Source organism: Mycobacterium sp. IDUB_24 (assembly GCF_055419385.1).
In genome coordinates this window covers 736,387-793,673 of record NZ_JBVAXO010000001.1, presented here as the reverse complement: position 1 = coordinate 793,673, position 57,287 = coordinate 736,387, and the positions used below count along the sequence as shown (strand labels likewise).

Genomic DNA, 57,287 nt, shown 5'->3' with positions numbered 1-57,287 from the left:
CATCGACGAATTGCTGAAATGGTGGAACGCCAGGAGCTGATCGTGCGTCTGATCAGTCATGGACTACTGCCTGGGTGACCCGGACGGGACCGCGACCATCTTCACCGGCGTGCCCGATGTGGATGTGGACGGCGACGGCAGCTTCGACGGCATCGGACTCGATGTCGACGGGGACGGCCGGATCGACGATGTGATGGGTGATTTCGACGGGGACGGCAGCGCCGAGCGCGCGGTGCTCGATACCGACGACGACGGTCACGCCGAGAGCTACTTCTCCGACGACGGTTCAGGGACCTGGGCGGTGAGCGTGGACCGGTCCGGACAGGTGCGGTGGTTCGGGCTCGACGGGGTCGAGCAGGCCGCCGGCGGGCCGCTCGTGGATTTCGACGGTGACGGCACAGCCGACGACCGGCTGATCGACGCTGACGGAGACGGGCGGGCCGATCGGGTGATGGCCGGGGAATCGGCGTACGTCGACACCGACGGGGACGGTCGTTGGGACATGAAGCTGGCCGACACCGACGGGGACGGGCGGGCAGACTCGGTGTCCTGAGCGTGACTCTGCGGTGAGGGCGTGGGTCTCTCGAACTTCCGCGCCCTCAGCGCAGAATCGAATTTCGGCAGTGGCGCGTTCAGCCCCGTCCGGCGCCCGGAGGCCCGGCGAAGGCCTGCGCGATGGTCAGCCACTTGGCGGCGTCGTCGCCCACCGCGGTCACATCCAGTTCGGCGGGTGCCCGGCGCTGGGTCACCAGCATGCAGAAGTCTTCGGCCGATCCCGTCACGCGCTGCTGCGCGTCGTGTGGTCCCCACTCCCACAGCGAGCCGTCGGGTGCGCGCAGCTCGACCCGGAACGGGGCGGCCGGCGGCGTCAGGCCGTGCACGGTGAACGCGAAATCCCTTGTGCGAACCCCGATATGGGCGATCGAACGCAGCCGCGCGGTGGCGGGCCGATGCACGTTGAGCGCGTCGGCGACATCGAGACCGTGCGCCCAGGTCTCCATCATCCGAGCGGTGGCCATCGAGGTCGCGCTCATGGGCGGGCCGAACCACGGCAGCTTGCGACCCTCGGCGACGTTCACGAGTTCGGTGTGCAGTCTCGTGCGGGTCTCACGCCACTCAGCGAGCAACTGCTCGGGTGGCGTGAGCGCGAGCTCTTCGGCCGCGGCGTCGACGAACCCGGTCGGGTTCTGCAGCGCCTCGGCGAGGACGGCGTCGAAGCCGGCCCGGTCGGTGATGGCGATGACCGACACCCGATCGGTCCACAAGAGGTGGGCGATCTGATGGGCGATGGTCCAGCCCTCGGCCGGCGTGGCGGTGGCCCAGCCCTCCGGCGGGAGACCGGCCACCAGGGCATCGAGTTCGTCGCTCTCGGCGGACAGGTCGGCCACGATCGGCTCGGCGCTCACCATGGCGGTCAGCCTAGACCGGGCGATCACACCCGCTTCGGGGATGCCACCGCGGCATGCAGTCCGAGCCCGATCAGATAGGCAACGGACCCGGCGGCCACCAGGCCGGGTGAGTGTCCATCGGCGGGTATCACCACGGCCGCCGCCGCGATCGCCACGACGAACGAGATCCAGAACAGCGCGTCCTGCACGGTGAACACGTGACCGCGCAGGGCGTCGTCGACGTCGATCTGCATCGCCGAGTCCGCGCACAACTTCACCAACTGCCCGGCCGCGCCGAGCAGCAGGCCACAGACCAGCATCACCGGTACCTGCAACCCGAGCGCCACCAGCTGGATCACCACGGCGAGGCCCAACGCGCCGTTGGCCGTCGCATAGCGCCCGAACCGGGCGATCACCGCCGGGGCCGCCACCGTCGCCGCGAACTGTCCGATGCCTCCGAATGCCATGAACAGCACCGCGCTCCCCAGCCCCAGCCCGGTCACATCGGGGTTGTCGGTGTGCCGGACGATTACCAGCACCAGCAGCGAGTTGATCCCGAACGCCATCCGGTGTGCGGCGAGCCCGGCCAGGGTTCCGGCGACGGGCCGCACGGCCCACACGGTGCGGGCACCGTGCACCCAGCCGGTGGACACCGCGTAGGCGACAGAGCCGTGGATGGCGCGTTTGCTCTCGTGCGGACCCAGCACGTGCGGTCCGAAGCGCACCGAAAGCCACAACGCCAACGCCACCGGGAGCGCCACGATGAACATGACCACCGAGGCGCCGGTGTCGTCGGCACCGAACAGCTTGCGCGGCAGCAGCATGAAATCCGCACCGAGGAACGCCGCCAGCGAGCCGATCGCGGTGGCCACCGAGTTCATCGTGACGATCCGGTCCTGCGGCACCACATCGGGCAGCGAGGCCGACAGACCCGACGAGACGAACCGGGTGAACCCGTTGACGATCAGGGCACAGCACAGGATCGGCACGTCGCCGACACCGAAGGACAGCAGCGCACCGACCACCAGCACCACGATCAGCCGCCCCACGTTGGCGCCGATGAGTACCAGGCGCCGGTCCCAGCGGTCCAGCAGCGCCCCGGCGAACGGGCCGAGCACCGAGTACGGCAGGAACATCACTGCGAACGCCATGGCGATCTGCCACGGCTCGGCTTGCCGCTCCGGGTTGAACAGGATGGCACCGGCCAGGCCGGCCTGGAAGAGACCGTCGGCGAACTGACTGACCGCACGCAGCTCCAGCAGCCGGCGGAATTCGGTCATGCCACGCAACGAGTCCCACAGGGCACGGGGAGCGCGAGCATGAACCACCCGATCAACAGTACAAAGCGCAGCCGAAATCCGACCGCGCCCGGGCTTGTTCGCCACGTCTCGGCAATCGCGGTGCCATTATGTAGACGTGGCGCACTCAGAAGACCCGGAGGATTTCATCGCGCCTGCGGCGCATCGGGTACGACCGGGCACGCTGCTGCTGGCCAATACCGATCTGCTCGAGCCGACCTTCCGGCGCAGCGTCATCTATATCGTCGAGCACAACGCCGGCGGCACCCTCGGTGTGGTGTTGAACCGGCCCAGCGAGACGGCGGTCTACAACGTGCTGCCGCAGTGGGCGAAGCTCACCACCAAACCCAAGACGATGTTCATCGGCGGGCCGGTCAAGCGGGACTCGGCGCTGTGTCTGGCGACGTTGCGGGTCGGCATGCAGGCGGACGGTGTTCCCGGACTGCGGCACGTGCAGGGCCGCGTGGTGATGGTGGATCTCGACGCCGACCCGGACAACCTGGCCCCGATCATCGAGGGCGTGCGGATATTCGCCGGGTACTCCGGCTGGACCATCGGCCAACTGGACGGCGAGATCGAGCGGGACGATTGGATCGTGCTCTCGGCGCTGCCATCGGATGTGCTGATCGAGCCGCGCACCGATCTGTGGGGCCGGGTACTGCGTCGTCAGCCGCTGCCGATGTCGCTGTTGGCGACCCACCCGATCGACGTCAGCCGCAACTAGCCTCTACTGACAGGCCGGCTACTTGCACGAAAGGGTGCAGCTGGCGCATGAGCCGGCGCAGTCCGCTCCCGAACCGGCGCTTGCCTCCGCCGCCGCGACGGCCTTGGCGCTCTGCCAGCAGCCGGCGGCGACCGTGGCGACCGCACCGATGATGCACACCATGACGACCATCAGCCCGGTGTGGGGCGCGGCGGCCAGGGCGGCGGCTCCGCCCGCGGCGAGCATGACCGCAGCGGCCAGTTGAGTCGGGGCCACAGCCCTCAGAACCGAGCGCACGGGATCACCGGTGCGAGGCCTGGTCAACAACCACAGCCCGAACACACCGACGATGACGGCGGCGCTCAAACACAGCAGCGCGGCGATCAGCATGCGCCACACAATACGAGGCGCCGGTCGGTATTGCGAGGTCGGGGCGGGGTCCGGTACCTCAGCCGTGCAGGCCCAGGAGCTGGGGCAAACCCGGCTGCGGCGCGGGTGCGGCCGGGGCCGGAGTAGCTGGCGGCGGGGGAGCGGCCGGGGCCGGCGCGCTGACCTTGAACCCGGACACGATCGCATCGGCGGCGTCGGCAGCCGCGGAAACACCCTGGTTGGCGGCCGAGGAGTTCACCGACAACGACACCAGGTAATGGTCGGGGCCCGCGGTGGCAAGGATGTGCCTGCGTGACGTGTTGAGCACCTGGCTACCCGACAGGTAGCTACCTTCGATGAATGCCGATGGAAAGCCGTTGAAGTCACCCATGGCCATGTCGGTGGGACGCCAGTTCTGCAACTGCTGGGTGTCGACGTAGCCGTGGCTGACGGCTTCGACCGGGTCGAAATTGCCTACGAGCTTGTAGACCACGACCTGTGCGTTGGGGGTGTAGAGGTCGGTGCTGGACCGGTCGGCGATCACCGCGAAGGCATCGGGAACGTTGGGATCGGGCACTTTGGTCCAGCCCTGCGGCAGTGGCAGCACGATGCTGAGCGCCTTGAAGTCCTGGCTGACCTGAGGCTCCATCTTCACGCCCTTGGCCTTGAAGAAATCGGCAAGGGTCCCCGAGGCGGCCGGGTTGATGGTCTGGGCCGGTGGGGCGGGCGCGGCGACCGCGGGAACGGCGTTGGCTGCCGCGCCCGGGACGCCGGGTGCCGGCGGGGACACCGGAGCGGCCGGAGCGATGGGCGCCGCGGCGGGGGCGACCGTGACGGTCTGGGTCACGGTCACCGGGCCGGGGACGCTGGGAACCGGAAGGAGGGGTTCGGCCGAGGCGGTCTGACCGGTGAGACCGACGACCCCGGCCACACCGACGGCCGTGCCCGCTGCCAGCACCCGCCACCGGCTGGTCAACTCGATCATCGCTTGTTCCTCCTGCAAACCGTGCCCCCACCTGGGGACCACATCCACTAGGCGCCGAGACTATCCAGGGTTTACGGTCCGCCACCAGCAACTCAACCGACCTGGAACCAACCCCTGACAGGGCCGCGACGCAACCGATACCAAGCTGTGGCCTTCGGCGTCGAAAGACGGGTGGTGAGCTGCTCAAACTGTGGCCTTATACCCTGAACGGCGTGATCGAACCCGCCACCACTACCGAGTCTGGGCAGTCAGACGACTCCCCGCAGCACCGTTACACCGCGGAACTGGCGGGTCAGATCGAGCAGTCCTGGCAGCAGACCTGGGCCGAGTCGGGGACTTTCAATGTGGCCAATCCGGTGGGCTCGCTGGCACCGGAGGACGGCTCGCCGCTGCCCGAAGACAAGATGTTCGTCCAGGACATGTTCCCGTATCCGTCGGGTGAGGGTCTGCATGTCGGGCACCCGCTGGGCTACATCGCTACCGACGTCTATGCCCGGTACTACCGGATGACGGGCCGCAACGTGCTACACGCGCTGGGCTTCGACGCGTTCGGCCTGCCCGCCGAGCAGTACGCCATGCAGACCGGGACGCACCCGCGCATCCGCACCGAGGCCAACATCGTCAACTTCCGCCGGCAGTTGGGCCGGCTGGGTCTGGGCCACGATTCGCGGCGCAGCTTCTCCACCACCGATGTCGACTTCTACAAGTGGACGCAGTGGATCTTCCTGCAGATCTACAACGCCTGGTTCGACACCGCGGCCAACAAGGCCCGTCCCATCAGTGAGTTGGTGACCGAATTCGAGTCTGGCACGCGCACTCTCGATGACGGTAGGGCCTGGGCCGAGCTGTCGGCCGCAGAGCGCGCCGATGTCGTGGACGGCTACCGTCTGGTGTACCACGCCGATTCGATGGTGAACTGGTGCCCGGGCCTGGGCACCGTGCTGGCGAACGAAGAGGTCACCGCCGACGGGCGTAGCGACCGCGGCAACTTCCCGGTGTTCCGGAAGCGCCTGCGGCAGTGGATGATGCGCATCACCACCTACTCGGACCGGTTGCTCGACGACCTTGACGTGCTGGACTGGCCGGACAAGGTCAAGGCCATGCAGCGCAACTGGATCGGCCGGTCCACCGGCGCCTCGGTTGAATTCGGAACCACGGCAGGCGATGTCGAGGTATTCACCACCCGCCCTGACACCCTGTTCGGCGCCACGTACCTGGTGCTGGCTCCCGAACATGATCTGGTGGACGCGCTGACGGCCGATTCCTGGCCCGAGGGCACCGACCCCCGGTGGACCTTCGATGCGGCGACACCGGCCGAGGCCGTCGCCGCCTACCGCGCCGGCATCGCGGCCAAGTCGGATCTGGAGCGCCAGGAGAACAAGACCAAGACCGGCGTGTTCCTCGGTGCGTACGCCACCAATCCGGTCAACGGACAGCAGGTTCCGGTTTTCATCGCCGACTACGTGCTGGCCGGATACGGGACCGGCGCCATCATGGCGGTGCCCGGTGGTGACCAGCGGGACTGGGACTTCGCCACCCAGTTCGGCCTGCCGATCGTCGAGGTGGTCAGCGGCGGTGACATCACCGAGGCCGCCTACAACGGCGACGGCACGATGGTCAACTCCGACTACCTGAACGGGCTGTCGGTGGCCGAGGCCAAGCAGGCCGTCATCGAACACCTCGAAGCCGACGGCCGCGGTCGTGCCCGGATCGAGTACAAGCTGCGGGACTGGCTGTTCGCCCGGCAGCGGTACTGGGGCGAGCCGTTCCCGATCGTCTACGACGCCGACGGCCGCGCCCATCCGCTGCCGGAATCGGCTCTGCCGGTGGAACTTCCGGATATCCCGGACTATGCGCCGGTGTCGTTCGACCCGGACGACGCAGACAGCGAACCGTCGCCGCCACTGGGCAAGGCGACCGAATGGGTGCACGTCGAGCTGGATCTCGGTGACGGACTGCAGACCTACACCCGCGACACCAACGTGATGCCGCAGTGGGCCGGCAGCTCCTGGTATGAGCTGCGCTACACCGACCCGCGCAACTCAGAAGAGCTGTGTGCCAAGGAGAACGAGACCTACTGGATGGGCCCGCGGCCGGCTGAGCACGGGCCGAATGATCCGGGTGGGGTCGACCTGTACGTCGGCGGTGTCGAGCATGCGGTGCTGCACCTGCTGTACTGCCGGTTCTGGCACAAGGTGCTCTTCGACCTCGGCCACGTCAGCTCGAGCGAGCCGTACCGCCGCCTGGTCAATCAGGGCTACATCCAGGCCTTCGCCTACACCGACTCCCGCGGTAGCTACGTGCCCGCGGCCGAGGTCATAGAACGTGAGAGCGCGTACTTCTGGCCGGGCCCGGATGGCGAAATCGAGGTCAACCAGGAATTCGGCAAGATCGGCAAGAGCCTGAAGAACTCCGTGTCACCCGACGAGATCTGCGACGAGTACGGCGCAGATACCCTGCGGGTCTACGAGATGTCGATGGGCCCCCTCGAGGCTTCGCGTCCGTGGGCCACCAAGGATGTCGTCGGCGCGCACCGCTTCCTGCAGCGGGTCTGGCGGGCGGTCGTCGACGAGTCGACCGGTGCGGTGCGGGTCGCCGCGCATGAGGCGCTGGACACCGACACGCTGAAGGTTCTGCACCGAACCATCGCCGGGGTGTCCGAAGACTATGCGGCGCTTCGCAACAACACCGCGGCCGCCAAGCTGATCGAGTACACGAACCACCTCACCAAGGAGGGCGTGTCGGCGCGGGCCGCGATCGAGCCGCTGGTGCTCATGGTGGCCCCGCTGGCGCCGCACCTGGCCGAGGAGTTGTGGAAGCGCTTGGGCCACGACACCTCACTGGCACACGGGCCGTTCCCGGTGGCAGACCCGCAGTACCTGGTGGACGACACCATCGAGTTCCCAGTTCAGGTCAACGGCAAGGTGCGCGGGAAGATCACCGTGGCGGCCGATGCCGACAAGGCCACGCTGGAGGCTGCGGCGCTGGCCGACGACAAGGTGCAGGCCTTCCTGGACGGTGCCACCCCCAAGAAGGTGATCGTGGTGCCGGGCCGGCTGGTCAACCTCGTCGTGTAGCGGGATTTGTGTGCATTTACCGGCGCTCACCGCCGCTGAATGCACACAAATCACCCGGGGCGGACCACGATTTCGTGCACATGGCCGTCGGGTGGGGTGGTGACGGCGGTGGCCACCAGCCCGGCGACCGTCTCGGGCTTCAGGAATTTCGCGGGGTCGTACTCAGTGGCTTTGTCGGCCACCGCGTTTTCGTAGGCCACCAGGTCGCGTTGCATCTCGGAGTCGGTGCGGCCGGGGAAGATCGAGGTGACCCGCAGGGACGGTTCGTCGGCGCGCAGTGAGTCAGCGAAGGCCCGCAGCGCGAACTTGCTTGCCGAGTAGGACGCCATCCCCGGCGAAACCTTCTGTCCGGCACCGGAATTGATGAACACCACGTGCCCGCGGACGGCGCGCAGGGCGGGCAGCAGGGCCAGCGTGAGTGCCACCGCGCCGGTGACGTTCACCTCGAAGGATGCCCGCCACTGTTCGGCGATGGAGTCGGAGACCCGGCCCGGGTAGAGCACGCCCGCGTTGTGCACCAGCACGTCGAGTTCGGCGAGGACCTCGGTGGCCGATTCGATCGAATCGGCGTCGGTGAGGTCCAGCGGCCAGGTCGGCGCGCCGAGACGTTCGGCCAGCGCGTCCAGGCGCTTCGACGGGCGGCCCGCCAGTAGCAGTGTGTGGGTGGGAGCAAGGGCGGCGGCGATGGCCGAGCCGATCCCCCCGGCGGCTCCGGTGATCAATGCAGACGGCACGACTGCAACGTTACTGTGACGCCCGATGCGACGGGGCCGACCTGCGGAGCGGGGCGCAAGGTCGCATCATGGTAGGGATGCCACCGGATCCCAGCTTCGCTCCGACCCAGCTCGCCGCGCGCGCCGCCTACCTGCTGCGCGGCAACGACCTGGGTGTGATGACCACTGCCGCGCCGTTGCTGTATCCGCACATGTGGAGCTGGGACGCGGCATTCGTGTCGATCGGGCTGGCCCCGCTGAGTGTGGAGCGTTCCGTGGTGGAGCTCGACACTCTGCTCTCGGCGCAGTGGCGCAACGGGATGATCCCGCACATCGTGTTCGCCAACGGCGTCGACGGCTACTTTCCCGGGCCGGCCAGGTGGGCCACCTCGGCCCTGGCCGCCAACGCGCCGCGGGTCCGGCACACCTCGGGCATCACACAGCCGCCCGTGCATGCGATCGCGGTCCAGCGCATCCTCGACCACGCGCGCAGCCGTGGCCGGTCCACCCGTGCGGTGGCCGAGACTTTCCTGGACCGGCGGTGGGCGGATCTGGTGCGCTGGCACCGCTGGCTGGCCGAGAAGAGGGACCAGGACGGCCGTGGCCGCATCACGCTGTATCACGGGTGGGAGTCCGGTATGGACAACTCGCCGCGGTGGGACAGTTCCTACGCCAACGTGGTTCCCGGCAATGTGCCGGAGTATCAGCGCGAAGACAACGCGATCATCACCGATGCCACCCAGCGGCCCAGCGACCTCGAGTACGACCGGTACCTGTGGCTGCTCGAGGAGATGAAATCCGTTCGCTACGACGATGATCTGCTGCCCAAGGTGATGAGCTTCGCGGTCGAGGACGTGTTCGTCTCGGCGATCTTCTCGGTGGCCTGCCAGGTGCTCGCCGAGATCGGGGAGGATTACAAGCGTCCGCTCGCCGATGTCCGGGATCTCTACTCGTGGGCCGAGCGCTTCCGGGTCGGCGTCGTCGAGACCGCCGACGAACGCAGCGGTGCGGCAAGGGATTACGACGTGCGTGCGAAGAAGTGGGTGGCCACCGAGACAGTCGCGCAGTTCGCCCCGCTGCTGTGCGGCGGGCTGCCGCACGAGCGCGAACGTGCGCTGCTGCGGCTGCTGGAAGGCCCGCGGTTCTGCGGACATCCGGATCTGAAGTACGCGCTCATCCCGTCGACATCGCCGGTGTCACGGGACTTCCGGTCGCGCGAATACTGGCGCGGCCCGGTGTGGCCGGTGATGACCTGGCTGTTCTCGTGGTGCTTCGCCCGGCGCGGCTGGGCCGAGCGTGCCTCGACGCTACGTCGGGAAGGGTTGCGTCAGGCGAGCGACGGGACCTTCGCCGAGTACTACGAACCGTTCACCGGGGAACCGCTGGGCAGCATGCAGCAGTCATGGACCGCCGCAGCGGTATTGGACTGGCTGGGATAGCGCGGCTACTCGGACTTGGCGTGGGCGGCCTGATCGTTCTGGCCGGCGAGCCGCTCCAGCGGGGCCAGTGCGGTGGCGAGGGTCGCGAGGTCGTCTGCGCTCAGGTTGGCCAGCCGGGCGGCCAGATCAGCCCGCCGGGCGGCCAGCGATTCGCGGTGCTGCACCAGGCCGCGCGGGGTGACCTCGACGAGTACGGCGCGCAGGTCCGAGGGATCGCGGGAGCGCTTGACCAACCCGAGCTTCTCGAGCCGGCGGATCGCCACGGTGGTGGTGGGTGTGCGCACCCGCTCGCGGGCGGCCAGTTCCGTCATCCGGATCGGGCCCTGGTCGAGCAGGGTGAGCAGGATCGAGAGCTGGGCCAGCGTGAGCTCCCCGGCAGTCCCCTTGTGAGTGTCGCCGCGGCGCAGCACCGAGAAAACCTTGGAGAGTACGCGCTGCAACTCTCCGGCCAGCTCAGTGACCTGCAAATCGGGCTCTACCATAATTCGCTAGTCTAACCTGTCTGAAGCTGCCAGGTTGTCAGCTTGTTCCGTTTGATCCTGGGGTTTCACGGCATACTCACAGGACTTGGGACAGGAAGCGGCGCAGCCGATCTGTCTCGGCCGCTTCGAAGATCTGGTCGGGTGTACCCGACTCGACCACCTTGCCGTGATCCATGAACACCACCGAGTCGGCGGTGGAACGGGCGAAGCCCATCTCGTGGGTGACCGCCAGGATCGTCATCCCCTCGGCGGCCAGGTCGGCGATCAACTCCAGAATTCCCTTGACCAGCTCCGGGTCGAGCGCCGAGGTGGCCTCGTCGAAGAACATCACCTGCGGGGCCATGGCGAGTGCGCGTGCGATCGCCACGCGCTGCTGCTGGCCGCCCGACAGGGTTGCCGGACGCACATCCGCCTTGTGCCGCAGGCCAACCCGGTCCAGCTGCTCCAACCCCACGGTGCGGGCATGCTCGGGGCTGAGCCGCTTGAGCTTGCGCGGGCCCAGGGTGACGTTGTCGAGAACTGTCTTGTGTGGAAACAGGTTGAACTGCTGGAACACCATGCCGATGCGTTGGCGCAGCTGGTCGGGATTGTCGGCCAGCACCGAGCGTCCGTCGAGCAGGATGTCGCCGCGGTCCGGTTCGTACAGGCGGTTGAGGGTGCGCAGCAGCGTCGATTTTCCGGATCCTGACGGGCCGATGATGGCCGTCGTCGTACCGGCGGGCACGTCCAGATCCACCCCGCGCAGCACCGGGTTGGGCCCGAACGACAGTTGAATGTCCTTGGCGGCCAGCGCGACCGGCTGCGGAGCCGACATCAGATCATCTCCTGGTTGGTCGCCACGGGCAGGGGCTCCTCCTCGGCCGGGGGACGGCCCCTGCGCAGCCGGTTGTCGACGAAGTTGACCAGGTGGGTCAGGGGGATGGTGAGCAGCAGGTAGAACAACCCGGCCGCGACCAGCGGGGACAGATTCCCCGTCTGCGCGTTGAGGTCTCGGCCCACCTGGAACAGTTCGCGCTGGCTGGCCACCAGGCCGAGGAAGTACACCAGCGACGAGGCCTTGAGCAGCGAGATGAACTGGTTCATCAGTGCGGGCAGCACCCGCCGGATGCCCTGCGGAACGACGACCAGGCGCATCGACGAGGCGTAGCTGAAGCCCAGGGCGCGTGAGGCTTCCAGCTGCCCGGGCTCGACGCTCTGGATTCCGGAGCGGAAGATCTCGCCGATGTAGGCCGCTGCCATGAGCCCGAGGGCCGCGATGCCCAGCGGATAAGGGCTGTTGCCGGTGAGCGATCCGACCACCGGCCCGATGCCCAGGCCGATCAACAGGATGATCACCACTTCGGGCAGGCCGCGGAAGATGTCGGTGTACACCCGGGCCGGCCAGCGCAGCCACCGGGACCGCGAGATGCCGGCCACGGCCAGGACCATCCCGAGCACGAGCCCGATGACACTGGCACACACCGTCAGGATGAGCGTGTTGGGCAGGCCGGTGCGCAACAGGTCGGGGACCGCCTGCTTGTAGAGGTCCCAGTCCAGGAACGAGTCCGCCAGTTGCGCCAGTGTGGATTTGGCGGCTGCCGGACCGCCGGCGGCCGGCTTCTCCTTGGCCGCGGCGATCGCGGCGAAATCGGGTAGTTGGGGGGCGGGTGCGGCCTTGGAGCCCGGCTTCCAGCCGGGCGGCAGGGCCCGCGGCACCCAGTCGGAATACAGCTTGGCCCAGGTCCCGTCGGCGATGACGGCGTCCAGTCCGGAGTTGAGCGCGTCGATCAGCGGCCGGTTCTCTTTGGCCACCGCCCATGCCACGAAATTGTCCAAGCTGAAGGTGTTTTCGATGATCTGCGCCGGGTCGCCGGGCTGCACGGTGCCCGAGGCCTGTTGCGACGGCGCCACCCAGGCGTCGATCTGACGGGTCTTGAGGCTGGCGTAGACGGTGTTGTAGTCGGGGAACTTCACCGGCTGCAGGTGCAGCGTGTCGACCATGTAGGCCTCCTGCACGGTGCCCTGCACCACGCCGATGCGCTGTCCGGCGGCGAGCTGGCCGAAGCCGGTGATCGGGGAACCGGTGGGAACCACGAGCGAGAAGTAGCCGAAGTCGTAGCCGTTGGTGAAGCCGACGGTGCGCCGCCGGGCGTCGGTGGTGGTGATCGACGAGGACGCCACGTCGAAGCGTCGGGAGGCGGTTTGGGCCAAGAGACCGGAAAAGTCGGTACCGACGAAGTTGACGCGCAGGCCGAGCTTGTCGGCGATCGCGCGGAGCAGCTCGTTGTCGAAGCCGGTGAACTGGCCGGCCGAGTTGATACAGATGCTGGGTGGCGCGTCGGACAGCGTGCCGACAGTGAGGACGCCGGGGGTACTCAGGCCGAGGTTCTCGGGTCGGACCGTGTCCAGGGGGACGACCGTGGGGGTGGTGTATTTGTCGGCGCCGGGCCCGGTGGCCGCGGCGGCCAGGTTGGTGGGCAGCGCGCTGGCACTGTCCACACCGGGAGGTGCGCACTGGTCGACGTCTGCCCCCGCCGGTGCGGCCCAGACCAGCCCGAACAGCATCAGGACAGTGGTCAGCAGAGCGGCCGATCGTCTGGCGTCCATCTGATGCAACCTAGTAGGCGTGCGCCCGGTGATGAGGGATTCCGCTCAAGGGGACCGCAAGTCGCCGAACACTCCGCGCCGGGTGAGCTCCGCGATCATGATCTGCGCCATCCGGTCGGCGCGCTCGGTGCAGGCCGTACGGGCGGCGTCGGGATCGCGGGCGTGAATGGCGGCGGTTTCCGCTTCGTAGCCGGGGAGAAAATCGGCTTTGGCCTTCGGGTAGCTGATCCAGAATTCGGAGGGCGCGAAGCTCTTACCGGCGCGGATGGTGGCGTGCAGGCGTGGCCCGGCGTACTCGTCGTTGATCGTGTCGCGGAACACCCAGCACGCCTCCTGGAAGGTCTTGGTGTCCTTTGCTGAACGCATGAGCCGCAACGCGTCATCGAGGTGAGCCAGCATCCGCGGAGTGGGGTTTGTGGCGCAGCGAGCCGAGGCGATGCCGTTGAGGATCCCGTACAACTCGTGGTGTTCGGCCACGGTTGCCTCGTCGAACCGGGAGACGAACGCACCGCGGTGATATCGCGTCGAGAGAATGCCGTCGTGCTCGAGCTGAACCACTGCCTCCTGGATCGGGACGCGGCTGAGCCCGAGGTCACGCACGATCTCGTTGCGGTCGATGCGGTCACCGGACCGCAGCTTGCCCGTCATCACCAGATTGATGATGTGCGTGACAACCTGGTCCTTCTCCTTGACCCCGTAGTTTTTGGGCACCCTTGGTAACTCCCCCTTTGAGTCGGGACGCACACCCCCCGTGCGTTGGCGTTTCGCCAGTTTCTCACGTGCCCGCCCGATCGGAGACGTGAGTGGCCTCAGCTCAGCCGCTGAACTTTGCGCGTCGCCCGTCGCGCCACCGGCAAAGAGCCTCGGCAGCGGTCAGATCGTAGTCCGGACCGTTGACGCCGACGGTGATGATGCTGACCCCCAGATCGGCCAGGGCATCGGCCTCGGTGAGCATGGCGTCGATACCGCCGGACTCCTGCACCCCTGCCGATCGCTGTACGGTCGCCGGGTCGCGGCCGGTGACGCCGCAGTGTTCGGCGAGTACCTCCGCCTTTCCCGGGTAGGTGTTGCGGTCGACGAAGGCGTGCCAGATGTCTGCGTGCTCGGCCACCAGCCGCAAGGTCTTACGTTCGCCCTGCCCGCCGATGAGGATCGGGATCTCGCGGGTGGGTGCCGGGTTGAGTTTGGCCAGCCGGGCCTCGATTCGCGGCAGCGCCTCGGCCAGATCGTCCAGGCGGCTGCCCGCGGTGCCGAACTCGTACCCGTACTCGTCGTAATCCTTTTGTTTCCAACCACTTCCGATGCCAAGGATGAGCCGGCCGCCGGAGATGTGGTCGACGGTGCGGGCCATGTCGGCCAGTAGTTCGGGGTTGCGGTAGGAGTTGCAGGTGACCAGTGCGCCGATCTCGATGCGCGAGGTCTGCTCGGCCCAGGCGCCGAGCATCGTCCAGCATTCGTAGTGTGCACCGTCGGGATCGCCGTAGAGCGGGAAGAAGTGATCCCAGTTGAAGGCGATGTCGACGCCGATGTCCTCACAGCGGCGCACCGCGTCGCGGATGTGACTGTAGGTGGGGGAGTGCTGCGGCTGCAATTGCACTCCGATGCGTATGGGATGGCTCACTTTTTCGAGCCTACCCACGCCGTTGCGGTGCGGGCCCGGTTTGGTGCCGGGCCCCGGGGATCAGTGGATCAGCTCAGCAGGCCACGCAAGATCTCGACCAGCTTGGCCGGCTGATCGCCCTGCACGGAGTGGCCGGAGTCGGCGACGACGTGGGTGCGCTGAAAGCCCGGTGCGTTATTTGCAAACGTCTCGGCGTCGTCGTCGTTGACAAAATATGAGTTGGCGCCGCGGATCAGGGTGGTGGGCATGGTGATCGCCGGGACGTCGTCCCACAAGCCGTCAAACCCGTCACCCTTGCGGAACGTGTCGTACCGCCATGTCCAGGTGCCGTCCTGAAGCTGCTTGGAGTTGTGGAACACGCCGCGCCGCAACGAATTCCGGTCCCGATGTGGGGCGGCGGCGACGGTCACGTCGAGCATGGCCTGAAACGTCGGAAAGGTGCGGTTCTCCTGCACCAGGGCGACGGTGCCCATCTGCGCCTTGGTCATCTCGTTGTGCCGCTCGGGTGCCGACGGCGTGACGTCGACCAGCGCGAGCTCGGGTACCAGCCGGGGCTCGGTCGCCGCGATCCGCAGCGCGGTCAACCCGCCCAGCGACATACCGACCACCAGTCGTGGAGTGGGGGCGTGCTTTTCGAGCACCGGGATCAGGGTGGCCGCATTCAGTTTCGGGCCGTAGTCGCCGTCTTCGCGCCAGGCCGAACGCCCGTGGCCGGGCAGATCGACGGCCAGGGCGGGCTGCCCGAGGCCGAGGATCACGGTGTCCCAGGTGTGGGCGTTCTGGCCGCCGCCGTGCAGGAACACGATGCGCGGGGCGGCGGTGCCGAACTTCAGCGCGCTGATCGGCCCCTGCTCGATGCGCTCGACCGGCGGCAACGGACCGCTCGCCCCGATCTGCTCGGCGTTTTCGTGCAGGAGGCCGAACTCGTCTAGACCGGCCAATTCGTCGTCGGCAACCACGGGGCCCTTTATACGCCGAGAGTGCGGTGAGATCGCATCCGGATGGATATTCGCGATCTCACCGCACTCTCGGTGAAAGAACTAGCCCTCGATGAAGGTCTCCAGCTCGATGCGCGCGACGTCGTCGGCGATCTGCTTGGGCGGGCTCTTCATCAGGTAGGCAGAGGCTGCCTCGATGGGGCCGCCGATGCCGCGGTCCTTGGCGATCTTGGCGGCACGCACCGCGTCGATGATGACGCCGGCCGAGTTCGGCGAGTCCCACACCTCGAGCTTGTACTCCAGGTTCAGCGGCACGTCACCGAAGGCGCGGCCTTCCAGGCGCACATAGGCCCACTTGCGGTCGTCGAGCCATGCGACGTGATCGGACGGGCCGATGTGGACGTTCTTGTCCTCGATCTTGCCGGCCAACGAGCCGGTCAGGTTGGAGGTGACGGCCTGGGTCTTGGAGACCTTCTTGGACTCGAGGCGCGAGCGCTCCAGCATGTTCAGGAAGTCCATGTTGCCGCCGACGTTGAGCTGATAGGTGCGGTCCAGCGTGACGCCGCGGTCTTCGAACAGCTTGGCCATCACGCGGTGGGTGATGGTCGCGCCGACCTGGCTCTTGATGTCGTCACCGACGATCGGGACACCGGCGTCCTCGAACTTCTTGGCCCAGACCGGGTCGGAGGCGATGAACACCGGCAGCGCGTTGACAAAGGCCACGCCGGCGTCGATGGCGCACTGGGCGTAGAACTTGTCGGCCTCTTCAGAGCCCACCGGCAGGTAGGAGACCATCACGTCGACCTTGGCGTCCTTGAGTGCCTTGACCACGTCGACGGGCTCGAAGTCCGAGATCTCGATGGTGTCGGCGTAGTACTTGCCGATGCCATCGAGGGTCGGGCCGCGCTGCACCGTGACGTTGGTCGGCGGCACGTCGGCGATCTTGATGGTGTTGTTCTCGGAGGCGAAGATGGCCTCGGACAGGTCGAAGCCGACCTTCTTGGCGTCCACGTCGAACGCGGCCACGAATTTCACGTCGCGGACGTGGTACGGGCCGAACTTCACGTGCATCAGGCCCGGCACGGACGTGTTCTCGTCGGCGTTGTGGTAGTACTGCACGCCCTGGACCAGGGAAGATGCGCAGTTACCGACGCCGACAATGGCGACCCGGATTTCTCCTGCGTGCTCAGACATGGACGATCTCCTTACTCGTTCTGTGTGCTCGGCCTGGGGCCATCTGCGGCGCTGTGCTCATGGGCTTTCTGGGTGTCCCTGCGCCGTGCGCTCGGCCGCGATCAACTCGTTGAGCCATTTGACTTCTCGTTCACTGGACTCCAGGCCCAGTTGGTGCAGCTGACGGGTGTAGCGGTCGAACGAACTACTGGCCCGCGCCACGGCTTCACGCAGACCTTCCCGGCGTTCCTCCACCTGACGACGCCGCCCCTCCAGGATTCGCATCCTGGCCTCGGCCGGAGTGCGGTTGAAGAAGGCGAGGTGGACACCGAAACCGTCGTCGGAGAAGTTCTGCGGTCCCGTGTCGGCGACCAACTCGGTGAATCGCTGCTTGCCGGCATCGGTCAGCTGGTACACCCGTCGAGCCCGGCGCACCTTGGTCGGTCCCAAGGGTGCGGCGTCCTCGACGATCAGGCCATCGGCCTGCATGCGACGTAATGCCGGGTAGAGCGAGCCATACGAGAACGCTCTGAACGCCCCCAACAGACCCGTCAATCGCTTGCGCAGCTCATAGCCGTGCATGGGCGACTCGAGAAGGAGGCCGAGAACTGCGAGCTCCAGCATCGAGATCACCCCTTTCGACAGATCAGATGGAATTGATCGCTACGACGGATCAACACCTCGCCAAACTGTATCGCGCCGATATATTTGGTGCCAAGTATTGGCCGATAGTCACGCTGGAGTGACTGCCGGGCTCGAGCGTCACGCCGGCGTGACGAAGGGAGCCCGAGCAGCGACGACGACAGCTCGGCGGCGAGTTCTACTCACCTGCTGTTGCGGTAGATCTCCTTGATGGTGCCGTCGGGATACAGGTCGATGTTCCCGCCCCCGAAGTCGCTGCTCACGACGATTGCGATGTTGACGGCATCGGGTGTCGAGGGATCCTCGGACGGTGTGATGCGCATCCACGCGCTCTTCACGTCATCGCGCTTGGTGTTGAGGGTTTCGGGTGCGCCCCGCAAGATGCCGAGAGCCTTCTCGTAATCGAATGCCGCGAGGTCGACGAGGCGGTCCTCGTCGCGAAGGGTGTCCGGCGAGCCCGGGTCACCCCAGCCGCCGGTGTATCGGTAGTACACCTTCTTACGGCTGTCCTGTGGATCCGGTCGGTAGGCCATCGCCGAGTCCGGATCGATGTGCAGCTCGTAGCCCATGGTGTTGCCGAATTTCTGGCGCATCTGCTCGAACAGTCCGTTCACCCCGTTGAGCGATTGCAGCTGTTTCGGCGGGGTCAGCACCAACGGGGGCGATGCCGTCCGGCACGGCCCCAGGGTCGGGGTTGAAGCTCAGCGGCGACGAGGTGTTTCCGTACAGGCCCCAGCCGATGCCCACGCCGAGCACGACCAGCACGGCGGCCGAGGCCACCCGCAGGCCCCAGCCGCCGCCCGGCTTGCTCATGCGCGGCAGGCGCGGCTTGGTCAGCGTCGGCAGCTGCACCGGGGAATTGGCGTTCTGCAGATCCTCGACCAGGCGGGCCAGATCGCCCAGGGTTGTGGCGTTGGTGGCGGCCGACACCCGTTGGCGGTGTTCTTCCATGGACAACTGGCCCTCGCCCAGCGCGTTGTCGAGCACTTTGCAGGTGTCGTTGCGATCGCTGTCTTTGGCCCGCGTGTTCGAGGGCTGCCGAGTTGCCACGCCGATGATCGTAAGAGGTGTGACGCGGTCGCGCCTCGGGGTCCAGGGGGTCGACGTACTCTGGTCATCGTGCGATTGCAGAGACAGGTGGTGGATTACGCGCTTCGGCGGCGGTCCCTGCTGGCTGAGGTCTATTCGGGGCGCACCGGCGTCACGGAGGTCTGTGATGCCAACCCGTACCTGCTGCGCGCGGCAAAGTTTCACGGCAAGCAAAGTTCGGTGATGTGTCCCATCTGCCGTAAAGAGCAGCTCACGCTGGTGTCGTGGGTTTTCGGTGATCATCTGGGCCCGGTTTCGGGCTCGGCGCGCACCGCGGAGGAGCTGGTGATGTTGGCAACTCGTTACGACGAGTTCGCAGTCCATGTGGTTGAGGTATGCCGCACCTGCAGTTGGAATCATTTGGTCAAGTCATATGTCCTGGGCGCGCCTCGGCCGCCGAAGGCACGTGGCACTCGAGGCACGCGCAAGTCGGCGCGTACGGCCAGTGAATAGCGAAGGGCGCCACAGCCGGTCAGCCAACGACATCCGTAGTGCGGCTGACCGACTCGGCGCGCGCGAGAACCCGCCGCCCCCTCGTGAGAAGCGGCCGCCGGCCCGGGATGTGCGGCCGCCGGCGGACAATGCGCCCACGGGACGGCCGAACGGCCCCATGGGTCGTCCCGGTCGCCCGGCGGTACCGCCGGATGATCGGCTCACCACGGTGCTGCCTCCGGTGCGTGACGGCGGTCCGGCCCCGCTGGACGTCGTCAGGGCGGCGATGGACGGCACCACCCCGCCGAAACCGCCGCCACCCAAATCGCCCCCTCCGCCGCCGGGAGGCGGGCGTGGGTCGGGGCCCTCGGGTCCGTCCGGACCGTCTGGGCCGAAGTCGACCCCGCAGTTCCACATCAACTGGAAGCTGGTTCGACGCCTGTCGATAGCCGCGGTGGTGGCGATGATCCTGCTTCCGCTGGTCACCTTCGGTATGGCCTACATGATCGTCGACGTCCCCCAGCCCGGTGACATCCGGACGAACCAGGTGTCGACCATCATGGCCAGCGACGGCAGCGAGATCGCCAAGATCGTGCCGCCGGAAGGGAACCGGGTCGACGTCGGAATCGACAAGATCCCCGAGCACGTCCGTAACGCGGTGATGGCCGCCGAGGACCGCGACTTCTACACAAATCCGGGATTCTCGTTCACAGCGCTGTTGCGCGCGATCAAGAACAACCTGGTGGGCGGTGATCTGCAGGGCGGATCGACCATCACCCAGCAGTACGTCAAGAACGCGCTCGTCGGTGACGAGCGGTCCGGCATCGGCGGTCTGATCCGTAAGGCCAAGGAGCTGGTCATCTCGACCAAGATGGCCAGCGAATGGTCCAAAGACGCTGTGATGCAGGCGTATCTGAACATGATCTATTTCGGTCGCGGTTCGTACGGGATCGCGGCGGCAGCCAAGGCGTACTTCGACAAGCCGGTCGAACAACTCACCGTCGCCGAGGGTGCACTGATGGCCGCGCTGATCCAGCGCCCGTCGACGCTGGACCCCGCCGTGGATCCCGAGGGCGCCGCCGAGCGGTGGAACTGGGTGCTCGACGGCATGGTCGACATGGGTGCGCTGTCAGCCCAGGATCGGGCCGGACAGGTGTTCCCGCCGACCGTGCCACCGGACCAGGCCCGCCAGGCCAACCAGACCACCGGTCCGAACGGATTGATCGAGCGGCAGGTCACGAAGGAACTGCTGGATCTGTTCGATATCAGTGAGCAGGCCCTGAACACCGAGGGGCTGCAGGTCACCACCACGATCGATCCGCAGGCTCAGCAGGCCGCGGAGAACGCGGTGTCCAAGTACATGGACGGCCAGGATTCCGACATGCGGACCGCGGCGGTGTCCATCGATCCGCGCGACGGCGCGGTCAAGGCTTATTACGGCGGCTCAGATGCCAATGGCTTCGACTTCGCGCAGGCCGGTCTGCCGACAGGTTCGTCGTTCAAGGTGTTCGCTCTGGTCGCTGCCCTGCAACAGGGCATCGGCCTGGGCTATCAGGTAGACAGCGGCCCGGTCACCGTCAACGGCATCAAGATCAGCAATGTCGAAGGTGAAGGGTGCGGCACCTGCTCCATCGCCGAGGCGCTCAAGCGGTCGCTGAACACCAGTTACTACCGGCTGATGCTCAAACTGGAGCACGGTCCCGAGGACGTCGCCAAGGCCGCACACGATGCCGGCGTGGCCGAGAGTATCCCGGGCGTCGAGCACACGCTGTCCGAGGATGGCAAGGGCGGCCCGCCCAACAACGGTGTGGTGCTCGGCCAGTACCAGTCCCGGGTGATCGACATGGCCTCCGCCTACGCCACGCTCGCGGCCTCCGGCGTCTATCACAAGCCGCACTTCGTGCAGAAGGTGGTGAACTCCTCGGGGCAGGTGTTGTTCGACGCCTCCAGCCAGGACAACGGTGAACAGCGCATCGACAAGGCAGTGGCTGACAACGTCACTTCGGCGATGCAGCCGATCGCCGGTTGGTCGAAGGGACACAACCTGGCAGGTGGACGCGCCTCGGCGGCCAAGACGGGCACGAATCAGCTCGGCGACACCGGCGACAACCGCGACGCCTGGATGGTCGGCTACACGCCGTCGCTTTCGACCGCGGTCTGGGTGGGTACCTCCGAGGGCGTGAAACCTTTGAAGACGCCGGGCGGTGGTCCGGTCTACGGATCCGGACTGCCGTCGGACATTTGGAAATCCACGATGGACGGCGCGCTGAAGGGCACGGATAACGAGTCGTTCCCGAAGCCGACTGAGATCGGTGGCTACGCGGGTGTGCCGCAGGCTCCGGTGGCCCCGCCGCCGGGAACACTTCCCAACGGCCCGCAGGTATCCGTGATGCCTTCGGAGACCGTGATCCAGCCGACCATCGAAGTGGCCCCGGGCATCACGATCCCGATCGGCCCTCCGACGACGGTGCCGATCGGACCGCCACCGGGAGCACCTGTCGTGCCCGGCGGGCCGGAAGTCCCGATGCCCCCGCCGCCTCCGTGACGGACCGGCTAGCCCCGGCTTCCCTGGCAGGGTTGGATGCGCCGGCGCCGCCGTCGGGGTTGGATTCGCCGGCTCCGCCGGCAGGAGACCGGCGGAGCGCCGACGACCGCGACCTCCCCAGCCGCAACGACCGGCTGGCCGAGGCGCTGTCGCAGACCGTGGGCGGCCCCGTCGGCCGACACGCGTTGATCGGCCGGTCACGGTTCATGACGCCATTGCGGGTGATGTTCGTGATCGCGGTGGTGTTCCTGGCGTTGGGCTATACGTCCAAGGCCGCGTGCCTGCAGACGACGGGCAGCGGAACTGCCGGCCAGCGGGTGGCGAACTGGGAGAACAACCGGGCCTATTACGAGCTGTGCTATTCCGACACGGTTCCGCTCTACACCGCAGAGTTGTTGAACCAGGGCAAGTTTCCCTACAAGTCCAGTTGGGTCGAGAACGACGCCACCGGCAAGCCGCGCCTGCAGTACGACGGCAGCCCGGCGATCCGCTACATGGAATACCCGGTGCTGACCGGGCTTTACCAGTACGCGTCGATGTCGCTGGCCAAGACCTACACCGCGCTGACGAAGCTGGTGTCGGTCCCGCTCGTGGCCGAGGTGGTGATGTTCTTCAATATCGCCGCGTTCGGTTTGGCGCTGGCCTGGTTGGCAACGATCTGGGCCACCTCACGACTGGCCGGCCGGCGAGTGTGGGATGCCGCGCTGGTGGCCGGCTCACCGATCGTGATCTTCCAGGTGTTCACCAACTTCGATGCGCTCGCGACAGCCTCTGCGGCCGGCGCAATGCTGGCGTGGGCCCGGCGTAAGCCCGTGTGGGCCGGTGCGCTGATCGGAATCGGCGTGGCGGCCAAGCTTTATCCGCTGCTGTTGTTCGTTCCGCTGATCCTGCTCGGAATGCGCACCGGGCGTCTGCGGGAGGTCGGCAAGACCGCGCTGACCGCGGTCGCGACGTGGTTGATCGTCAACCTGCCGATCATGGTGCTGTTCCCGCGCGGGTGGTCAGAGTTCTTCCGGCTCAACACCCGTCGCGGTGACGACATGGATTCGTTGTACAACGTGGTGAAGTCATTCAGCGACTGGCAGGGCTTCGATCCGGACCTGGGTTTCTGGCAGCCGCCGACGGTGCTCAACACCGTCACCGCGGTGTTGTTCGCGGCGTGCTGTATTGCGATCGGCTACATCGCACTGACGGCGCCGCAGCGGCCCCGGTTGGCGCAACTGGCGTTCCTGGTCATCGCCGCCTTCCTGCTGACCAACAAGGTGTGGAGCCCGCAGTTCTCGCTGTGGCTGGTGCCGCTGGCGGTACTGGCGCTGCCGCACCGCCGAATCCTGTTGGCGTGGATGACCATCGATGCCCTCGTGTGGGTGCCGCGCATGCTCTATCTGTACGGCGAGGCCAACAAAGGCCTGCCCGAGCAGTGGTTCACCGTCACCGTGTTGTTGCGGGATCTCGCGGTGATGGCGCTGTGTGCGTTGGTGGTTCGTCAGATCTACCGCCCGGAGCTGGACCTGGTCCGGCACGGCGGCCGCATCGATGACCCCTCCGGCGGGGTGTTCGACGGCGCGTCCGACGACCCACCGCGGTGGCTGCCGGACTGGCTGCGACCATCGGCTGACCGGGTGCGCATCGAACCGGCCCCGGCGGAGCCGGTTTCCGCTCAGCCCTGATAGCCCTGATAGCCCTGATGCGGGGGATATCCCTGGAACGGTGAATAAACCTGAGGCACAACCGGATCCTGCGGATCTCGCGTCGCGCAGATCCACTTGGCGGTCGACGGCAGCAGGGTCAGTACCAGCGTCAAGATCGGGAAAACGAAGCCGAGCACCGCGAGCATGGCGAACGCGCCGAGATCGTGGGTGGGTGCACCGGAGATGCCGATGAACAATTCGGCGAAGCCGAGCAGACCGAGCAGGATGGCCACAGCGCATCCGCCGACGATGAGCCAGCGGCCGATCATCTTGTGCCGCCACAGCAGAATCGCCCCGTTGAAGAGCACCAGTCCGAAGGCAAAGCCGAGCAGGCTGAAGATAATGCCCATGGCGTCGAAATCATGATCACCGATCATGACGGCCAAGCCCAGTGCGCCGAACAAGACGCCGAAAAGTCCGCCCAGCAGCGCCAGAATGCCGGCGATGATCGCCGTGGCACCGCTAGGGCCACCGGATGGTGTCGGCCGAGAACCGCCCGGGTATCCGGGTTGTGCTCCGAAGCCGGGCTGGTGCGAAAAGATCGGCGGTTGGGCCTGGAAACTGGGTTGGTCCGAAAAGCCCGGCTGTTCCGGAAATCCCGGACCGTACGGCCCACTGGGAAAGGTCATCGATCCCCCCGATCCTTGAAGATTGACCGACTCGCCGCGCTCCACTCAACGCTGGTATGGCGGATAGTGCTGGGCTACAACTAGACTCGGCTTTGCTCGGAGCCACCGCTCGGTCGACGGCAGCATCGTCAGTACAAGCGTCAAGATCGGAAAGACGAGACCCGCGATGATGGGGGTGTCGACTGAATCGAACTCACGACTGGGCTCGCCTGTGACGCCGATGAGGATGTCGCCGAGGGCGGTTATCCCGAACAGGATGACTACGGCGCATCCGCCCACAATCAGCCGGCGGGCGATCGGCTTGCGCCGCCACAGCAGTAGCGCCCCGTTGAAGAGCACCAGTCCCAAGGCGACGCTGAACACGCTGACGACAGCACCCATGGCATCGAAATCACGGTCACCGAACGTGGCGGCCGCGACCACTGCGCCGTAGAAGACGCCGAACAGTCCGCCGAGTAACGCCAGGATTCCGGCGATGACCGCCGAGGCTCGGCTCGGGCCACGCGACGGTGTCGGCTGAGAACCGCCCGCATAGCCGGGCTGCTGTGGCCACCCCGGCTGCGGATAGCCGGGCTGCTGTCCGAAGCCGGATTGGTGCGAGTAGATCGGGGGCTGGATTCCGAAGCTGGGCTGTTGGGAAAAGCCCGGCTGTTCCGGGAAGCCCTGATCGTAGGGACCGCTGGGAAAGGTCACAGATCCCCCCGGAGTCTCGAACGTTGACGGGCTCACTTTATCCGGATTGCGCGGGGCAAGGCGGCATGGGCGTTAGCTGGGCCTGCGGTAGCAGGCGTTAGGTAGCAGCCACCAGATCCTGTTTCGCCCGGATCCACGCCGTGGTCGACGGGAGCAACGCCACCACGAGCGTGGCTATCGGTAGCGCCAGACTCAAGATTGCCAGCCCGCTGATGCCGTAGGACCCGTAGCGGGCCGTGGTGGCGAGATTCAGCCCGAGGCTGATCAGGCTGCCGAGGATGATCAAAGCGCAGCCGATGACGATGAGCCGACGGCCGGTCATCTTGCGTCGCAACAGCGCCACCGTGCCGGCCAGGAGCAGGAGACCGCAGACGACGCTCAGCAATGTCGCGAGGACCGTCAGCGCCAGTGCCCCAGGGGTTCTGAGGGCCAGAGTTCGCAAGCCCGCGTCACCGGCCAGTGCGGCGAGCCCGGAAAGGCCGGCGATGCCGTTGCCGAGGGTCAGCAGGGCGCCGACCCCGGCCAGGACCGCCGTGACGATCGCCGTGATGCCGCTCGACGAAGCCTCCGGCGGGGGTCCCTCCGGCCCGGGTTCGCCGAGCGGATTCTCGGGCTGATCCTCGGATCCTGAAGGAGGGGTCACTGCTGCTCCGATCGTGAGTGGATGGCGGGCCTGTAGACAGGAAATCAGCCCGGGTATTGCGGATAGAACTGGGGCGCAACCGGATTCTGCTTCGCCCTGATCCACGCAGCGGTGGACGGCAGCAGCACCAGCACGAGCGTCGCGATGGGGAAGATGACACCCACGAGATCAGCACCTACGCCGCGGTCGTACTCGTAGTCTGCGATGGCCGAGGGCGTCAACGTGAGGTTGATCAGGGTGCTGAGAATCGATACCACACATCCTGCGGCCACGAGCCAGCGACCAATCATCTTGCGCAGCAACAACGTCAGCGTTCCGACCAGAAGCAGCAGCCCGGCAACGATGTTCAACATCGTGATGGCAATCAGTGATGTCCACACGCCCTCGGAGGAACTGGCCACATCGGACGATCCGCCAATAATTACGGAAAGTCCGAAGGCCATGGCGAGGCCGCCGACAAAGTTCGCCAGGCCGCCGAGGCCGGCAAGAACACCCGCGGTGATGCCGGTGGCCCCACTCGGTGAGGCAGGTGGCGCGGGCGGCAGGCCGTAGGGATGCTGCGGATAGCCATGCTGCGGGTAGCCCTGAGGTGGGTAGCTCGGCTGCTGTGCAAAGGCGGGCTGCTGCGGATAGCCCGGTTGCTGGGGATACGCAGGCTGCTGGGAGTAGCCGGGTTGCTCGGGAATGCCCTGGCCGTATGGCCCATTGGGATAGGTCACAGAGTCCCCCGATCCTCGAAGATCAACGGGCTCACCCTATACGGATTTCGCAGATCAGGGCGCTTTCGGGTAGCCTGGGCCGGTTGCCGACGCAGGCGACCCTCCTGCCACGGACACGCCGTGGCCGCAACGACCATAGGAGGTGATGGGTTCCTTATGCGTCCATACGAAATCATGGTCATTCTCGACCCGACACTCGACGAGCGCACCGTAGCTCCCTCGCTGGAGACGTTCCTGAACGTCATCCGCAAGGACGGTGGCAGTGTTGAAAAGGTTGACATCTGGGGCCGCCGCCGGCTGGCCTACGAGATCGCCAAGCACGCCGAAGGCATCTACGCCATCGTCGATGTCAAGGCTGAACCGGCCACCGTGTCCGAGCTCGACCGTCAGCTGAACCTGAACGAGTCCGTGCTGCGGACCAAGGTGATGCGGACGGACAAGCACTAAAGGCTGTCAGTCGTCGGCGGGGCTACGTAGGCTTCGCGCAAACGGACATGCCTATCCCAGGAGGATCTCGTGGCTGGTGACACCACCATCACAGTTGTCGGAAACCTGACCGCTGACCCGGAATTGCGTTTCACTCCGTCCGGCGCAGCTGTCGCCAACTTCACCGTTGCCTCGACGCCGAGGATGTTCGATCGGCAGAGCAACGAGTGGAAGGACGGCGAGGCGCTGTTCCTTCGGTGCAACATCTGGCGTGAGGCGGCCGAGAACGTGGCCGAGAGTCTCACCCGGGGTTCGCGGGTGATCGTCACGGGTCGGCTCAAGCAGCGTTCCTTCGAAACCCGCGAGGGCGAGAAGCGCACCGTTGTCGAGGTTGAGGTCGACGAGATCGGTCCGTCCCTGCGCTACGCCACGGCCAAGGTCAACAAGGCCAGCCGCAGTGGCGGCGGAGGCGGTGGCTTCGGCGGTGGCGGTGGAGGCGGCGCGGCTTCGCGCCCAGCCGAGCCCAAAGACGATCCGTGGGGCAGTGCGCCCGCGTCGGGCTCCTTCAGCGGGGCCGACGACGAGCCGCCGTTCTGATCAACATCGAAATTTTTGCAAGGAAGAGATAACCAATGGCCAAGACCACTAAGAGGCGGCCGGCACCGGAAAAGCCGGTCAAGACTCGGAAGTGCGTGTTCTGCTCCAAGAAGGGCAAGGGGCAGATCATCGATTACAAAGACACTGCGCTGCTGCGCACCTACATCAGCGAGCGCGGCAAGATCCGTGCCCGTCGGGTGACCGGCAACTGTGTCCAGCACCAGCGCGATGTCGCCATCGCCGTGAAGAACGCCCGCGAGGTGGCTCTGCTGCCCTTCGGTTCGTCGACGCGGTAGGGGGCAGACCAATGAAGCTGATTCTCACCGCTGAGGTGGAGCACCTGGGTGTCGCAGGCGACGCCGTCGAGGTCAAGGACGGCTACGGCCGTAACTACCTCCTGCCGCGCGGGCTGGCCATCGTTGCCACCCGTGGCGCCGAGCGCCAGGCCGACGAGATCCGTCGCGCCCGCGAGACCAAGGAGATCCGCGGCGTCGAGCACGCCAACGAGCTCAAGACCGCTCTGGAGAACCTGGGCGAGGTGTCGCTGCCGGTTCACGCCGCCGGGGACACCGGCAAGCTGTTCGGCTCGGTCACCGCGGCCGATGTCGTGTCCGTGATCAAGAAGGCCGGCGGGCCCAACTTGGACAAGCGCACGGTGCAGCTGCCCAAGGCACACATCAAGTCGGTCGGCACGCATCCGATCGTCGTTCGGCTGCACACCGGGGTGGAAGCCAAGGTGTCGCTGAACGTCGTAGCCGAGTAACCCCGACGCGGAGCAATCCGTAGCGGAGTCATTCTGCGAGCACTCAACCGCCCGGGTGGGGACCCTTAGGGGTTCCCACCCGGGCGTTGCTGCATCTCTGGCGAACTCACTGCGGGAAACTCTGGACAGCGAACCTCACTCGGTGTTAACCCGCCCGGTCCCTGGGCGCAACACAACACGCCCGGGACGGCAACCCGGCACGACACGCCGAAGAACTTTCCATACACAATTACTGACAACCTCTATGGGACTCTGACCTGGTAAAACAACAGATCGCCGAGAAATGATCCACAGGTTCTCCCCAGAGGCTCAACACTGCGACCGAGACCTATCCCCACACCATCCACAGGTTGATCAACAGGGGTGGTTTCGGGCAGTGCCAGCAACGGTCTACCGTGGTGCGTCGCAGCGCCGTCAGAAGCTTTGTCGGAGCCCTGTTCTACAGTCGCAGTACCGATTCGAATAAATGTTCGAGCCAGCCGTGAGGCCGGTCTCGGAAGGGGGTGGGGAGTCCGTGGCGGTGGTGGACGACCTGGGGCATCCGAATTCGGAGACGGATGGCCCTCCGCCTGGAGAGGATTTCGGCCGGCAGCCGCCGCAGGACATGGCGGCCGAGCAGGCGGTCCTCGGCGGCATGCTGTTGAGCAAGGACGCGATCGCCGACGTGCTCGAGCGGCTGCGTCCCGGCGACTTCTACCGTCCGGCGCACCAGAACGTCTACGACGCCATCCTGGATCTCTACGGCCGGGGTGAACCCGCCGACGCTGTCACCGTCGCTGCCGAACTCGATAACCGCGGGCTGTTGCGCCGCATCGGCGGGGCGCCTTATCTGCACACGCTGATCTCCACTGTGCCGACCGCTGCCAACGCGGGCTTCTACGCCGCCATCGTCGCCGACAAGTCGCTGTTGCGCCGATTGGTGGAGGCGGGCACCCGGGTGGTCCAGTACGGCTACGCCGGGGCCGACGGTGCCGATGTCTCCGACGTGGTCGACCGGGCGCAGGCCGAGATCTACGACGTGACCGAACGCCGCGCGTCGGAGGACTTTGTCGCGCTCGAGGACCTGCTGCAGCCCACGATGGACGAGATCGATGCGATCGCGTCGCAAGGCGGCATCTCGCGCGGTGTGCCGACCGGGTTCACCGAATTCGACGAGATCACCAACGGCCTGCACCCCGGGCAGATGGTCATCATCGCGGCCAGGCCTGGCGTCGGGAAATCGACGCTGGGACTCGATTTCATGCGGTCCTGCTCCATCAAGCACCGGATGGCCAGCGTCATCTTCTCGCTGGAAATGAGCAAGTCCGAGATTGTGATGCGGCTGCTGTCGGCCGAGGCGAAAATCAAACTGGCCGATATGCGTTCGGGCCGGATGAGCGATGACGACTGGACCAAGCTTGCCCGCCGGATGAGCGAGATCAGTGAGGCGCCGCTCTACATCGACGACTCGCCCAACTTGACCATGATGGAGATTCGCGCCAAAGGCCGGCGGCTGGCCCAGAAGGCGGATCTGAAGCTCGTGGTCGTCGACTACATGCAGCTGATGAGCTCGGGCAAGAAGTACGAGTCGCGTCAGCAGGAAGTCTCGGACTTCTCCCGAAGCCTCAAACTGATGGCCAAGGAACTTGAAGTGCCGGTGATCGCGATCAGCCAGCTGAACCGTGGTCCCGAGCAGCGCACCGACAAGCGTCCGCAAGTCTCGGACCTTCGTGAGTCGGGCTGCCTGACGGCGGCCACGCGCATCCTGCGTGCCGACAACGGCGCCGAGGTCACGTTTGGCGAGCTGATGGAGACGGGCGAGCGCCCGCTCGTGTGGTCGCTCGACGAGCACAAGCGCATGGTGGCGCGTCCGATGACGAACGTGTTCCACAGCGGGCACAAAGAGGTCTTCAAGGTCCGGCTGGCGTCCGGTCGAGTGGTAGAGGCGACCGCCAACCATCCGTTCCACACGCTGGATGGATGGGTTCCATTGGGGGAGCTCAAGGTTGGCGATCGCATTGCGGCGCCGAGGTGGATTCCCGAGCCAATTGGTACCGCCCGGATGGACGAGTCCGAGATTGTTCTTTTGGCGCACATGATCGGTGACGGTTCTTGTGTTAAGCGCCAGCCGATCCGCTACGCCAGTATCGACGAGCAAAACCTACTTGCGGTGACCAAAGCGGCCAAGCATTTTGGGGTTACGGCGGTGCGGGACGAGTACCCGGCGGCCCGCGTCACGACACTGCGACTGCCGGCGCCCCACCGGTTGACGCATGGCAAGCGCAATCCGATCGCCGCGTGGCTAGACAAGCTCGGGCTGTTCGGCAAGCGCAGCTACGAGAAGTTCGTTCCCAAAGAGGTTTTCGCGCTGCCCAACGATCAGGTGGCGTTGTTCCTACATCATCTATGGGCAACGGACGGGTCCGTGCGGTGGGATTACAAAGTCAAGCAGGGACGAGTCTTCTATGCGTCCACGAGTCGCCAATTGGTGGACGATGTTGCGCTGCTGCTGTTGCGATTGGGGATCAGTAGTCGGATCTACCGTGCACGCAAGTCCGGGTACCGGGACTCTTGGCACTTGAACATCTTCGGGGCAGATAACCAACGCCGATTCCTTCGAGGTGTAGATGTCAACGGAGAGAAGTTCTTTGCCGCTCGTGAAGTGCTGAGCCAATTGAAGTCAGTCCAATCGAGGGCACACTCAGACACTGTGCCGATCGCCGTGTGGGATCGAGTCAAGCGCATCCTGGCCGAGCGGGGTTGGACCGACCAAGACTTCGCACTTGCGACCGGTACTCGTTTCGATGATTCCAAGATGTGGACGCATGCGCCGGGCCGCAAGCGACTCCATCGGATCGCAGCGGTCTTTGACGATAACGAACTGCACGACCTGGCAACAAACGATGTTTTCTGGGACCGGATTGTAGAGGTCACCAGCATCGGTGAACAGGACGTCTACGACGGAACCGTTAGTGGCACGCACAACTTCGTCGCTAATTTAGTTAGTCTACATAATTCGCTGGAACAAGATGCCGACATGGTCCTGCTGCTGCACCGCCCCGACGCGATCGACCGTGAAGACCCGCGCGGCGGTGAAGCCGACATCATCCTGGGCAAGCACCGTAACGGCCCGACCGCGAATATCACTGTGGCGCACCAGCTTCACTTCTCACGGTTCACGAATATGGCGCGGTAATACAACGGCGGTTGTAGGGTCTCAGCTCGCATGTCATATTCTCAGCGGAGTTGTCATGTGTCTCACGAAGTTGTCATGGCGGACGTCGATGAGAACAGGACGATTCGCCGCTATTGCCTGCCAGTCCTTGAGTGTCGCGTGGGGAACTCGCAGGCGAACAACTACGACTACGCGGCGAAGAAGGACAAGTACTTCAAAACCTCGACCGGATCAGCGGTATTCGCATTGACTACCCAGGTTCTGGAACTGCCCTCTTGGACCCCCTCGATCATTGAGAAGCGTCAGCAGGAGCTCACCGCCATCCTGGCCAAGGAATGGGAGCTGATCTAAGACCAGCGGTGCGGCCGATCGGTGGCACGGCACAAATCACCTAGTGGTGCGGAAGACTGCTCCTCCAGCAGGCCGGCAAGTGTTTCGTAGCGGCGTACGTCGCTGCCCAGGCTGCGGAGGATGTATTCGCCTTCCTCGGCCGGGATGGAGAACGTCAGAGGAACCATCCCGGCCGGACCGAAATCACGGATGCGGCGAGGTCCCCACTTTCGTGCAGACCGATCGGCGGGATCTCTATGCATGCGAACGATGGGGCGAAGTCCAGACATGATTGGACCTAGGCGGAAGGAATCGGACGCATAGATCAGTTCGCGTGCCGCAACTTCCTCCAGCCACTCAGCGCTAGTCGCATCGGCGAACTCGGGTGGCGGGGCCACGGATCCGTGGCCGAAGAGGCATGCGTTGAGAACGTCGATACCGAATGCTCCCTGGGATCGTGCACACTCCACGCGGCCGATCAGGTCACTCTCCGCGAGGATTACGGAAATCTGCGACGCAATCAGTTCGGCGCTTTCGCGCGCCTCGTTCCGAGCGTTGCTCCGGTACCGCTCGACCAGTGCCAGCTCGCGCGCGCCCAGCTCGTGGACACGCAGAGAGCCGACCGGTGGTTCCGCCGCCAACTCATGACAAACACCGTCGCTGCCCCCTAGTCGCGTCACCTCACGCAGGAGATCCAGTCGGGTCAGAACAGTCCCGTCGAGGCGCCCTCGTACCTCTTCTACTCGCCCCGGTGGGACGTTCGGTCGTGCCAGGTACGACGCGACATGCTCGGCCAGCCGCTCCGACGATGCATTGCTCGTCCAGTAGCCTTGCGAGCCTGCGGGCACCTTCTCGGCGGACTTCTCCAGCGTCCCGTCTCGCCACAGCATCGTCCATGCCTGCTCATCGGTCACATCCAACCGGCCCAGAAGCTGTGTCCACGACCGGAACATCGGAGTGGCTGTACCGAGGCACCACCGCAGGATGTCGGGCGGAACTTCGATGCGCGCGCGGGCGATCACCAGCAGGAGGTATTCCACTCGCTAAGAATGGCAGGACGGGGCTCTCATGCACGGGCAGGGCCCAGAAGGCTCCGAGCGGCGGGCTGCTGGCCTCACCACGTTGTCATGAGAACCTTTTTCTCACGCCTCAGGACTCGCCCACATTTTGTGTCTCACCCACCGTCATGCACTCGTGTCTACGGCATCTGATTTTTGCCCCTTCCGGCATGCCATTCCTTGGTCGGTTTGCACGTGCCGTCTACAACTCTCGCGCGCATTCCTCACCCAATCTATCGATGATGCCGTATGCGGTTGCGCAGGAACAGGTTTCGGGGTGAGCAAACAATGACATGAACTCGAGACGAAGCTCGATGGGCCGATGGCGTATCCGCCAGGTTCGTGAGACGCGCCGTGCGAGACGGGAAATGAGACAACTGCGACCAGAAGCGTTGCAGGCCCGTGCTTATTGATTTTTTGGCGGCGAGCTGTCTGAGGAGGCCCTCAAGTTCTCATTGAATTTGAGGGCGCTGTGGTGTTCGTGTGCGAGCCGCCGCAAGCTGAGTAACAACTGACCGAATACCACCTGGCCTACCACCATCTGCTGGACCACTGAGTTTCGGTCAGCTTGGAGGTCGGCTGCGGTCAGCCTGCTGACCTCATAGGCGGCGATGGCGTTGACGAGCCCGAGATAGGTTGCAGCGTTGGGCAAATCGAGCGGCCAGTCCAAGTCGTTGAGCACCCCGAGCAGACCAGCAAGCTGGTCGAGCGCGGGCGTGTCCGGGCGCACCTGTGTCCAGCCGGCCTGCTCAACGACTTGGCTGGCCAGCGCACGATCATGCTGACTCGCGGCATCCGACGAACGCGCCAGTGCGTCATAGGTGGCGCCGAACATCTGGTGTACGGACAGCGATTCGTTCTGAACCGCGTCCACGATTTCCTTGAGGTCGGCGACCGGGATTGCACCGACCTCGCGCAGGACTCGCAGCAGTCGAAGCCGCGCCACGTGATGGTCACCGTAATTGGCGTGCCGTTCGCTGACCTTGCTTCCGGGCGGCAACAGACCCTCGCGCAGGTAGTACTTGATGGTCGCTACGGTGACGCCAGTCTGCTGGGAAAGCTCGGAGATGCGCACTCGAACTCCTTACGCGGCCGGGGTTGACCACCAACAGTGGATAGCGGCACTATCCTATGCTAGATACTTCCACTATCTAGCATAGGAGCTGCGATGACACGAAATATGATCCCCCGCGCCTATCGCAATGCCCCGCGACGTGTGCTCGCGGGTGGCTCTGTCGCCGATGTCGGGGATAGCGAGGTGGTGGTGTTTCTGATCGGCGCACGCATCCACCGGTGGCGCAAGGTACGCAGCTGGTTCCCGACGTTCGTGGCGATGCCCCGGATGCTGATGCAGCTGGCCAAGAATCCCGATCTGGGCCTGCTTCATGCCAAGACGTACCGGGCTGGCCGCGACGTCATCGTGGTGCAGTACTGGCGCAACGTCGAAGACCTCGGCAAGTTCGCGAAGAACCCTTCATTCGCACACGCTCCAGCCTGGGCGGCCTTTAACCGGGATGCCGCCGGTACCGGCGACATCGGGATTTGGCACGAGACCTACCGGGTGCCGGCCGATCACATCGAAACTCGTTACGCCAACCTGGCGCCACTGGGTTTGGGCAAAGCGCTCGGGGTCCAGGAAAGCTTCGGCGCACCCCGCAACAGCACGCACCAGAGAATGAATGCAACGGACTCGGATTACATCCCCATGCGACGAGACAAGTTCTGATCACGCTCGTCTCTTCCCGTGAGCCGCTAGTCACCTCAGGTGGAGATGAGCGACCCTGGTGCGGCAGCAACTCCGGTGACTGTGACACTGACGGTGGTTGCGCCCGGGTCTGATGCGATGACGAGTCGGGGGTCGTTCGGAGCCGAGACAACGTGACCACCGATCACGGCCACCTGGTAGCCGTTCGGGTATTGGCGGGTAGGTGTCGAGATGATGGTTTGGGAGCCGGCCGCGAAATCGCCTGATCCGTCAACCTTGGCAGTGGAGTAGGTGAATCGGAACGTGCCGTCCTCACTGACGGTCCAACCCTGAGGGGTTCCGGAGATCACCTGTGGGTACGGCTTCGAGAGCACCTGCAGGTTGCTCGTGTTGACGTTGTCGCCGGTCGGTGGCAATGACGGGTCGTACACCAGAGACTGGTCCCTCGGGTCTGCGCTGCTGGTGATTTCGCCGATACCCGAATACGCCCAGTTGGCCCAACTGATCTGCCTCGCGTCGGCGGCTGCTGTCTCTGCCGCGAGTGTGGCCGGGTCGCTGGTGGCCCCGAATTCACCCATGAAGGCGGGCATGTCGTTGATTGCGCCGTAGAAGCCGGCACGCCCCGACATGATCGGACCGACGAGGGAACTGAAGTTGAGGCCGGCGACGTTGCCGTATCCGTGATACTCCAGCACTGTGTTCGGGTCGGAGATCTTGCCCAGAAGCACAGGCTGGCTGAAGAGAAGCGCACTGATCTCATCGACCGCCGGGCTCGCCGGTGAGATGAACACCGGGGTGTTCGGGTCGACCGACCGGATTGCGGCGATGGTCTGGTTGTACATCGGGGTGAGTTGCTCGGCACCGAAGAAGGAGCCGTTGACTATCGTTGCGAGCCAACCGGATCCAACCCAGGGTTCGTTGATGATGTTGTAGCCGATGACGTTGGGATTGTCGCCGAAGTAGCTGGCTACGGCCTGCCAGCTCAGCGCATAGTGGTTCTGCAGCCCGACGCCATCGGGTGCGTCGGAGTTGGCCCAGAACGCGTCCCAGGCGTGATTTTGCGCGGGGCTCAGGTAGTAGTTGACGACGAATTGGCCCAGCAGGGCGCCCAAGTCGGGGTTGGGCAGCCCGCCGGTCTGCGTCGCCCAAGAAGGTGCCCCTTCACCGTGGAGTTCGGTGCTGTAGAGGTCCTGGTGCATGTCGATGAAGGTGTAGATGCCATGGTCACTGAGCGTTTGCACGGTTTGGTTGATTCCGGCCAGATAGTTCATGTCGATCACGCCGGGTTCGGGTTCGACTGCGGCCCAATCAATTCCCAGCCGCACTACGTTGAACCCGTTGTCCGCCAGGAACTGCGCGTCGTCGTCACTGAAGCCCATGGCTTCAGGGTCATACGGCGGCACCTTGTAGACCACGTTGACCCCGTGCATGATGACCACCTGCCCATCGCTGTTGGTGAACCAGCTGCCGGTGGTTGTCAGCTTGTCGGTGTTGCCCACGCTCGGGGGAGATCCGGCAATGGTGCCGAAACTACCGACGTCGCCGTGGGTACCGAAGATTCCGGCTGTGCCGCCCGCGCCGCCGAGAGCGACCAAGCCGGTCGCCGGACCGCCGACGCCGCTGTCGCCGGCGTCACCACCGCCGCCGCCGATGCCGAAGAGTTTCGAGCCGTCACCCCCGTCACCGCCGATGCCACCGACCGTGCCGTCACCCCCGTCACCGCCGTCGCCACCGAGACCGAAGAACAGGCCGCGCCCGCTACCACCGAAACCGCCCGCACCTCCGCGCGCGCCCGGGGTTCCGGTGCCCCCGCTGCCCCCGAGTCCGCCTATGCCCGTCAGGAATCCGCCCGCACCTCCACTACCACCGGCAGCGCCTGCGCCTCCCGAGCCGCCGGCCCCTCCGTTGCCCAGGAGCCCGGCCGACCCGCCATCGCCGCCGGCCTCGCCCAACTCTGTGCTGTTCCAGCCCGCGCCCCCGTCGCCGAACAGCCAACCACCAGCACCTCCATCCGGATGCGCGGCGGTGCCTGCTGAGCCGTTGCCGATCACATAGGACCCCGCCACGGTGTTGACGAGCCCATCGACCACTTGACCGACAGGACTGGTGATCCACATTTGCGCGGCGTCGTGGAGGGGGTCGTAAACAACGATGCCGATCACGGCCGCGGGCGAGGGGGTCTGTTGCTCGACCGGTGTCGGCCCGGCGAGCGTCGTGCGCTCGACATCCGGCGACCCGCCCAACCGTGCGTTCACAATTGGGGCCTGTCCGATGGTCTTCGGCTCGGGCGCGATCGACCTGCGGCTGGCGAGGGCCAGTGCCGCCCACGTCAACGGATTGGAATCCGGCGGGGTGACCGGGTGTTTGACCGGTGCCGCCACCCGATGCGTCGTGGCCGGCGGGTTCGTCTGCTCGATATCGCGTGCGAAAGCAGCGACGGTCGTTGCCGCCGAGGGGGATTGGAATGTTTGACCGATGCCGGCGGTCGGTGCCACGCCGGAGTGAGGGCGACGTGCGGTAGGTGCTTCGGCGCGGTGCGGCAACGCTGGCTTGGCCCGCTTTGACCGCGTGGAGGGGGAGTCGGCGGAGCCCGTGGCGGCGGCGGACCTGTGCGTTGGCCGGTCGGCATCGCCCTGCGCGGTCCCGGCGTCCGACGGCTTGCCTGATGCCCTTGCCTTCGGAGAACCGGCCTTGCGCCTCGGGCTGGACGGCTTCGACTCGCCGGAGCTCGATTCGCTCTTCGCACGGCCGGCGCCCGCTCCGCCGGTGGAGCTGCCAGTGTCTGCAGACGCCACCCAAGTGCCTGAGGCCAGCACTGCCCCGATCCCCAGTGCAACCGCAAGTCCCCCAACACGACCCACATACGCCGATGCGTTCATGTGGTCCTGATTACACGACCCGGACTACTTGCATGGTCAAATGCCAACCATTGACCGATGGCGTATCGAATACGGCGGTGCGATCACCGTGGGAATGTCTTTGCCTGAGCGCCGTTTCAGCGGCCTTCAGACGTGCCCGCCGGGGAATATCGTCTTTACGGCCTGCGTGATGGTGTTGCGCGCAGCGGCGGCGTCGCCCGGTTCCAGGGAACTGATCGCCATGACGTAGCGGCGGTCGGGTCCGATCGCGCCGGTGGAGACATGTAACTGGTTGCCGCCGTTCCAGCAGCAGAACCATCCTTGCTTGACCGCCACCGGTTCGGCATAGAGCCCATCCGGGATGCCGAAGCGCTGCGGGTATCCGTCGGTTCCCGTGGGTGTGGATTGAGCGAGGTTGCCCACGATCACGCTGGTCTGTTCGGGAGGCAGCCCGCCACTGCCGTCCAGCAGCTTGTCGTAGTAGCGCACCAGGTCGCTTGCGGTGCTCTGCGTGACGTCCCAGTGCCCGTTGGAGGGCGCGGTGGTGCCCGACAACCCGTATCGCGCCACGATGCGTGAGATTACGGCGTTTCCTCCGCTGCGGTCCCAGAAGGTCTGGGCCGCGCCGTCGTCGGAGGAGCGCAACATGATGTCGAGCGACTTGCGGTCGGCAGCAGTCAGTTTCGTCTCGCCTTTCGATTCCTGCAGCAGCAGGTCGTCGGCGATGAACAGCTTGACCACCGAGGCGATCGGGAAGGGTTGGGTGGCGCCGTTGGAGATGACCTGGCCGGTGTCACGGTCCAGGACGACGACCTCGATGTCGGCACCGGACTTGGCCGCCTCGGCGGTGGCCTGACGGGTCCGGGCATCGAGTCCGTCCAATGGCGTGATCGGTGCCCGCGGGGCGATCACCGGCGCCTGGGCGACGTCCGCAGCTGATGGCATGCCCGAGGCATGTGCCACACAACCATTGACGAGCATCGCCGCGCTGACGATCGCCATACCCGCCAGCGACGGGTTCGACAGCCGCCTCCACATAAAGTCCTCCAATTGGTCCAGAGCCAGGGCAGCTGGGATGGACTCTGCGCCCGCCGGTCGTCCTAGCTTAATGGGGCCACCCAGACGGTCGCAGAGGTGAGTCGAGGCCTGAAGGATTGGGGCTCCGGCGATCGCACGGGGCCTAGGATTCGTGCCGTGGGGATGGAAGAGATGAAACTGCGTCCGAGCAAGGGATTCGTCTTCGGAATGGTCGCTGCTGTGGTGGGCAGTGTCGTGGTGGCCTGTTCGCCGGGATCTGCGCCGACCGCGCTGGTGGCGGACGTGCCGCTGCAGTCGGGTGAGCAGACCACGCTGCCGTTCAGTGCATTCGATTACCGGGAGATGGGCGCCGACGCGAAGAACGTCGTGTATTTGGGTGGTACCGGCGGGTTCGCGACGTTGCTGCCAGGGGCAGACCATCCGGCGCCGATGAAGCCCAGCGGCAATCCCCAAGTATCGACGTTCGGGGTTGGGCCGGATGGCCGACTGTCGTTCATCACGCCCGACGGTGTGGTCGAGACGATCGCACCCGGATCTACCGCTTCTGAACCCTTGCCCTTCGGCAAGATCACCAAGCACGGCCAGATGGCCGTGGGCCATGATGGCTCGGTTTATCTGGCCGACAACCAGCGCGGCAAGCTCCTGAAGTTCACGCCCGACGCGGCTGCCCCGGCCGACCTTCCTGTCGAGATCGTCAACGGGTTGGGGCACCTGGTGGTCGATGCCGACGACAACGTGTACGCGGCCATGGACGGCAAGGTCGTGAAGATCGCCAAGGACGCCGATAAGGCCGAGCCGGTTGACGGGGCACCGGAGAACGTGGGTGGCCTGGCGGTGGACGCAGCGGGCAATCTTTATGCCACCGACCGTCAGGCGGGCTCGGTGTTCCGGATGCCGGCCGGTGGGGGTGACTGGGTGCAGCTGCCGTTCAAGGATCTTCAGCGCCCGTCCGCCATCACTGTCGACGGCGACGGCAATGTCTACGTGATGAACATGAATGTCCGCGCCACGGACACGAGGGACACCATCGTCAGGCTCGCCGCCGAGTAGTCCGGGTGGGCCGACCATGTTGTGGGTCAGAACATTTCGACGACCCAGACCTCCATGTCGAATTGCGGATTCCCGGGATCGGCCGGATCTGCGATGCGATGTTGCTGAATGACGGTGCCGAGACTGAGGATGTCCGCGCGTGGGGTCGCGAACTGCACTTGGGTCGATGCATAGGTGAAGCGGCACCCACCGACGAGGGCGGATTGCGCCAACCGCCGGATCTCGTTGAGGGTGACCTGATTGATGGGTGCGCTGCGCATGCAGATGTCGCTGGCGCAACCGCTGGCCAACGTAGCCGTCAACGGCCGGCCATGAGCGTGCTGAGCCTCGGTGGCGAAGTCGGAGAACCCGAGATAGTCAGTTTCGCCCTCACCGTAGAGGTTGAGTCTCATGGCGTTGCCGATGGGGCTGATCGGGGTCCCTTGATGCTGCGCCCGGCCGTCGGATCCAGGCGCGGTGACGCGCGGTGGGGTCGGACATTGCGAATGGTCATGCGGGTCGCCCGCTTCGGTGGGTGAGACCAGGCCGTCACCCGGCGGTGTCAGGTTCTCGAATTCGACGACGTCGTCATCGAGACGCTTGATGGTGCCCTTGCCGACGATCCTGTCCGCGGTGACTTGCCCGGGACCCAGAATCCCGCGCTTGTTCTTGTAGGCCTCCACGGCGTCGCCGGTGCCTTCTCCGTACTGGCCGTCCACGCTGAGCCCGGCGGCATCGACCTCGTTGAGGGCAATTTGGATTCGCCGCACATGCTCGCCGACGCCGTGGAGGCCCTCCCCGATGTGCGCGGCATCCGTCACCAGGCAGCTCTCGAGCTGCGCGTCAGGAGCCGGCGAGGTGAACAGCATGCTTCGAAGTCCCATTTTCGGTCCGCCTCTCGATTCAGCCTCGGTGGCTGCTGCGTGGTGGATCCAATACTGGGTGCGTGTGTTTCGGGTTGCGCGCGTAGTCCGCTACTCGACTTCCGCGGACAATTATCCGTCGATCAAACTGCGTTTGATGATCTTGCCGGTAGTCGTGCGCGGCAACTTGTCGAGAAACGTGACGTCACGTGGAATCGAGAAGCGGCTCAGGCGGTTCCGGATGTAGTTCTTGACCATCTCCTGGTCCAGCGAGGCCCCTTCGGCAACGACGACGAACGCGGCGAGGCGTTGACCGAACACCGGATCGGGAACGCCGATCACCGCCACTTCGGAGACCTGAGGCAACAGTGCGAGTGCTTCTTCGACGGGCCGCGGAAACACGTTCTCGCCGCCGGAGATGATCATCTCGTCGTCGCGTCCGGCGACGAAGAGCCGCCCGCTGGCGTCGAGGAATCCGACATCGCCGGTGTCCATCAGTTGGTCTTTGACGGCAGGTGACGCGGCGTTGGTGTATCCGTCGAACAGCATGTCGTTGCCGACGAAGATGCGACCGACAGCGCCGACGGGCACGGGGTCACCCGCCTGATCGAGTATGGCGATGCGGGTACCCAGCGGTGGGCGACCAGCGGTGGTCGGGGCAGCGCGCAGATCCGTCGGGTCGGCGATCGTTGCCCACGACACTTCGGTCGAGCCGTAGAAGTTGTACAAGATGTCGCCGAAGGTGTCCATGAACTGGATGACGGAGGCTCCGGGGATCGGTGACCCACTGCTGGCGACCACCCTCAGCGACGATGTGTCGTACCGCTTGATCACTGCGGCCGGCAACTCAAGAATTCGCTGCAGCATGACCGGAACGGCGATCAGGACGGTGCAGCGTTGCCGGGCAATGGTTTTCAGACACTCTTCGGCGTCGAACCGTTCCATCAGCACGACCGTCGCCCGCAGCGCGGCACTCACCTGCAGCGCGGCCAGGCCCCAGGCATGAAACAGTGGCGCGGCCACCAGCATCACTTCGTCGCGACGCAGCGGCATCCTTGACAACATCGCGGCGATGGTGCCGAAGCCCTGTGGCGTGGGTCGACGCGCACCCTTCGGTGTGCCGGTCGTGCCGGAGGTGAGAACGACCAGCTTGCCCGGCTGCTGGGGAGGGGTCAGCGGCCCGTTGTTGGTACCGGCCGAAATCAGGTCGTCGATCGAACGCCGCTGCAGTACAGCCGATGCGGGGCGGGTCGCAATGCGTGGAATCTCGGCGGGGAGGTAGCGAACCTGCTGCTCGAACTCCTCGTCGACGAATATGGCGTCGACAGCATGGCGGCGGATGATCTCTTCGATCGGATGAGCGGCCAGGCCGGTGTTGAGTAACACCAGGTCGGCACCCAGTTTGCTGGCCGCCACCATGCATTCCACCATCGCCGAATGATTGCGTGCCAGGATCGCGAGCTTGCTGTTTGCGCTGAAGCCAACGGTGGTGAGACCGGAGGCAATGCAGGTGGTGCGCTCAGCCACTTCCGCATAGGTCGACTGCCCGAGGCTGTCGATCGACGCAATGTTGCGGGGTGATCGCGCAGCGGCGGAGTTGAGTCCGCCGGCCAGGGTGAATCCCCATTTGGACAGGGAGTTGAGCTGTCGAAGGCCGCGATCCGGTCGGGATGCCCGCACCACACCGCTGACGATCATGGTCTTGGCGACGCTGAGCTGCAGTGAACGCATGTCGCCCATGTTCACCAGCAGCGACGTTTGCTTACCCGCCAAATAGTCGGCAATTTGCCGCAGGCCGTCTCGTACCCAGTTCTCGACGGCGCTGTCGTCGATCTTGGCCAGGTCAGGGTGGAGCCGGCCGACAGAGAAGGCTGTCACGGCGATCCGGGTGTCGTTCGCCCCCGGGTTCAGTCGAATCGACACGGAACTGTCAGGCATCTGGGTGGCGTGAAGCAGCATCTCCCGGCCCGAACGGCGAACTGTCAGGTTCATCTCGTGGACGACGACGGTGCCGCGGGGAGTGGAGAAACGGACCTCGAACTGCTGTGCGTGGTCGGAGATCTGCTCGCACGACCCGAGTCCGCGAAAGAATCGCGGGTAGCGGTCGGGTGACTGCAGGATCTCCCAGATATCCGGACACGGGTGATCCAGCAGCACGTCGAAATCAATCACGTCACGTCGCACGGTGGTCCTGTCAGTCGATCGTCTGTTCGCTCGGCCGCCAACTGAGTGAACACATTGTGGTTGATCTGTCCGCGGTACGGAGCAGTTCTGGCTCCAACGCCGTGATACCCACCCAATGCATCAGGAGATACTCTTCCTTTCGTGACGCGATCCGCTTCACGGCGTGAAGTCCTCAGATATGCCGCTGCGCTCGCTCCCGTGCTGGCCGTCCCGGGTGCGTTGGCCGCATCAGCCGGCACACCGACGGCCTCAGCCGACGGTCTGCAACTGATCGATTTCGCCGACCGCCTCGTCCAGCCCGAACAGATCGAGTCCGCCGGGTTCGGCGGCGCGTTGGTGTACGTATCCGAACTACGGCCCGGCGCCACGTTCGATTTCAAGCCGGTCACCCGTGACTATGCGGACCGGCTCCGGGCGGCAGGCCTGCAGATCGTCAGCTGCTATCAGTTCGGCAAACCCGGATGGCCGACGCCGTCGGACTTCACCCGCGGCTACGACGGTGGAGTGGCTGACGCCCGGACGGCAGTGGGGCTCCATAGCGCAGCCGGCGGTCCGGCATCCGCGCCGATCTACTTCAGCGTCGACGAGGATATCGACGCCGCAGCCTGGAAAAGCCTGGCAGTCCAATGGTTTCGGGGGATCAACTCGGTCCTGGGGGTGGCCCGCACCGGAATCTACGGGGGCCGCCGTCAATGTGGCTGGGCGATCGCCGACGGTGTGGTCGGTGCCTCGAGCAGCCCGGGGCACCGATGGGCCTGGCAGACAAAGGCATGGTCGCGGGGTGAGCGTGAGCCGGCTGCCGTGTTGTTCCAGCGGGAAGTCGTTACCGCATCCGACCCAGGCTTCGTGATCGACGGAATTCATGTTGACGTGAACGACGTGCTCGCGGCCGATTACGGCCAATGGGATCTCGCCCGATAATGCACCAGGAGGAATCACCGTGATGACCAACACCGACATGCTGAGCGCTGCCGCCGCCACCGGTACCGCGATGGAGCAGGCAGTCGCGATCTTCATGCTGCATCCGGAGAATTTCGGAGCCAGCATTGCCGCCGGCTACCAGAACCCATTGGCGGGATATGTCGCCGGCCGTGGTGGCGTTCTGGGTGAGGCCACCGGAGCCACTGTCGGCGCTGTTTTCGCGGTGTTCGAGCCGACGGGCCTCGCCGCGATGTGGGACGAGGGTGTCGCGGTACGCGGCGCTGCCGGTGCGGCGCAACAGTATTGGGAGCAGGCCGCAGAGTTCGGGCGCAAGTACCTGTCCGGCGCCCAGGGGCTGGACCGTATCTCCGAGTTGGGAGAGAAGATCATCGCCGCGACGCCGACGGCGGGGCTGCCGCTGTTCGCCGGGTGGCGCGCAATGCCGTTGGCCGACGACGCCCCGGCGCGGGCGCTGCAGGTGATGTTCGTGCTCCGTGAACTGCGTGCCGGTGTGCACTTCAACGCCCTGACGATCTCGGGCATCGCCCCGGTGGAGGCCCACATGCTCAACAAGGGGCCGCAGTACACCGCGATGTTCGGTTGGCCCGAGCCCTTCGCCGACGGTGAAGACAAGAAGGACCAGTACGCCGAGATCGAGCAGGCGACCAACCGGCGGATGGTCGGGATCTTCGAGGCCGCTGTCGATCCGTCCGAGGCCGAGGAACTTGCCTGCCTGAGCACTGAAGCGCTGGCCTCGTTCAAGGCCGGCGTCCCAGCCTGACCGACCCATCGATGCGGTTGAGCCGAGAGGAACGCGAGCGGGTGTTCGCCGTGGTGGCCGACGAACGCCGGTCGATCGCCGCGCTGGTACAGGGGCTCGATGCGGACCAGTTGGCCACGCCGAGCTTGTGCACCGGCTGGGATGTGAAGACCGTTGCAGCGCATCTGGTCAGCGATTTCACCGACGGCTTCTGGGGGTTTCTGGCCAGCGGTGTGCGCCACGGCAACATCGACCGCGGCATCGATGCACTGGCCCGCCGCCGGGCGAAGGCTTCACCCACCGAGATCGCCGAGACGCTGCGCCGTCGCGCCGACTATCGGCTCAGCCCGCCCATCACCGGTCCGCTGTCGGGCCTGACGGATGTGTTGGTGCACGGCGCTGACATGCGCATACCCCTGGGGCTTCCGCATCAGCCCGATCCGCAACACGTCGCGTGGGTGCTCGATTTCCTCACCAGCCGAACGCAACTCGGATTCTTCCCGCACCGACGCCTCCGCGGTATCGAGTTGCACGACGAGGACACGGGGCGGACGTGGGGTGCGGGCGAGACGATCGCCGGTCCGGGTGTCGCGATCATGCTGGCGGTGTGCGGGCGCACCGTCGCATTCGGCAGTCTGTCGGGCCCCGGGCTGCGTGTCCTGCAGTCGCGGCTGGGCTGAATCTCGAATACAGGTAGTTCGGTACTCACGACTTCCGGCCGCGGCGGCGCTTGACTTGCCTTCACGTACACGGCAGGTGATGGGTGAGAAGTCATGCGACACGGACGAGATCGTTTTTTCGTTGTAGGGGAGGGCATCCTGACGGCCGACGACGCCGCTGAGACGGCGTTGATCGCAGGAGCGGATCCGGTGTCGCATCTTTCGGATGTGGATGAGCTCAGGCAGTTCCGGTTCTCGCGCATCGGTCCATCGGGTGTGCCGGCGAGTCTGGAACTCGTGACGGCGCTGTCCGGGGCGATCACCGAGGCGGCGGCGGATATCGATGGGGAGATCCCGGCAGGATTCACATATCTGGGCCAGTTCGTCGACCACGACTTGACCAGGGACAACACGGTCGATGACCTCGGTTCGGATCTGACGGTGGACGAGCTCGTCCAAGGCCGTTCTCCGGCACTCGATCTCGACTCGCTGTATGGTCATGGGCCCGCCGTCGACCCGCAGTTCTACACCGATGGACTGCGTCTGAAGATGGGAACGACCGCGCCCATCGGCGACCTGCCCGCCTTCGACGGACACGATCTGCCACGAGACCCGCAGCTGAGCGACGCGCTGATTCCCGACCCCCGAAACGACGAGAACCTGGCTGTGGCCCAGACGCATCTCGCGTTCATCAGGTTCCACAACCGGGTGGTGGGCACGATTGCCCCGGGACCTGTGGCGGGCATGTTCGAGGCAGCTCAAGAGCGGGTGGTCAAGCACTACCAGTGGATGCTGCGCACCGACTACCTGCCGCGGATCGTCGACCCCGGGATCGTCGAGGACGTGTTCACCAACGGTCGCACCCTCTTCGAGACGTCGGTGGTGCCAGGGGACGCACCGACCATGCCGATCGAATTCTCGGTCGCAGCATTTCGATTGGGCCACAGTATGGTTCGAGATGCGTACAACTGGAATCGGCTGTTCGACAACGGTGGCGGGACCCTGGGGTTTCTGTTCAATTTCTCGGGCACCAGTGGTTCGGTGACAGGCGAGTTCCCGTTGCCGTCAAATTGGATCGCCGACTTCCGCCGGCTGTACGACTTTGCCGAGGCCGGGCGTCCCGATCTGGTTGTCCAAGCGGCCAGGTTCAACAAGGCACGCAACATCGACACCCGGCTCACCGATCCGCTGGCCGACATGCCTGCCGGTGCGTTCGGTAGTAAGACGGCCCAGTTCCCACCGCGGCATGCCAATCTCGCGTTCCGTAATCTGTTGCGCGGCAACATGGTGAAGCTTGCCAGCGGCCAGCAGATGGCGAAATTGGTCGGTGTCGCCGCATTGAGCGAGAAGCAGATTGTGGATGGCGAGGGTGGGGGAGTCGACTTCATCGGTCTGGATCCGGGTGTGCGCACCGAGTTCGTCGAGAACACGCCGCTGTGGGTTTACATTCTGCGCGAGGCTGAGCTCAACGGTGGTCGGCTGACCGGCGTAGGGGGCCGCATCGTGGCCGAGACGTTCCACCGCGCCATGGAAGGTAGTACGTATTCCATTGTGCGAGATCCTCATTGGCGTCCGACCCTGGGACCCGACCCGTTGACCTTCCGGATGGTCGATCTGTTGCTGTTCGCCTTCGAGGGTCGCGCCGACCTACTCAACCCGCTGGGAGACGAGCCCGGTCAGCAGCCCGAGATCGTCGAGCTGAACCGCGGTGAGGACGGGCCCCTCGTCAAGATCCTGCAGTATCTGTTGCGGGCCAGGCGGTTCGACCTGAGGGCCGATGGCGTCTTCGGTCCGATCACGGAACAGGCGGTGCGCCGGTTCCAGGGCAACCAGGGCATCGCCGTGGACGGCATCGTGGGACCGGTGACCTGGATTCGGTTGTTCATCATGGTCCGCCGCGGCAGTAGGGGTGAGGCCGTCAAGGGCGCGCAGGTCCGGATGAACCTGCGTCAGGCTGCGCCGATCGCTGTCGACGGAGACTTCGGCCCCCGCACCGAGCAGGCCGTTCGGGAGTTTCAGCTCACCCAGGGCTTGGATGCCGACGGCATAGTCGGTCCGAGCACGTGGCGCCGGTGCGTGTCCGGACCGGTGTAGCGGCCGGCTGTCAGCGGAAGCAGATGTTCAGCGTCGCCAGGCCGAAGATCTTTTTGCCATCGGACTTCGCCGCGAGCAGGACGACGCCGGTACGGGTCTCGGGGTCCAGCGACTTGATCTTTCCGCTGAACTCGATGTCGCAGCCTTCCTTGGCCGACACGATCGCCGGCTGGGACAACCGCACCGCATAGCGGGTGACGGCACCGGGGTCGCCCGACCATGCGGAGATGAATCCGGCGCCCAACCCCATGGTGAGCATGCCGTGGGCGATCACATCGGGGAGCCCGGCGAGCTTGGCGATCTCCTCGTCCCAGTGGATGGGGTTGGCATCGCCGGCCACGCCGGCATAGTTCACCAGGTCGCCGCGGGACAGTCGGGTGTGGTGCACCCCGAGCTCGTCGCCGACCTTCAGGTCGTCGAAGGACAGTGTCCCGGGCGTGCGGGTGAGGCCTGCCTCGGAAATCGGCGCCGCGGCTTCGGGGCGCACGGTCTTCTGGTAATCGGCGTCGGATGCGCCGACTCCCGATAAGTCAACGTCGTGCATCATCGCGTTCTGGACGGCGGTCATCGTCGCCGGATTGATGTCATCCGCGGTCACGCCGACGACGGTGGTGTGCAGAGTGTGAACGCGCTCGCCCGCAGTGTCGGTGAAGGTGTTCGTGACGGTGATCAAGTCGCGCCCGGCAATCCTGCGGACCGCTGTGAGTTCGATGTCGATCTTCAGCTCGTCGCCGGCCACGATCGGCCGGTGCTGTTCGAAGACTTCCTCGGTCTGCAGGTAGGTGTCGTAGCCGACGACCACCGATTCGAACATGCGCCGATTGCAGGCCATGGCCGGGGTCGACGTGAAGGTCAGCGGTGCGACCAGCCCGGAGTACCCCAGCTTCGCGGCGGCGTCGACGTCCCAGTGTGCGGGGTGGTAGTCCTGCACGGCACGTGCGTACTCGCGGACCTTCTCGCGGCCGACCAAGTAGAGGCCGTCCGCCTCGTAGTAGTGGCCGACTCGGGCTTCGAGCGCCGACGCTTCTGGTGCTGCGGTCATGGGTTTGCTCAACTTTTCTATCGGCTTGTTCGCTGAAGCCGACGAAACACACTAACGTCTGGCGACCACCGCGATCCACATCGGTGCGTATCCAGGGGGACCGTCATCGAGGCGGCCGACCTGCGGTGGCCAGTCGCTGTTCGATGACGGCCAAGGCGCGGCCCGCCCAATCGATGTTCTCTTCCTCGAACCGGATTCCCCGCAGGAGGGTCAGGTAGGGGCCGATTCGCTCGGCCTCGGCCAGGTACGCGTCTTCGGTACGTCCGGCGAGTAGGTGGTCCTGTGTCCGCCGGTAGCGCGCGAGCTTGGCCCTGGCCCAGTTCAGGCGTTCGGTGAGCGAGCCGCGGACGGCTTCGATGTTGCCGGAATCCGCGGCCTGGATCTGGACGAGGAGGTCTTCGCGGATCGCCCCGGGTTTCGGCGGCAACTCGGTGAACTCGAGCAGCGCCTGCCGCCCTGCGTCGGTAAGTGAGTACAGGCGCTTGTTCGGCCGCCGGTCCTGCTCGACGAGGCGTGCGGTGATCAGCCCATCGGCGGCCATGCGGTCCAGCTCGCGGTAGAGCTGCTGGGGGGTGGCCATCCAGAAGTTGGCGACCGATGCGTCGAACCCTTTCGCCAGGTCATAGCCCGATGCCTCGCCGTCGAGGAGGGCAGCGAGGACTGCGTCGCGTAGGGCCATGCGCCGATGCTATCAGCGAAGTGATTAATCAAAATGTTGACTATGGGAACTTTGCGCGCCTAACATCGCGGCCAGTTGACGAATTTGGGTGATGGAGGTTCAGGTGCATCCGTTCCGGGAAGCAGTGGAGGCCCGCGACGAGGCCGCGATCGAGGCGCTGTTGGCCGACAATGTCGTGTTCACCAGTCCGGTGGCCTTCAAGCCGTATCCGGGCAAGCCGATCACCGCTGCGATCCTGCGTGCGGTGATGCGGGTGTTCGAGGATTTCCGGTACATCCGGGAGATCGCCGACGCTTCGGGTCATGACCATGCCCTGGTCTTCGAGGCCACGGTGGACGGAAAGCGGATCACCGGTTGCGACTTCCTGCATCACGATGACGAAGGCAAGATCGACGACTTCATGGTGATGGTCCGGCCGCTGTCCGGTGCGACCGCCTTGGCCGAGGCCATGGGCGCGCAGTTCGAGCGGATCAAACAGGAAGCCGCAGAACAGATTCAGCGAGAATCCGCTCGTGCCTGATCAGCGGCTCGCCGCTCCTGCCTGATCCTCAGGGCCTGATCAGCGTCCCCGCGTCCGAAGCCGCCTTCTGCAGTTCCGGAATGGTCATGTCGGCGTAGTCGGCGTTGACCGGGCCCGACGGGTTTCCCAGCCACGGCACCACGCCGGGGTCGGGATTGACGCCCAGGTGGTAGGCCTGGACGCCGGGCAGGTGGTACTGGAGGAAGTTGACCGCGATGTCCGCGACGAAGATGGCGGCACCGATCGGGCCGGTGCTCAACAGCGCAGCCGAGTTCATCAGCGGTATGGCGGCGTCAGGATTGCCGATCATCACGATCGAGCCGTAGTGGGGCTTGGTGCCTCCGCCGGGCACGTACTCCGGCACGAACGGCTGCAGTCCGGGCAGGTCGGTGGAGAAGTAGGCCGCGGTGTCGCCGTAGGTGAGCACGTTGACGAACCCGGAGTCGGCGCCATTGCCCGGCACCGTCGAATTGAGGCCGGGGCTCTCAAAACCTATGCCGCCGACGCCCGTCTGCTGCGCCACGTATGCGGCTTCCCAACCGCCGAGCGAGTGCCCGGTGACGAAGATGTCTTCCTTGCGGTAGCCCTGCTCGAGGGCCGCGGCCTCGACCTCCTGCTCGAAGGCCACTGAGTCGATGAAGGCCTGCGGTGTGGTGTCGGTGAAGATCACCTGCGTATCGGCGATCACCTGAGAGACCGCGATCAGCGGGTTGTGGAGCAGGTTTGTTCCGCCTGTCGTGCCCTGGTAGGCGATGATGATCTGGCCATCGGGTGTCACCCACGTCTTGGCGGACATACCGGTCAGCACATTGGTCGATTCCATCTGTTTGCCGTTGACCACGAACGGTTTCAGGTCGCCCGGGGCGCCGCCCCACACGTACGCGGCGGTCGCGGCGTTGAGGAACTGTGAGACGGTCGGGGTCTTGCCGGTGGTGGGTCCGTCGTAGGTCATGGTCGGCGGCACCGGTTGCCCGGCAGGAGTTTTGGTCAGCCCCAGTTGACCTTCGATCTCACGGAACGCCGCGAAGAGGGCATTGTTGATCGGCGCGAAGTCCAGCGGACTCTTCGGCCCGTTGGCGGAGGTGGTGATGTCCAGTACCTGCAACACCGTGTTGACGATGCGGCCGGGCAGCTCCGCGATCTCGGCGATCGGCGACAGCGGCTCGGGGGGTTCTGGAGTGGTCTTGGTCGTGGTGGTGACCGCGGCGACCTTGGGGGTGGTCAGCGGGATCGTCTTCGCGGTGATGTCGGGAACAGTGCGAACCACGGCGGTGAGATCCGGCAGGGTGGCCTTGCCCGTCGGAGCCTGTGACACAGTCGGCGCCGATGCCTGCGCCCGCCGCGGCACGGAGTCCGGGAGCGCGGCCGGAGTGATCGCCGCTGGGCGCTTCGCTGTCGCGTCGGGTGAGAAGTCGGACTTGGCGAGGCGGGTGCCGTCGGCCCGGATCGGAGCGGATGGCTTGAGGGTGCGGAGTCTTCCGCGAACGACGTCGGCGATCGACTCTTGCTGCGGTGCTGTCGAATTCGGCTGTGAATCGGGCGAGCTGTCGTCGTCAGACGACGTCGCGTCCGGAGTTGTCGTACCGGCAGCGTCCGGGTCGTTGGTCTTCGCGGGCGGCGACGGCCGGTTCGGACGTGTGCCATGCCGGCCGGTCGGCTTCTTGGGTCCGTGCCCGGTTCCCGCACTCGAGTGACTCGATGACCCCGGTGAGCTCGAGGAACCCGAGGCGCCAGGGTCCGCCCATGCGACCGCATGCCCGTTGGCGCCTGCGATCCCGACACCGATTCCGATGGCCGCGACCGCCAGGCCGTACCGCAGCGGTGTACGTCCCGCGTTCTCCGGGCAGCGCGAACTGTTCGCCATTATCGATGTCCCCCTTGACATTCCATGTCAAATGTCCGCGTCCGCCGGTGACGGGAATGTCAGCCGTCGCGAGCACACGCCGGCCCAATATATATGACAACGTGTGATGCCAGTCACGAATTCTGAACGAAGCCCTTGACAACATACAACCAATTGGTTGCATGTTGGGGTGGTGACCGAGAGCGACGAGGACCGGGCAGACGCCCTGTTCCACGCGCTCGCCGATCGGACCAGGCGGGACATCATGCGCCGGGTCCTGGCGGGTGAGCACTCGGTCTCGGTGCTCGCGGCGAAGTACGAGATGAGCTTCGCGGCAGTGCAAAAGCACGTCGCCGTGCTGGAGAAGGCCGGTCTGATCACCAAGCGACGCAATGGTCGTGAGCAGCTGGCGAGCGGTGACGTGGAGGCAGTGCGGTCGGTGGCGTCCATGTTGACTGAGCTGGAACACGTTTGGCGTGGACGCATCGCCCGCATCGATGAACTGATCTCATCTGATCCCAAGGAGGACTGAACCATGCCCGTTACCGATGTCCAACACGATCTCGACAATCTGACGCTGACGATCACCGCCGATTTTGCGGCGCCGGTACAGCGCATCTGGCAGGTTTACGCCGACCCGCGTCAGCTGGAGAAGGTGTGGGGTCCGCCGACCTACCCGGCGACCGTAGTGGACCACAGCCTCACTCCCGGCGGCCGCGTCACCTATTTCATGACCGGCCCGGAGGGCGACAAGCACGCGGGATACTGGGCAGTCACGGCCGTCGACGAACCGAAGAGCTTCTCCTTCGACGACGGATTCGCCGATGCGGACTTCAACCCGAATCCCGAGATGCCGGTGTCCAAGAACGTCTACACCTTTTCCGAACATGGCGGCGGCACCCGCGCCGTTTATTTGAGCACCTACGAGTCCGCCGAAGCCCTTCAGCAGGTGTTGGACATGGGCGTGGTCGAGGGCGCTTCGTCGGCCATCAACCAGATTGACGAGCTGATCGCGCCCTGACCGGCTGGGAAACCACTTGTCGCGATACAGGATCCGGGCCGACCTCGGCGTCGTAGTCTCAGGTATGCGTCTGCCAAGGGGTCTCGCCGGGGTAACTGTCAGTGTCGTGTTGGCCGTAGCAGTCGCGGGCTGCACGACAACCACAGGTACCCCGGTGGCGCAAAGGACCAGCGCTGTGGCCTCCGGCAGTGCCTCGACCGAACCGTCTCGCACGTCGGCCGAGACATCCGAAGCGCCGGAGCCAACCGGCGCACCGGTCGGTACCGCGGTCATGAAGGTTCTCGGTGGGAGCGCTCCGGTGACGATCCGCTACCGGATCAACGGCGGTGCGGAGCAAACCGAATCCGATGTCACGCTGCCGTGGGAAAAGCAGTACTCCGTCTACGAGAAGGTGGAGTCAGAGGTTGCCGCCGATGGCGGGAGTGCGGCGCTGACCTGCACGATCACGATGGATGGCGACAAGCTGGTGTCGTTCAAGACCGAGGTGAGGCCCGTCTGCAACTTCTCCTACTGGGGTTAGCGCCGGGCCGGCGCGCATCCCGCGAGCCGGCTACCGGTGCCGTCCGGCCGTCGCTGCGACGGGGCGTGACTCGGCTTCGTTCTCCTCGGCGTTGCGATCAGGCGCCAGCATGACGGCGGTGATCGGGACGACGAGCGCGAGCAGGCCGATCACGAAGACCGGGAACAGGAACGAGAACACTTCGGGCCCACCGGGAACCGGCATCGTGTGATCGACATCGACGCGGACGGCCGCCATTCCGGTGTAGTGCATGCCGACGACGGCGACGCCCATCACCAGGCCGGCCACGAATCGCAGACCGCGCGATTCGAGGACAAGGGTGAACCACAGCGCGGCCGTGGCGGCGACGACGGCGATCACGAAGGACAGGACGACAAGGGTGGTGTCATAGGTCATGGTGCCCTGCATCTGGACTGCCCACATGCCGGTGTAGTGCATCATGGCGACGGCGAGGCCGGTGATGACACCGCCGGCGAGCAGTCGCCGCAGATCGAAGCTGCGGCCGATGGTGATCAGCCCGACGAACACCGCGGCGATCGCGATCACGGCCGATGCGACCGTCCAGCCGAGGTGGTAGCGGACCATGCTGTTGGGGATGGCGAAGCCGAGCATCGCGATGAAGTGCATGAGCCAGACGCCCACGCCGCCGATGGCGATCGAGGCCATCAGCAACCAGCGGAGGCGATCTCGTCCATTGGTCGCCGTTGCACCGCAACGCGTGCACGCCAAACCCACGACCGATCCGGTCACCGAGACGATGTACGCCAGAAACAGCAGCCAGAGGCCCATGTCGAAATGATGTACTTGGTGGTTCATGTTGGGGTTCCTCGAGACTGTGGGACTGGCGGGCGGTGGATCTAGTGCGCTGTGGTCGGGAGGCGTTCCAGCGCAAACGAGGTGATGGCGATCAACGCGTTCTTCGCTGAATCACGTTGCCGTGCGTCGACGCGGATGATCGGTACGTTCGGCGACACGGACATCGCCTCACGTAGCTCTTCGATGGTGTGGGTCGGTGAGTCGTCGAACTCGTTGACGGCGACCAGGAACGGCAGGCTGCGGGCCTCGAAGAAGTCGACGGCGGCGAAGCTGTCCTCGAGCCGGCGGGTGTCGACCAGCACCACGGCGCCGATCGCGCCATGAACCAGGTCGTCCCACATGAACCAGAACCGCCGTTGCCCCGGTGTGCCGAACAGGTACAGCACGAGGTCATCTGAGATTGTGATGCGGCCGAAATCCATGGCAACCGTGGTGGTTTCCTTGCCGGGGATCGCTTCGAGGTCGTCATGGCCCTGCGATGCGTTCGTGACGAGGGCCTCGGTGCGCAACGGCACGATCTCCGACACGGCACCGACGAACGTGGTCTTGCCGACGCCGAAGCCGCCGGCAATCACGATCTTCGTCGACGACACGGTGGTGCCGGAGTCAGAGTGCGCGTAAACCACTGAGGGTCCTTTCGATCAGTAGGCGCCGTTCTGCAACGGTCGAGTGGTCGGTCAATGTGGCGTGAACCCGGAGGTGGCCGCTGTCCACCAGATCGCTCACCAGCACCCGGGCCACGCCGATCGGCAGGCCCGCGTGGGCCGAGATCTCCGCGATCGACGGTCGGCTGCTGCACAGCCGGACGATGACGGCGGGTATATCGCCTGGTGCGCAGTCGAGTTCACCTGAAGGCAGCAAAGCCTCCACCGGAGCTTCGATCGGGATCTCGACCCGAGCCCGGGTGCGTCCGCCGGTCAGCGTGTACGGCCGGGCGCGGCTGGCGGTCTGCTTCTGCTCGGGTCTGTCCATGCTGAGCGTCATCGAGCTGCATGGGTGGCGCGCGGGGTCGCCTCCACGGTCTTGCCGACCCGGTCGACGAGCAGGGCCATCTCGTACCCCACCTGTCCGATGTCGCACGAGATCGACGCCAGGGTGGCGAGATACGAGCCGTTGCCGACGCCCATCAACAGCAGGAAGCCGTCGTCCATCTCGACGATCGACTGGCGCACGTTGCCGGCTTCGAACAAGCGGGCCGCACCGGACGACAGGCTCGCCAAACCCGATGTCACGGCAGCCAATTGCTCGGCACGGTCTGCCGGCAGGTGGGAGTTCGAGGCCATCAACAGCCCGTCGGCCGACACCAGGATCGCGTGTGTCACACCGGGCACGTCACGGACGAAGTTGGACACGAACCAGTCGAGGGTGCCGGAGGTGCCTGACGGCGTTGCAGCAGACCCCGCGGACCGATCGTGTGATTGCGTGCCGGTGTTCATCGATCTCCTTCGATTCGGCGGTGTGCTGCGTCGGTTTCGGCTCGGCCCCTGCGAACGCCGGCGAGTTGTCGGCTCAGGATGTCGCGGATCGCGGCGGGATCGTTGGCCCCGTTGGCCGGGGCCTGGGGTTCTGATCTTGCCTCATCGGGCACCAGGCGCGCTCCACGTTCGCGAATCGGAAGTCCGGATGCGGTGTGCCGCTTCGGTTCTTGTTCGACGGCCTTTGCTGCAGCTGCCCAGCCGGCGTCGGCGGCGCTGGACCACACCCGGTTGCGGGATTCGGGCGCGGTGGGATCCATCAGCCACTCCGAGGCCATCCGCTCGAAGATCGGCGAACTCTCCAAACTCTCCGCCTCGATGCGCGGTTGCTCGGATTCGGTAGCCGGTTCGGGTGCGCCGGCACCCGGGGCGGAAGTCCCGGAGGTGAAGTACGAAAGCGGATTGCCGCGCGGCGGACGGTCGGGTTCCTCGGCAGCTGCCGAAGACGCCGGAGCGGGGGTGGGGGGTGTCTTCGGCGCAGCGGGAGTGCCGGCGGGAGACCCGTTGACGCCGCTGGCCCCGGGCGAGCGTTTCGGAAGCCCGTTGACAGTGGTCCGGGCCACCGGAGCCGGTTCGTGATCCGAGGTTGCCGGTGAGCCGTCGGACTCGGCGAAGGCTTCGGTGGCGGTGCTCGTGAGTGCATTCCGCCCGTCTTCGGCGGTCCGCGGTCGCGACTCGTTGAACGAGCCGTTGCGCAGGTCGTCGAGCGACTCGTTCATTCCGATCGGTGAGACCAGCGTGCCGGGTAGATGCACACTCGCCGTCACGCCGGGCCGATCGGTCAACGCCGAGGTGGTCCGCAGCCGCACCGTGGCCTCATGACGCCGGGCCAACCGGCCGACCACGAAAAGCCCCATCCGCTTGGCGGTTTCGGAGGTCACCTCGCCGCCGAGCGCAAGGCGTTCGTTCGCGGCGGTCAAGTCCTCCTTGGACATGCCGAGTCCCCGGTCGGCCACCTCGACCAGCAGGCCGGCGTCGACCGCGCGTCCCACGGTGACCAATACCGGCGCATCCGGAGGCGAGTAGCGCAGCGCGTTGTCGAGCAGCTCGGCGATCAGGTGGCCGATATCGCCGGCGGCCGAGCCCGCGATCGACACGTCGGCCAGGTGTCCGACCTGCACTCGGCGGTACTCCTCGACCTCGGACATCGCGGCGCGCAGCAGGTCGGGTAGCGCGACGGGCGCCGACGTGCGGTGGCGTTCGACGGTATCGGCGAGGACGAGGAGATTGTCGCCGTTGCGGCGCATGCGCGTTGCGAGGTGATCGAGACGGAAGAGGTGATCCAGCCGCGCCGGATCCTCCTCGTCGAGCTCCAGCGTCTCGATGAGGGCCAGCTGTTCTTCGACGAGTGAGCGGCTTCGGCGGGACAGCGTTTCGAACATGTCGCCGATCTGCAAGCGGACGCCGTGCTCGCTGGCCAGTCGGACAGCCTGGGAGTGGATGTCGTCGATCGCGCGCGCGAGCTGGCCGACCTCTTCATCGGTGCGGAACGGCAGTGGCTGGATTTCAGGTATGCCACCGCCCTTGCTGAGTCGCTCGATCTCTTCGGGTAGCGCGACCTGCGCCACCTGAAGCGCGCCCTGGCGCAGCCGGCCGATCGACCGGATGAGTGAGCGGCCGACGGCGAGGGCGAAGACCAGGGCGGCCAGCACCGCACCGAGGATGATCGCGGTGTCACGCAGGGCGTCGGATCGCAGGGTGTTGGCGCGGTGGTGCAATGTGCCGTCGAGGTCGGAGGACAGGTCCTGCGTCATCGCGCGGTACCTGTCGACGCTCGCCCGCATCGACTCGGTGAACGCGGGCGCACGCACGCTGTCACCGTCGGGCCGGGTGTAGGTGTCGCGACGAACGTCGGATTCCCTGGACAGAGTCGTGGCCTCGTCCGTGGCCGTCAGCCGGTTGAGCCGATCGATCGCGGCCGCTTCTGCGCCCGCCGCGTCGGCTGCCTCGGTGCGCAGCTCATCCGAATCGGCGAAGTCGGGGGCGGCGATCAGTATCCGCTGCGTCGTCAATGCGCGTTGCGCCGCGAGAGCGTCCACGAGCTGATCTGCGAGCGGGCGCACGGTGCGGTCGTCCACGGTCGCGGTGGTCGACGCGATCGCGGAGACGACGCCGGAGGCCACGTTCTGCGCGCGCTCGGCGATCACCCGCTGGGGCATCGGCCCGGATTTGATGTCGTCACGCAATGTCTTGGCGGTGGAGGATGCTGTCGTCAGCTCGCTCGCGACGGTCGAGTCGAACTCGGCGGACTTGATCAGGGCGTCGAGGGCCTTGGCGCTCTGGTCGAATTGTGCGAGCGGTTCGTCGATGGGTACACCCGAGGCGGCGGCGTACGCCAGGCTGTCGATCCGGTCGACCAGCTCCACTGCGGGGACCACGATCACTGCGTTGTCGGACGCGACGTTGAGCCGCGATGCGGCCGACAATTCGTTGTAGATACGGACTGCGCCGAACGTCGCCGCGAGGAGGATCGGCAACACCAGGGTCGCCGCCACTTTCCACCGCAGCGGCCAACTCTCGATCGACGCGCGAGACGCCCGAGCCACGGTCGGACGCGCATGTTCTCCGACGCTCGGATCATCTGCATCCACAGCCGTACCACCCTTCACCGAGCTTATTGACGTTCTGGCAGGCGTGCTCGGCCACGGGACAGGTTAAAGGATAGGTAACGATTCTGCATCGACGGGGCTAACGGCGGCGCGTTCGCTGGCGCACTTCCTTAATTTATGTAGTCGCCTACATGCAGGTTTCTTGCGAATGTAAGAAGATGCCGCAATTCTTGTGGACGCTCCCGACGGATGGCCGGGGCGAGGCGGTGAATCCGGTAGCTGGAACCCTCGGCGGCGACGATGGGACCCCCGGACGCAGACCGAGCAGCGCGTCGGTTGTGATCGGCACTCGACGACCCGCCGTATATACGGCAAACCAGAGGCCGGTTACCAGGCGGGCCGTCGCGCCGCATCGGTGGACCTCTCGGGAGATCTGCGCCGACTCTCCGAGTCTCGTAAGTGGCGGCCCGGTTCACGTGGGGCGGGACCGCGATAATTGACGGAATCCGCTGCACTGTGAGGTGATTC

At 65.6% G+C, this 57,287-nt stretch carries 55 protein-coding genes and 1 pseudogene (1 of these 56 running past the window's edge); 24 read left to right on the top strand and 32 right to left on the bottom strand.

The features are described from left to right. Together ACZYZF_RS03935 and ACZYZF_RS03930 are read left to right on the top strand one after the other, a co-directional pair. Positions 1 to 40, top strand: the 3' portion of a protein-coding gene (locus tag ACZYZF_RS03935; RefSeq protein WP_463834592.1) for a CCA tRNA nucleotidyltransferase. It extends 1,442 nt beyond the left edge of the window; only the last 40 of its 1,482 coding nucleotides appear in the window; its start codon lies beyond the left edge, outside the window; the stop codon is at positions 38 to 40. An 18-nt stretch (positions 41 to 58) separates the two neighbouring features. Then, positions 59 to 553: a pullulanase gene (locus ACZYZF_RS03930; RefSeq protein ID WP_463834591.1), complete on the top strand. Its 495-nt coding sequence runs from the start codon at positions 59 to 61 to the stop codon at positions 551 to 553. A 79-nt stretch (positions 554 to 632) separates the two neighbouring features. Here the strand turns inward: ACZYZF_RS03930 and ACZYZF_RS03925 are convergent, their stop codons facing one another. Beyond that, positions 633 to 1,409, bottom strand: a complete 777-nt coding sequence (locus ACZYZF_RS03925) for a TIGR03084 family metal-binding protein (protein WP_463834590.1) — start codon at positions 1,407 to 1,409, stop codon at positions 633 to 635. A gap of 23 nt (positions 1,410 to 1,432) precedes the next feature. After that, entirely contained in the window at positions 1,433 to 2,716 is a 1,284-nt protein-coding gene (locus ACZYZF_RS03920; RefSeq protein ID WP_463743436.1) for an MFS transporter, read from the bottom strand. An 88-nt stretch (positions 2,717 to 2,804) separates the two neighbouring features. Here ACZYZF_RS03920 and ACZYZF_RS03915 point away from each other — a divergent pair, with 88 nt between their 5' ends. Next, positions 2,805 to 3,410, top strand: coding sequence for a YqgE/AlgH family protein (locus ACZYZF_RS03915; RefSeq protein WP_463743437.1), 606 nt, complete (start codon positions 2,805 to 2,807; stop codon positions 3,408 to 3,410). Between the two features lie 18 nt (positions 3,411 to 3,428). On the opposite strand, the gene ACZYZF_RS03910 is transcribed toward ACZYZF_RS03915, so the two are convergent. Together ACZYZF_RS03910 and ACZYZF_RS03905 are read right to left on the bottom strand one after the other, a co-directional pair. Further along, positions 3,429 to 3,779: a hypothetical protein gene (locus ACZYZF_RS03910; protein WP_463743438.1), complete on the bottom strand. Its 351-nt coding sequence runs from the start codon at positions 3,777 to 3,779 to the stop codon at positions 3,429 to 3,431. Positions 3,780 to 3,837: 58 nt separating this feature from the next. Then, entirely contained in the window at positions 3,838 to 4,743 is a 906-nt protein-coding gene (locus tag ACZYZF_RS03905; protein ID WP_463743439.1) for an LpqN/LpqT family lipoprotein, read from the bottom strand. A gap of 212 nt (positions 4,744 to 4,955) precedes the next feature. On the opposite strand from ACZYZF_RS03905, the gene leuS reads away from it, so the two are divergent. After that, positions 4,956 to 7,820, top strand: a complete 2,865-nt coding sequence (gene leuS, locus ACZYZF_RS03900) for a leucine--tRNA ligase (RefSeq protein ID WP_463834588.1) — start codon at positions 4,956 to 4,958, stop codon at positions 7,818 to 7,820. A gap of 50 nt (positions 7,821 to 7,870) precedes the next feature. Here the strand turns inward: leuS and ACZYZF_RS03895 are convergent, their stop codons facing one another. Beyond that, positions 7,871 to 8,554 (bottom strand): SDR family oxidoreductase, encoded by a 684-nt coding sequence (locus ACZYZF_RS03895; RefSeq protein ID WP_463834586.1) that lies wholly within the window; start codon positions 8,552 to 8,554, stop codon positions 7,871 to 7,873. A 77-nt stretch (positions 8,555 to 8,631) separates the two neighbouring features. Here ACZYZF_RS03895 and ggh point away from each other — a divergent pair, with 77 nt between their 5' ends. Beyond that, positions 8,632 to 9,972, top strand: a complete 1,341-nt coding sequence (gene ggh / locus ACZYZF_RS03890; RefSeq protein ID WP_463835131.1) for a glucosylglycerate hydrolase — start codon at positions 8,632 to 8,634, stop codon at positions 9,970 to 9,972. A gap of 5 nt (positions 9,973 to 9,977) precedes the next feature. Here ggh and ACZYZF_RS03885 read toward each other — a convergent pair whose 3' ends face one another. The 9 genes and pseudogenes from ACZYZF_RS03885 to ACZYZF_RS03845 all read right to left on the bottom strand — a co-directional run bounded on the left by ACZYZF_RS03885 (position 9,978) and on the right by ACZYZF_RS03845 (position 18,464). Next, on the bottom strand, positions 9,978 to 10,454 hold the full coding sequence (locus ACZYZF_RS03885) for a MarR family winged helix-turn-helix transcriptional regulator (RefSeq protein ID WP_463743442.1): 477 nt from the start codon (positions 10,452 to 10,454) through the stop codon (positions 9,978 to 9,980). Between the two features lie 76 nt (positions 10,455 to 10,530). Continuing rightward, the gene (locus ACZYZF_RS03880; RefSeq protein WP_463743443.1) at positions 10,531 to 11,268 is read right to left on the bottom strand and encodes an amino acid ABC transporter ATP-binding protein; all 738 of its coding nucleotides are present in this window, start codon (positions 11,266 to 11,268) and stop codon (positions 10,531 to 10,533) included. Further along, entirely contained in the window at positions 11,268 to 13,040 is a 1,773-nt protein-coding gene (locus ACZYZF_RS03875) for an ABC transporter substrate-binding protein/permease (RefSeq protein ID WP_463834585.1), read from the bottom strand. The genes ACZYZF_RS03880 and ACZYZF_RS03875 overlap by 1 nt, the downstream gene beginning before the upstream one ends. Before the next feature lie 45 nt (positions 13,041 to 13,085). Beyond that, entirely contained in the window at positions 13,086 to 13,751 is a 666-nt protein-coding gene (locus ACZYZF_RS03870; protein ID WP_463743445.1) for a GntR family transcriptional regulator, read from the bottom strand. 103 nt (positions 13,752 to 13,854) lie between these two features. Beyond that, a complete protein-coding gene (locus tag ACZYZF_RS03865) occupies positions 13,855 to 14,679 on the bottom strand; it encodes an LLM class F420-dependent oxidoreductase (RefSeq protein WP_463834584.1) in 825 nt (274 codons plus the stop codon). A 50-nt stretch (positions 14,680 to 14,729) separates the two neighbouring features. Next, positions 14,730 to 15,620, bottom strand: a complete 891-nt coding sequence (locus ACZYZF_RS03860) for an alpha/beta fold hydrolase (RefSeq protein ID WP_463743447.1) — start codon at positions 15,618 to 15,620, stop codon at positions 14,730 to 14,732. Positions 15,621 to 15,701: 81 nt separating this feature from the next. Beyond that, a complete protein-coding gene (locus ACZYZF_RS03855; RefSeq protein ID WP_463743448.1) occupies positions 15,702 to 16,793 on the bottom strand; it encodes an inositol-3-phosphate synthase in 1,092 nt (363 codons plus the stop codon). 57 nt (positions 16,794 to 16,850) lie between these two features. After that, on the bottom strand, positions 16,851 to 17,396 hold the full coding sequence (locus ACZYZF_RS03850; protein ID WP_029109245.1) for a PadR family transcriptional regulator: 546 nt from the start codon (positions 17,394 to 17,396) through the stop codon (positions 16,851 to 16,853). A 200-nt stretch (positions 17,397 to 17,596) separates the two neighbouring features. Further along, a pseudogene (locus ACZYZF_RS03845) lies at positions 17,597 to 18,464 on the bottom strand (DUF1707 SHOCT-like domain-containing protein). Between the two features lie 69 nt (positions 18,465 to 18,533). Between ACZYZF_RS03845 and ACZYZF_RS03840 the strand changes: the two are divergent. The 3 genes from ACZYZF_RS03840 (at position 18,534) to ACZYZF_RS03830 (ending at position 23,150) form a co-directional block, all read left to right on the top strand. Then, positions 18,534 to 18,956: a DUF5318 domain-containing protein gene (locus tag ACZYZF_RS03840; RefSeq protein ID WP_029109243.1), complete on the top strand. Its 423-nt coding sequence runs from the start codon at positions 18,534 to 18,536 to the stop codon at positions 18,954 to 18,956. A 157-nt stretch (positions 18,957 to 19,113) separates the two neighbouring features. Then, positions 19,114 to 21,480 (top strand): transglycosylase domain-containing protein, encoded by a 2,367-nt coding sequence (locus ACZYZF_RS03835; RefSeq protein WP_463834583.1) that lies wholly within the window; start codon positions 19,114 to 19,116, stop codon positions 21,478 to 21,480. 32 nt (positions 21,481 to 21,512) lie between these two features. Then, positions 21,513 to 23,150 (top strand): glycosyltransferase family 87 protein, encoded by a 1,638-nt coding sequence (locus tag ACZYZF_RS03830; RefSeq protein WP_463835130.1) that lies wholly within the window; start codon positions 21,513 to 21,515, stop codon positions 23,148 to 23,150. Here ACZYZF_RS03830 and ACZYZF_RS03825 read toward each other — a convergent pair. From ACZYZF_RS03825 to ACZYZF_RS03810, 4 genes are all read right to left on the bottom strand, one after another. Further along, a complete protein-coding gene (locus ACZYZF_RS03825) occupies positions 23,141 to 23,800 on the bottom strand; it encodes a hypothetical protein (RefSeq protein WP_463834582.1) in 660 nt (219 codons plus the stop codon). The genes ACZYZF_RS03830 and ACZYZF_RS03825 overlap by 10 nt on opposite strands. A gap of 45 nt (positions 23,801 to 23,845) precedes the next feature. Beyond that, positions 23,846 to 24,493 carry a hypothetical protein gene (locus tag ACZYZF_RS03820; RefSeq protein ID WP_463834581.1) on the bottom strand — a complete coding sequence of 216 codons (648 nt, stop codon included), beginning with the start codon at positions 24,491 to 24,493 and terminating at the stop codon, positions 23,846 to 23,848. 97 nt (positions 24,494 to 24,590) lie between these two features. Next, a complete protein-coding gene (locus ACZYZF_RS03815) occupies positions 24,591 to 25,136 on the bottom strand; it encodes a hypothetical protein (RefSeq protein WP_463834580.1) in 546 nt (181 codons plus the stop codon). A gap of 44 nt (positions 25,137 to 25,180) precedes the next feature. Continuing rightward, on the bottom strand, positions 25,181 to 25,855 hold the full coding sequence (locus tag ACZYZF_RS03810; protein ID WP_463834578.1) for a hypothetical protein: 675 nt from the start codon (positions 25,853 to 25,855) through the stop codon (positions 25,181 to 25,183). Between the two features lie 156 nt (positions 25,856 to 26,011). Between ACZYZF_RS03810 and rpsF the strand changes: the two genes are divergently transcribed. From rpsF to ACZYZF_RS03780, 6 genes are all read left to right on the top strand, one after another. Beyond that, the gene (rpsF, locus tag ACZYZF_RS03805; protein WP_463743455.1) at positions 26,012 to 26,302 is read left to right on the top strand and encodes a 30S ribosomal protein S6; all 291 of its coding nucleotides are present in this window, start codon (positions 26,012 to 26,014) and stop codon (positions 26,300 to 26,302) included. Between the two features lie 69 nt (positions 26,303 to 26,371). After that, a complete protein-coding gene (locus tag ACZYZF_RS03800; protein WP_463834577.1) occupies positions 26,372 to 26,878 on the top strand; it encodes a single-stranded DNA-binding protein in 507 nt (168 codons plus the stop codon). 35 nt (positions 26,879 to 26,913) lie between these two features. Then, positions 26,914 to 27,174, top strand: a complete 261-nt coding sequence (gene rpsR, locus ACZYZF_RS03795; RefSeq protein ID WP_135459648.1) for a 30S ribosomal protein S18 — start codon at positions 26,914 to 26,916, stop codon at positions 27,172 to 27,174. An 11-nt stretch (positions 27,175 to 27,185) separates the two neighbouring features. Next, positions 27,186 to 27,641, top strand: coding sequence for a 50S ribosomal protein L9 (gene rplI / locus ACZYZF_RS03790; RefSeq protein ID WP_463743457.1), 456 nt, complete (start codon positions 27,186 to 27,188; stop codon positions 27,639 to 27,641). A gap of 514 nt (positions 27,642 to 28,155) precedes the next feature. Next, the gene (locus ACZYZF_RS03785; protein ID WP_463834576.1) at positions 28,156 to 30,816 is read left to right on the top strand and encodes a replicative DNA helicase; all 2,661 of its coding nucleotides are present in this window, start codon (positions 28,156 to 28,158) and stop codon (positions 30,814 to 30,816) included. A gap of 75 nt (positions 30,817 to 30,891) precedes the next feature. Next, entirely contained in the window at positions 30,892 to 31,146 is a 255-nt protein-coding gene (locus tag ACZYZF_RS03780; protein ID WP_463834575.1) for a GmrSD restriction endonuclease domain-containing protein, read from the top strand. Here the strand turns inward: ACZYZF_RS03780 and ACZYZF_RS03775 are convergent. Together ACZYZF_RS03775 and ACZYZF_RS03770 are read right to left on the bottom strand one after the other, a co-directional pair. After that, positions 31,143 to 32,165, bottom strand: a complete 1,023-nt coding sequence (locus ACZYZF_RS03775) for a hypothetical protein (protein ID WP_463834574.1) — start codon at positions 32,163 to 32,165, stop codon at positions 31,143 to 31,145. The genes ACZYZF_RS03780 and ACZYZF_RS03775 overlap by 4 nt on opposite strands. A 424-nt stretch (positions 32,166 to 32,589) precedes the next feature. Further along, a complete protein-coding gene (locus tag ACZYZF_RS03770; RefSeq protein WP_463834572.1) occupies positions 32,590 to 33,258 on the bottom strand; it encodes a MerR family transcriptional regulator in 669 nt (222 codons plus the stop codon). Positions 33,259 to 33,351: 93 nt separating this feature from the next. Here ACZYZF_RS03770 and ACZYZF_RS03765 point away from each other — a divergent pair, with 93 nt between their 5' ends. Then, positions 33,352 to 33,909, top strand: a complete 558-nt coding sequence (locus tag ACZYZF_RS03765) for a DUF4188 domain-containing protein (RefSeq protein ID WP_463834571.1) — start codon at positions 33,352 to 33,354, stop codon at positions 33,907 to 33,909. Between the two features lie 35 nt (positions 33,910 to 33,944). Here the strand turns inward: ACZYZF_RS03765 and ACZYZF_RS03760 are convergent, their stop codons facing one another. Continuing rightward, complete coding sequence (locus ACZYZF_RS03760; RefSeq protein ID WP_463743461.1) at positions 33,945 to 36,383, bottom strand: cellulase family glycosylhydrolase; 2,439 nt, start codon at positions 36,381 to 36,383, stop codon at positions 33,945 to 33,947. A gap of 510 nt (positions 36,384 to 36,893) precedes the next feature. Further along, the gene (locus ACZYZF_RS03755) at positions 36,894 to 37,784 is read right to left on the bottom strand and encodes a serine hydrolase (protein WP_463834570.1); all 891 of its coding nucleotides are present in this window, start codon (positions 37,782 to 37,784) and stop codon (positions 36,894 to 36,896) included. A 156-nt stretch (positions 37,785 to 37,940) separates the two neighbouring features. Here ACZYZF_RS03755 and ACZYZF_RS03750 point away from each other — a divergent pair, with 156 nt between their 5' ends. Next, the gene (locus ACZYZF_RS03750; RefSeq protein ID WP_463834569.1) at positions 37,941 to 38,834 is read left to right on the top strand and encodes an NHL repeat-containing protein; all 894 of its coding nucleotides are present in this window, start codon (positions 37,941 to 37,943) and stop codon (positions 38,832 to 38,834) included. A gap of 26 nt (positions 38,835 to 38,860) precedes the next feature. Here ACZYZF_RS03750 and ACZYZF_RS03745 read toward each other — a convergent pair whose 3' ends face one another. Both ACZYZF_RS03745 and ACZYZF_RS03740 read right to left on the bottom strand, forming a co-directional pair. Further along, a complete protein-coding gene (locus tag ACZYZF_RS03745) occupies positions 38,861 to 39,697 on the bottom strand; it encodes a peptidoglycan-binding domain-containing protein (protein WP_463743464.1) in 837 nt (278 codons plus the stop codon). A gap of 111 nt (positions 39,698 to 39,808) precedes the next feature. Beyond that, positions 39,809 to 41,860: an AMP-binding protein gene (locus ACZYZF_RS03740; RefSeq protein WP_463834568.1), complete on the bottom strand. Its 2,052-nt coding sequence runs from the start codon at positions 41,858 to 41,860 to the stop codon at positions 39,809 to 39,811. 141 nt (positions 41,861 to 42,001) lie between these two features. Between ACZYZF_RS03740 and ACZYZF_RS03735 the strand changes: the two genes are divergently transcribed. The 4 genes from ACZYZF_RS03735 (at position 42,002) to ACZYZF_RS03720 (ending at position 46,294) form a co-directional block, all read left to right on the top strand. Continuing rightward, the gene (locus ACZYZF_RS03735; RefSeq protein WP_463834567.1) at positions 42,002 to 42,781 is read left to right on the top strand and encodes a DUF1906 domain-containing protein; all 780 of its coding nucleotides are present in this window, start codon (positions 42,002 to 42,004) and stop codon (positions 42,779 to 42,781) included. 22 nt (positions 42,782 to 42,803) lie between these two features. Beyond that, on the top strand, positions 42,804 to 43,562 hold the full coding sequence (locus ACZYZF_RS03730) for an SCO6745 family protein (protein ID WP_463834566.1): 759 nt from the start codon (positions 42,804 to 42,806) through the stop codon (positions 43,560 to 43,562). 11 nt (positions 43,563 to 43,573) lie between these two features. Continuing rightward, complete coding sequence (locus ACZYZF_RS03725; protein WP_463834565.1) at positions 43,574 to 44,221, top strand: maleylpyruvate isomerase family mycothiol-dependent enzyme; 648 nt, start codon at positions 43,574 to 43,576, stop codon at positions 44,219 to 44,221. 93 nt (positions 44,222 to 44,314) lie between these two features. Further along, positions 44,315 to 46,294 carry a peptidoglycan-binding protein gene (locus tag ACZYZF_RS03720; protein WP_463834564.1) on the top strand — a complete coding sequence of 660 codons (1,980 nt, stop codon included), beginning with the start codon at positions 44,315 to 44,317 and terminating at the stop codon, positions 46,292 to 46,294. Between the two features lie 10 nt (positions 46,295 to 46,304). On the opposite strand, the gene ACZYZF_RS03715 is transcribed toward ACZYZF_RS03720, so the two are convergent. Then, complete coding sequence (locus ACZYZF_RS03715; protein WP_463743470.1) at positions 46,305 to 47,336, bottom strand: fused (3R)-hydroxyacyl-ACP dehydratase subunits HadA/HadB; 1,032 nt, start codon at positions 47,334 to 47,336, stop codon at positions 46,305 to 46,307. A gap of 103 nt (positions 47,337 to 47,439) precedes the next feature. Beyond that, complete coding sequence (locus tag ACZYZF_RS03710) at positions 47,440 to 48,015, bottom strand: PadR family transcriptional regulator (RefSeq protein ID WP_463834562.1); 576 nt, start codon at positions 48,013 to 48,015, stop codon at positions 47,440 to 47,442. Positions 48,016 to 48,118: 103 nt separating this feature from the next. Between ACZYZF_RS03710 and ACZYZF_RS03705 the strand changes: the two genes are divergently transcribed. Then, positions 48,119 to 48,535, top strand: a complete 417-nt coding sequence (locus ACZYZF_RS03705; protein ID WP_463744150.1) for a nuclear transport factor 2 family protein — start codon at positions 48,119 to 48,121, stop codon at positions 48,533 to 48,535. Positions 48,536 to 48,563: 28 nt separating this feature from the next. Here the strand turns inward: ACZYZF_RS03705 and ACZYZF_RS03700 are convergent, their stop codons facing one another. After that, a complete protein-coding gene (locus tag ACZYZF_RS03700) occupies positions 48,564 to 50,399 on the bottom strand; it encodes a hypothetical protein (protein WP_463834561.1) in 1,836 nt (611 codons plus the stop codon). Between the two features lie 172 nt (positions 50,400 to 50,571). On the opposite strand from ACZYZF_RS03700, the gene ACZYZF_RS03695 reads away from it, so the two are divergent. The 3 genes from ACZYZF_RS03695 (at position 50,572) to ACZYZF_RS03685 (ending at position 51,919) form a co-directional block, all read left to right on the top strand. Further along, positions 50,572 to 50,910 (top strand): ArsR/SmtB family transcription factor, encoded by a 339-nt coding sequence (locus ACZYZF_RS03695; protein ID WP_463834560.1) that lies wholly within the window; start codon positions 50,572 to 50,574, stop codon positions 50,908 to 50,910. 3 nt (positions 50,911 to 50,913) lie between these two features. Next, positions 50,914 to 51,399 (top strand): SRPBCC family protein, encoded by a 486-nt coding sequence (locus ACZYZF_RS03690; RefSeq protein WP_463834559.1) that lies wholly within the window; start codon positions 50,914 to 50,916, stop codon positions 51,397 to 51,399. Between the two features lie 175 nt (positions 51,400 to 51,574). Continuing rightward, on the top strand, positions 51,575 to 51,919 hold the full coding sequence (locus ACZYZF_RS03685; RefSeq protein WP_463743475.1) for a hypothetical protein: 345 nt from the start codon (positions 51,575 to 51,577) through the stop codon (positions 51,917 to 51,919). A gap of 30 nt (positions 51,920 to 51,949) precedes the next feature. Here ACZYZF_RS03685 and ACZYZF_RS03680 read toward each other — a convergent pair whose 3' ends face one another. From ACZYZF_RS03680 to ACZYZF_RS03660, 5 genes are read right to left on the bottom strand one after another with little or no spacing between them, the layout of a single operon-like run. Continuing rightward, a complete protein-coding gene (locus ACZYZF_RS03680) occupies positions 51,950 to 52,735 on the bottom strand; it encodes an MHYT domain-containing protein (protein ID WP_454793163.1) in 786 nt (261 codons plus the stop codon). A 41-nt stretch (positions 52,736 to 52,776) separates the two neighbouring features. Continuing rightward, positions 52,777 to 53,361, bottom strand: a complete 585-nt coding sequence (locus tag ACZYZF_RS03675; RefSeq protein ID WP_463743476.1) for a GTP-binding protein — start codon at positions 53,359 to 53,361, stop codon at positions 52,777 to 52,779. Then, the gene (locus ACZYZF_RS03670; protein ID WP_463743477.1) at positions 53,342 to 53,707 is read right to left on the bottom strand and encodes a DUF742 domain-containing protein; all 366 of its coding nucleotides are present in this window, start codon (positions 53,705 to 53,707) and stop codon (positions 53,342 to 53,344) included. The genes ACZYZF_RS03675 and ACZYZF_RS03670 overlap by 20 nt, the downstream gene beginning before the upstream one ends. A gap of 8 nt (positions 53,708 to 53,715) precedes the next feature. Beyond that, positions 53,716 to 54,171: a roadblock/LC7 domain-containing protein gene (locus ACZYZF_RS03665; RefSeq protein WP_463743478.1), complete on the bottom strand. Its 456-nt coding sequence runs from the start codon at positions 54,169 to 54,171 to the stop codon at positions 53,716 to 53,718. Beyond that, positions 54,168 to 56,801, bottom strand: a complete 2,634-nt coding sequence (locus tag ACZYZF_RS03660) for a sensor histidine kinase (RefSeq protein ID WP_463834558.1) — start codon at positions 56,799 to 56,801, stop codon at positions 54,168 to 54,170. The genes ACZYZF_RS03665 and ACZYZF_RS03660 overlap by 4 nt, the downstream gene beginning before the upstream one ends. Between the last annotated feature and the right edge of the window lie 486 nt (positions 56,802 to 57,287).

Coding starts and splice junctions, on each gene's coding strand:
- ACZYZF_RS03930 (WP_463834591.1), top strand. CDS start 59: ATGGACTACTGCCTGGGTGACCCGGACGGGACCGCGACCATCTTCACC.
- ACZYZF_RS03925 (WP_463834590.1), bottom strand. CDS start 1,409: ATGGTGAGCGCCGAGCCGATCGTGGCCGACCTGTCCGCCGAGAGCGAC.
- ACZYZF_RS03910 (WP_463743438.1), bottom strand. CDS start 3,779: ATGCTGATCGCCGCGCTGCTGTGTTTGAGCGCCGCCGTCATCGTCGGT.
- ACZYZF_RS03905 (WP_463743439.1), bottom strand. CDS start 4,743: ATGATCGAGTTGACCAGCCGGTGGCGGGTGCTGGCAGCGGGCACGGCC.
- ggh (WP_463835131.1), top strand. CDS start 8,632: ATGCCACCGGATCCCAGCTTCGCTCCGACCCAGCTCGCCGCGCGCGCC.
- ACZYZF_RS03885 (WP_463743442.1), bottom strand. CDS start 10,454: ATGGTAGAGCCCGATTTGCAGGTCACTGAGCTGGCCGGAGAGTTGCAG.
- ACZYZF_RS03880 (WP_463743443.1), bottom strand. CDS start 11,268: ATGTCGGCTCCGCAGCCGGTCGCGCTGGCCGCCAAGGACATTCAACTG.
- ACZYZF_RS03875 (WP_463834585.1), bottom strand. CDS start 13,040: ATGGACGCCAGACGATCGGCCGCTCTGCTGACCACTGTCCTGATGCTG.
- ACZYZF_RS03855 (WP_463743448.1), bottom strand. CDS start 16,793: ATGTCTGAGCACGCAGGAGAAATCCGGGTCGCCATTGTCGGCGTCGGT.
- ACZYZF_RS03850 (WP_029109245.1), bottom strand. CDS start 17,396: ATGCTGGAGCTCGCAGTTCTCGGCCTCCTTCTCGAGTCGCCCATGCAC.
- ACZYZF_RS03835 (WP_463834583.1), top strand. CDS start 19,114: ATGGGTCGTCCCGGTCGCCCGGCGGTACCGCCGGATGATCGGCTCACC.
- ACZYZF_RS03825 (WP_463834582.1), bottom strand. CDS start 23,800: ATGACCTTTCCCAGTGGGCCGTACGGTCCGGGATTTCCGGAACAGCCG.
- rpsF (WP_463743455.1), top strand. CDS start 26,012: ATGCGTCCATACGAAATCATGGTCATTCTCGACCCGACACTCGACGAG.
- rpsR (WP_135459648.1), top strand. CDS start 26,914: ATGGCCAAGACCACTAAGAGGCGGCCGGCACCGGAAAAGCCGGTCAAG.
- rplI (WP_463743457.1), top strand. CDS start 27,186: ATGAAGCTGATTCTCACCGCTGAGGTGGAGCACCTGGGTGTCGCAGGC.
- ACZYZF_RS03780 (WP_463834575.1), top strand. CDS start 30,892: ATGGCGGACGTCGATGAGAACAGGACGATTCGCCGCTATTGCCTGCCA.
- ACZYZF_RS03765 (WP_463834571.1), top strand. CDS start 33,352: ATGACACGAAATATGATCCCCCGCGCCTATCGCAATGCCCCGCGACGT.
- ACZYZF_RS03755 (WP_463834570.1), bottom strand. CDS start 37,784: ATGTGGAGGCGGCTGTCGAACCCGTCGCTGGCGGGTATGGCGATCGTC.
- ACZYZF_RS03745 (WP_463743464.1), bottom strand. CDS start 39,697: ATGGGACTTCGAAGCATGCTGTTCACCTCGCCGGCTCCTGACGCGCAG.
- ACZYZF_RS03730 (WP_463834566.1), top strand. CDS start 42,804: ATGACCAACACCGACATGCTGAGCGCTGCCGCCGCCACCGGTACCGCG.
- ACZYZF_RS03725 (WP_463834565.1), top strand. CDS start 43,574: ATGCGGTTGAGCCGAGAGGAACGCGAGCGGGTGTTCGCCGTGGTGGCC.
- ACZYZF_RS03720 (WP_463834564.1), top strand. CDS start 44,315: ATGCGACACGGACGAGATCGTTTTTTCGTTGTAGGGGAGGGCATCCTG.
- ACZYZF_RS03715 (WP_463743470.1), bottom strand. CDS start 47,336: ATGACCGCAGCACCAGAAGCGTCGGCGCTCGAAGCCCGAGTCGGCCAC.
- ACZYZF_RS03710 (WP_463834562.1), bottom strand. CDS start 48,015: ATGGCCCTACGCGACGCAGTCCTCGCTGCCCTCCTCGACGGCGAGGCA.
- ACZYZF_RS03700 (WP_463834561.1), bottom strand. CDS start 50,399: ATGGCGAACAGTTCGCGCTGCCCGGAGAACGCGGGACGTACACCGCTG.
- ACZYZF_RS03690 (WP_463834559.1), top strand. CDS start 50,914: ATGCCCGTTACCGATGTCCAACACGATCTCGACAATCTGACGCTGACG.
- ACZYZF_RS03680 (WP_454793163.1), bottom strand. CDS start 52,735: ATGAACCACCAAGTACATCATTTCGACATGGGCCTCTGGCTGCTGTTT.
- ACZYZF_RS03670 (WP_463743477.1), bottom strand. CDS start 53,707: ATGGACAGACCCGAGCAGAAGCAGACCGCCAGCCGCGCCCGGCCGTAC.
- ACZYZF_RS03665 (WP_463743478.1), bottom strand. CDS start 54,171: ATGAACACCGGCACGCAATCACACGATCGGTCCGCGGGGTCTGCTGCA.